At 52.4% G+C, this 57671-nt stretch carries 46 protein-coding genes, 1 rRNA gene, 2 pseudogenes and 1 riboswitch; of the genes and pseudogenes, 35 read left to right on the top strand and 14 right to left on the bottom strand.

Going from position 1 to position 57671, the window contains the following annotated elements:
- Positions 1-85: 85 nt before the first annotated feature.
- The 3 genes from K7397_RS05950 (at position 86) to K7397_RS05940 (ending at position 2790) form a co-directional block, all read left to right on the top strand.
- Positions 86-520: a BrxA/BrxB family bacilliredoxin gene (locus K7397_RS05950; protein WP_223067033.1), complete on the top strand. Its 435-nt coding sequence runs from the start codon at positions 86-88 to the stop codon at positions 518-520.
- Positions 521-665: 145 nt separating this feature from the next.
- Positions 666-1475: an ammonia-dependent NAD(+) synthetase gene (gene nadE / locus K7397_RS05945; RefSeq protein WP_223067032.1), complete on the top strand. Its 810-nt coding sequence runs from the start codon at positions 666-668 to the stop codon at positions 1473-1475.
- Between the two features lie 412 nt (positions 1476-1887).
- Entirely contained in the window at positions 1888-2790 is a 903-nt protein-coding gene (locus K7397_RS05940) for a DUF2268 domain-containing putative Zn-dependent protease (RefSeq protein WP_223067117.1), read from the top strand.
- A gap of 249 nt (positions 2791-3039) precedes the next feature.
- On the opposite strand, the gene K7397_RS05935 is transcribed toward K7397_RS05940, so the two are convergent.
- Together K7397_RS05935 and K7397_RS05930 are read right to left on the bottom strand one after the other, a co-directional pair.
- A complete protein-coding gene (locus K7397_RS05935; RefSeq protein ID WP_223067031.1) occupies positions 3040-3951 on the bottom strand; it encodes an AraC family transcriptional regulator in 912 nt (303 codons plus the stop codon).
- 91 nt (positions 3952-4042) lie between these two features.
- Complete coding sequence (locus tag K7397_RS05930) at positions 4043-4858, bottom strand: alpha/beta hydrolase family protein (protein WP_223067030.1); 816 nt, start codon at positions 4856-4858, stop codon at positions 4043-4045.
- A 188-nt stretch (positions 4859-5046) separates the two neighbouring features.
- Between K7397_RS05930 and acpS the strand changes: the two genes are divergently transcribed.
- The gene (acpS, locus tag K7397_RS05925) at positions 5047-5442 is read left to right on the top strand and encodes a holo-ACP synthase (RefSeq protein WP_223067029.1); all 396 of its coding nucleotides are present in this window, start codon (positions 5047-5049) and stop codon (positions 5440-5442) included.
- 33 nt (positions 5443-5475) lie between these two features.
- Positions 5476-6657: an A/G-specific adenine glycosylase gene (gene mutY / locus K7397_RS05920; RefSeq protein WP_223067116.1), complete on the top strand. Its 1182-nt coding sequence runs from the start codon at positions 5476-5478 to the stop codon at positions 6655-6657.
- Positions 6658-6887: 230 nt separating this feature from the next.
- On the opposite strand, the gene K7397_RS05915 is transcribed toward mutY, so the two are convergent.
- On the bottom strand, positions 6888-7499 hold the full coding sequence (locus tag K7397_RS05915; RefSeq protein ID WP_223067028.1) for a superoxide dismutase: 612 nt from the start codon (positions 7497-7499) through the stop codon (positions 6888-6890).
- Between the two features lie 426 nt (positions 7500-7925).
- On the opposite strand from K7397_RS05915, the gene K7397_RS05910 reads away from it, so the two are divergent.
- From K7397_RS05910 to K7397_RS05890, 5 genes are all read left to right on the top strand, one after another.
- Positions 7926-8360, top strand: coding sequence for a GNAT family N-acetyltransferase (locus K7397_RS05910; RefSeq protein WP_223067027.1), 435 nt, complete (start codon positions 7926-7928; stop codon positions 8358-8360).
- A 261-nt stretch (positions 8361-8621) separates the two neighbouring features.
- Positions 8622-10328 (top strand): tRNA epoxyqueuosine(34) reductase QueG, encoded by a 1707-nt coding sequence (gene queG / locus K7397_RS05905; protein WP_420488756.1) that lies wholly within the window; start codon positions 8622-8624, stop codon positions 10326-10328.
- A 126-nt stretch (positions 10329-10454) separates the two neighbouring features.
- Positions 10455-10691, top strand: a complete 237-nt coding sequence (locus K7397_RS05900; RefSeq protein WP_223067025.1) for a YneF family protein — start codon at positions 10455-10457, stop codon at positions 10689-10691.
- Positions 10692-10726: 35 nt separating this feature from the next.
- On the top strand, positions 10727-11320 hold the full coding sequence (folE, locus tag K7397_RS05895; protein ID WP_223067024.1) for a GTP cyclohydrolase I FolE: 594 nt from the start codon (positions 10727-10729) through the stop codon (positions 11318-11320).
- Positions 11321-11478: 158 nt separating this feature from the next.
- Entirely contained in the window at positions 11479-12288 is an 810-nt protein-coding gene (locus K7397_RS05890) for a lipoate--protein ligase family protein (protein ID WP_223067023.1), read from the top strand.
- Positions 12289-12354: 66 nt separating this feature from the next.
- On the opposite strand, the gene K7397_RS05885 is transcribed toward K7397_RS05890, so the two are convergent.
- Together K7397_RS05885 and K7397_RS05880 are read right to left on the bottom strand one after the other, a co-directional pair.
- Positions 12355-13587: a Fe-Mn family superoxide dismutase gene (locus K7397_RS05885; protein WP_223067022.1), complete on the bottom strand. Its 1233-nt coding sequence runs from the start codon at positions 13585-13587 to the stop codon at positions 12355-12357.
- A 72-nt stretch (positions 13588-13659) separates the two neighbouring features.
- Positions 13660-14685, bottom strand: a complete 1026-nt coding sequence (locus K7397_RS05880; RefSeq protein WP_223067021.1) for an alpha/beta hydrolase — start codon at positions 14683-14685, stop codon at positions 13660-13662.
- A gap of 230 nt (positions 14686-14915) precedes the next feature.
- Here K7397_RS05880 and K7397_RS05875 point away from each other — a divergent pair, with 230 nt between their 5' ends.
- Positions 14916-15659 carry an IclR family transcriptional regulator gene (locus K7397_RS05875; RefSeq protein WP_223067020.1) on the top strand — a complete coding sequence of 248 codons (744 nt, stop codon included), beginning with the start codon at positions 14916-14918 and terminating at the stop codon, positions 15657-15659.
- 159 nt (positions 15660-15818) lie between these two features.
- On the opposite strand, the gene K7397_RS05870 is transcribed toward K7397_RS05875, so the two are convergent.
- From K7397_RS05870 to acnA, 5 genes are all read right to left on the bottom strand, one after another.
- Positions 15819-17468, bottom strand: a complete 1650-nt coding sequence (locus K7397_RS05870; protein ID WP_223067019.1) for an alpha/beta fold hydrolase — start codon at positions 17466-17468, stop codon at positions 15819-15821.
- Positions 17469-17535: 67 nt separating this feature from the next.
- Positions 17536-18159: a DUF1648 domain-containing protein gene (locus K7397_RS05865; protein ID WP_237690710.1), complete on the bottom strand. Its 624-nt coding sequence runs from the start codon at positions 18157-18159 to the stop codon at positions 17536-17538.
- Positions 18051-18647 carry a hypothetical protein gene (locus K7397_RS21325; protein ID WP_237690709.1) on the bottom strand — a complete coding sequence of 199 codons (597 nt, stop codon included), beginning with the start codon at positions 18645-18647 and terminating at the stop codon, positions 18051-18053. The genes K7397_RS05865 and K7397_RS21325 overlap by 109 nt, the downstream gene beginning before the upstream one ends.
- Position 18648: 1 nt before the next feature.
- Positions 18649-19044, bottom strand: a complete 396-nt coding sequence (locus tag K7397_RS05860) for a GntR family transcriptional regulator (protein WP_223067017.1) — start codon at positions 19042-19044, stop codon at positions 18649-18651.
- Between the two features lie 177 nt (positions 19045-19221).
- Positions 19222-21942 (bottom strand): aconitate hydratase AcnA, encoded by a 2721-nt coding sequence (gene acnA / locus K7397_RS05855; protein WP_223067016.1) that lies wholly within the window; start codon positions 21940-21942, stop codon positions 19222-19224.
- Between the two features lie 260 nt (positions 21943-22202).
- Here acnA and K7397_RS05850 point away from each other — a divergent pair, with 260 nt between their 5' ends.
- From K7397_RS05850 to K7397_RS05785, 13 genes and pseudogenes are all read left to right on the top strand, one after another.
- The gene (locus K7397_RS05850; RefSeq protein WP_223067015.1) at positions 22203-23213 is read left to right on the top strand and encodes an amidase domain-containing protein; all 1011 of its coding nucleotides are present in this window, start codon (positions 22203-22205) and stop codon (positions 23211-23213) included.
- 23 nt (positions 23214-23236) lie between these two features.
- Positions 23237-24334, top strand: a complete 1098-nt coding sequence (locus tag K7397_RS05845) for a D-alanine--D-alanine ligase (RefSeq protein WP_223067014.1) — start codon at positions 23237-23239, stop codon at positions 24332-24334.
- A gap of 48 nt (positions 24335-24382) precedes the next feature.
- Entirely contained in the window at positions 24383-24703 is a 321-nt protein-coding gene (locus tag K7397_RS05840) for a hypothetical protein (RefSeq protein ID WP_223067013.1), read from the top strand.
- A gap of 450 nt (positions 24704-25153) precedes the next feature.
- Positions 25154-26359, top strand: coding sequence for a branched-chain amino acid ABC transporter substrate-binding protein (locus K7397_RS05835; RefSeq protein ID WP_237690708.1), 1206 nt, complete (start codon positions 25154-25156; stop codon positions 26357-26359).
- Between the two features lie 86 nt (positions 26360-26445).
- A complete protein-coding gene (locus K7397_RS05830) occupies positions 26446-27432 on the top strand; it encodes a branched-chain amino acid ABC transporter permease (protein WP_223067011.1) in 987 nt (328 codons plus the stop codon).
- A 9-nt stretch (positions 27433-27441) separates the two neighbouring features.
- Positions 27442-28710 carry a branched-chain amino acid ABC transporter permease gene (locus K7397_RS05825; protein WP_223067010.1) on the top strand — a complete coding sequence of 423 codons (1269 nt, stop codon included), beginning with the start codon at positions 27442-27444 and terminating at the stop codon, positions 28708-28710.
- A 27-nt stretch (positions 28711-28737) separates the two neighbouring features.
- Entirely contained in the window at positions 28738-29520 is a 783-nt protein-coding gene (locus K7397_RS05820) for an ABC transporter ATP-binding protein (protein WP_223067009.1), read from the top strand.
- Positions 29517-30221 carry an ABC transporter ATP-binding protein gene (locus K7397_RS05815; protein WP_223067008.1) on the top strand — a complete coding sequence of 235 codons (705 nt, stop codon included), beginning with the start codon at positions 29517-29519 and terminating at the stop codon, positions 30219-30221. Before K7397_RS05820 ends, K7397_RS05815 begins: the two co-directional genes overlap by 4 nt.
- A gap of 180 nt (positions 30222-30401) precedes the next feature.
- Positions 30402-30651: pseudogene (locus tag K7397_RS05810) on the top strand (RNA-guided endonuclease InsQ/TnpB family protein); the annotation flags it as partial.
- Between the two features lie 512 nt (positions 30652-31163).
- A pseudogene (locus K7397_RS05805) lies at positions 31164-31313 on the top strand (NADH-specific enoyl-ACP reductase); the annotation flags it as partial.
- 246 nt (positions 31314-31559) lie between these two features.
- A complete protein-coding gene (locus tag K7397_RS05800; RefSeq protein WP_223067006.1) occupies positions 31560-32420 on the top strand; it encodes an inositol monophosphatase family protein in 861 nt (286 codons plus the stop codon).
- 91 nt (positions 32421-32511) lie between these two features.
- Complete coding sequence (locus K7397_RS05795) at positions 32512-32760, top strand: hypothetical protein (protein ID WP_223067005.1); 249 nt, start codon at positions 32512-32514, stop codon at positions 32758-32760.
- A 346-nt stretch (positions 32761-33106) separates the two neighbouring features.
- Positions 33107-34243, top strand: coding sequence for a stalk domain-containing protein (locus K7397_RS05785; protein WP_337926685.1), 1137 nt, complete (start codon positions 33107-33109; stop codon positions 34241-34243).
- Between the two features lie 99 nt (positions 34244-34342).
- On the opposite strand, the gene K7397_RS05780 is transcribed toward K7397_RS05785, so the two are convergent.
- Positions 34343-35656: a glutamate-1-semialdehyde 2,1-aminomutase gene (locus K7397_RS05780; RefSeq protein ID WP_223067002.1), complete on the bottom strand. Its 1314-nt coding sequence runs from the start codon at positions 35654-35656 to the stop codon at positions 34343-34345.
- Positions 35657-35705: 49 nt separating this feature from the next.
- Positions 35706-36806 carry an LCP family protein gene (locus K7397_RS05775; protein ID WP_223067001.1) on the bottom strand — a complete coding sequence of 367 codons (1101 nt, stop codon included), beginning with the start codon at positions 36804-36806 and terminating at the stop codon, positions 35706-35708.
- Positions 36807-36950: 144 nt separating this feature from the next.
- Between K7397_RS05775 and bcp the strand changes: the two genes are divergently transcribed.
- On the top strand, positions 36951-37439 hold the full coding sequence (gene bcp, locus K7397_RS05770; RefSeq protein WP_223067000.1) for a thioredoxin-dependent thiol peroxidase: 489 nt from the start codon (positions 36951-36953) through the stop codon (positions 37437-37439).
- Between the two features lie 182 nt (positions 37440-37621).
- On the opposite strand, the gene K7397_RS05765 is transcribed toward bcp, so the two are convergent.
- Positions 37622-38341 carry a DedA family protein gene (locus K7397_RS05765; protein WP_223066999.1) on the bottom strand — a complete coding sequence of 240 codons (720 nt, stop codon included), beginning with the start codon at positions 38339-38341 and terminating at the stop codon, positions 37622-37624.
- A 116-nt stretch (positions 38342-38457) separates the two neighbouring features.
- Here K7397_RS05765 and K7397_RS05760 point away from each other — a divergent pair, with 116 nt between their 5' ends.
- From K7397_RS05760 to K7397_RS05735, 6 genes are all read left to right on the top strand, one after another.
- Positions 38458-39819: a polysaccharide deacetylase family protein gene (locus tag K7397_RS05760; protein WP_237690707.1), complete on the top strand. Its 1362-nt coding sequence runs from the start codon at positions 38458-38460 to the stop codon at positions 39817-39819.
- A 101-nt stretch (positions 39820-39920) separates the two neighbouring features.
- Positions 39921-40901 (top strand): AAA family ATPase, encoded by a 981-nt coding sequence (locus K7397_RS05755; protein WP_223066998.1) that lies wholly within the window; start codon positions 39921-39923, stop codon positions 40899-40901.
- Positions 40898-42085 (top strand): DUF58 domain-containing protein, encoded by a 1188-nt coding sequence (locus K7397_RS05750; RefSeq protein WP_223066997.1) that lies wholly within the window; start codon positions 40898-40900, stop codon positions 42083-42085. The genes K7397_RS05755 and K7397_RS05750 overlap by 4 nt, the downstream gene beginning before the upstream one ends.
- Positions 42072-44567: a transglutaminase-like domain-containing protein gene (locus tag K7397_RS05745; protein ID WP_223066996.1), complete on the top strand. Its 2496-nt coding sequence runs from the start codon at positions 42072-42074 to the stop codon at positions 44565-44567. Before K7397_RS05750 ends, K7397_RS05745 begins: the two co-directional genes overlap by 14 nt.
- A gap of 76 nt (positions 44568-44643) precedes the next feature.
- Complete coding sequence (gene guaA / locus K7397_RS05740; protein WP_223066995.1) at positions 44644-46182, top strand: glutamine-hydrolyzing GMP synthase; 1539 nt, start codon at positions 44644-44646, stop codon at positions 46180-46182.
- A 304-nt stretch (positions 46183-46486) separates the two neighbouring features.
- Positions 46487-49045 carry a carbohydrate binding domain-containing protein gene (locus K7397_RS05735; RefSeq protein ID WP_223066994.1) on the top strand — a complete coding sequence of 853 codons (2559 nt, stop codon included), beginning with the start codon at positions 46487-46489 and terminating at the stop codon, positions 49043-49045.
- 80 nt (positions 49046-49125) lie between these two features.
- On the opposite strand, the gene K7397_RS05730 is transcribed toward K7397_RS05735, so the two are convergent.
- The gene (locus K7397_RS05730) at positions 49126-49989 is read right to left on the bottom strand and encodes a LysR family transcriptional regulator (protein WP_223066993.1); all 864 of its coding nucleotides are present in this window, start codon (positions 49987-49989) and stop codon (positions 49126-49128) included.
- A 137-nt stretch (positions 49990-50126) separates the two neighbouring features.
- On the opposite strand from K7397_RS05730, the gene K7397_RS05725 reads away from it, so the two are divergent.
- From K7397_RS05725 to K7397_RS05710, 4 genes are all read left to right on the top strand, one after another.
- Positions 50127-50867 carry an SDR family NAD(P)-dependent oxidoreductase gene (locus tag K7397_RS05725; protein WP_223066992.1) on the top strand — a complete coding sequence of 247 codons (741 nt, stop codon included), beginning with the start codon at positions 50127-50129 and terminating at the stop codon, positions 50865-50867.
- Between the two features lie 223 nt (positions 50868-51090).
- Positions 51091-51191, top strand: a riboswitch (purine riboswitch).
- A gap of 169 nt (positions 51192-51360) precedes the next feature.
- Positions 51361-52731 (top strand): NCS2 family permease, encoded by a 1371-nt coding sequence (locus K7397_RS05720; RefSeq protein WP_223066991.1) that lies wholly within the window; start codon positions 51361-51363, stop codon positions 52729-52731.
- A gap of 198 nt (positions 52732-52929) precedes the next feature.
- On the top strand, positions 52930-56829 hold the full coding sequence (locus K7397_RS05715) for a glycosyltransferase family 39 protein (protein ID WP_223066990.1): 3900 nt from the start codon (positions 52930-52932) through the stop codon (positions 56827-56829).
- A 494-nt stretch (positions 56830-57323) separates the two neighbouring features.
- Positions 57324-57671, top strand: a 16S ribosomal RNA gene (locus K7397_RS05710); the annotation flags it as partial.

The following is a 57671-nucleotide window of genomic DNA, read 5'->3' as shown; positions in this document are numbered from 1 at the left end:
ATGACGGTATAATGAAATAGAATCGGCATGACTGACTGTGCCGTTTGAAGTTGTCAAATCGCCAGGATAAGGAGTGAATTTTGAAGTGGCAATGTCTTTTGATCAATATATGAGAGATATGGTTCAACCCATGAGGGATGAACTGACCCGCCTTGGTGTGGAAGAGCTTCGCACCGCTGAAGAAGTGGAGGATAAGCTTCCTTCCGCGAAAGGAACCGCTTTGGTCGTTGTTAACTCGGTATGCGGATGCGCGGCAGGACAATGCCGTCCGGGCGTAGCGGAGGCGCTGCAGCATGAGGTTACTCCTGACCACCTGTTTACCGTATTTGCAGGTCAGGATAAAGAAGCTACGGCGAAAGCGCGTGAATATTTTGCGCCGTACCCTCCGTCTTCTCCGTCGATCGCACTCATGAAGGATGGCGAGCTGGTTCATTTCATTGAACGCCATCAGATTGAGAATCGTTCAGCAGAAGAAATCGCAGCCGATCTTACAGGCGCATTCGACCGGTTCTGCCGTTAATACACCTGAAGCATTTCCGACAAGCGCCCTGCTGCCAGCCGGTTCTTCCCGCGGCCGCGGGGCGTTCAGCTATACATAACCGGCAGGAGGCAGATGAAGCCCGTATGAATTTTTAATATGAATCCGGATAAGGAGTGAGCGCTAAATGAGTTTGCAGCAGGAAATTATTGAAAAGCTTGGAGTTAAGCCGAGTATTGATCCGGCAGCAGAAGTGCGAAAACGCGTTGATTTTTTGAAGGAGTACGTAAGACTCTCCCATACGAAAGGTTTGCTGATCGCCATTAGCGGCGGGATTGACAGTGCGGTAACGACCTTCTTGTGCAAACAGGCTACCGATGAGCTGACACAGGAGACCGGGCAGGAATATATCACGCTTGGCGTGTTTCAGCCTTACGGGGAGCAGGCGGATATCGAGCACAGCTATGCCGTTGCCAAAACATTCAATCTGCAGCATGTGGTAGAGACCAATATCCAGGAAGCGGTGGACGAAATTGCGCTTGAGGCGGAGCACGGCCTCAAAAAGATCGGACAGCCGCGGCACATGTCGCATCAGGGCAAAGGCAACATCAAGGCGCGTACGCGTATGGTTACCCAGTATGCTTTGGCTTTTGAACTGAACCTGCTCGTCGTCGGTACCGACCATGCTTCCGAAGCGCTGACCGGCTTCTATACGAAATGGGGCGATGGCGCGGTTGACATTACGCCGCTCAGCTCGCTGAACAAGCGCCAAGTCCGCCAGATTGCCGCCCATGTAGGCGTACCTCAGGAAATTCTGGATAAAGCTCCGACAGCCGGACTGTGGGAAGGCCAGACCGATGAAGGCGAGCTTGGCGTCACCTACGAGGACAATAGCGATTATCTCGAAGGCAAGGACATCAATCCGAAGGCCAAGGAAATTCTCGAAAGCCTTTATAACCGGACCGAACACAAGCGGAATGTAATCCCGGGCATTTAACAAAGCAAAACCTGTTCTTCATACCCTAAAGAAATAAGAGCAGCCTGGAGATTCGTTAGAATCGCGGGGCGGCTCTTTTTTTAACAAAATAAGTTTTAAAAAAAAGATGAACCGAAATCTCCTATGTATAAAAGAGATATCGGTTTTTCTTATTTCACTAGCAATCAAGAATAAGTATGAATTTCTATTTGACTTTAACGCAGCGTAATACTTTAACTTTTTAATATGGAGGTGAATGGCGCTGTTTACAACGGGAGAAGTTTACAGAATGACCGGACTTGTGCAAATCCTCGCTGCAAAAATAACAGGTTATAACTGAAAGAACTGACTCTGAAGAGAATCTTACAATAAATATAAAGTTACTCGAAAAATATAATAGCAAATATTTGCGAAAGAGATGATTAAAATGAGTATGAGCTACAGATTGATAGATACATTTGATCAATATGAAGAATTACTTTCTATTATGGATTTAGAAGAAAGGAATAATTATTTTCGTTATATAATGATGACGCCATTTAAGGAAATGTGGAATTTATTAAATGTGCCTATAAAAGCTAAACAAGAAAATGGTTATGACGTTTTAATGGCTACGAAAATGTTAGGTTATGCGGATATATCTAACGATGAGCAAATCCGACAAGGGCTAAACGATTTAAAAAATCAGAACGTCTATGTGATAGCAGAGAAAACGATCAAAAACTGTATAGAAAGTGCTAATAAATCAGGTTTGAAAGTGAAAGCTGATGAAATAAAGTTTGGGCTATATGTTGCCAATCCAGATCAATTGGAACTTCAGAAGGGATATACAGGATTTGGCGGTATTCCGGGGTTTATTACAGTAAATATTTATCCGAATGATTATAATGTACCAAAAATTCCTGCTGTCATTGCTCATGAATTCCATCACAATATTCGTTTTTCTTATTTTGATTGGGATCATGGGAACGTAACAGTGGGTGATTATCTAGTTATAGAAGGTCTAGCTGATTCATTTGCGAAAGAGCTGTATGGTGCAGAACAGCTTGGACCTTGGGTGACCAGTATGGATAAGGACGACTTAGAATATTCGATCCATGTTGTTGGAGAAGCATTAGATATAAAAGGATTTGCTGAGGTAAGCAGCTATATGTTTGGTGATGAGATTGCCAAACTAGAGGGTTATCAACCTGTAGGTCTATCTTTTTGTGCTGGTTATGCAGTAGGTTATGAAGTTGTTCAGTCTTTCATGAAAAAGCATAATAAAACGATATATGAAGCCACATTGATTCCTAGTGATGAGATTATTAAAGGATCTGGTTTGTTTACTTCTTGAATCGAACAAGTGCTTTGGTTGAATAAGGATTTTAAATATGATCCAACTTTTTTATTAAGCTGCATCCGGGTTCCGAAGCAAAGTACCTGAATCCACCTCAAAGAAAAAGCCTTAGTTTGTGGGGCTATTTTATGAAAAACAAGCAGAAACGGATGCGACCGTTGTAAAAGACGATTTTCCGTTTCTGCCCTGCGCATTAACAGTATTTGCGATGCCTATTGACGGGCTCCGCATATGGTGGCGGATGGTTTATTGGACCGTGCTGCCGCTTCGGCGGACCGGGACATAAATATCCATCCGCTTGTTGTCATCATTCATGCAGCGCTCATCATACCATTCAATCTCTGAAGCCTCGGCATGCTCATAGCCCGAGCCGGGAAACCATTCGCTGAATATATAGTCCCAAGTACGTTGGATGGATGAGGGGAACTGCTCCTCACTTGCCCCCGGAGTTGTGAAAACCGCATATTCCGTTTCCGGGATATGATATTCCACAAGCCCATCAGGTACTGGAGCGCTTGCGTTAACCTCGAAGCCGATTATGTAGCCAAAGGTTCCATCCTCGGCGGTTGTGGTGCAGACGCCGAGTTCCACATCGGGACGAAGCTTGCCCGGAACATTTTCCCACAGACGGTTCTTGATATAATGCTGCCAGAAAGCCGGAATCTCCTCCCGGTTTCGGCCGTTATCCGTTGTCGTGTCAAGACGGTATCCAATCATTCTGATCTTAGGCAAAGTCACCAATTTGTAATTCATCTTCTCATCTCTCCAATCGCAAGATTGCGAACCTTCGTATAAGGCCGCTGCTAGATTGATTTTGGTAGTGAGCAGAGGCAGTGCGACGTTCTTGCGCAATTCCGAAGGCATGATGCCGAACGCCTTGCGAAAGCTGCGGGAGAACGTTTCATGATTCCGAAACCCGCATTCCAGGGCGATGTCCAGCACTTTGCGGTCCGTGCCGGAAATAAGCACGGCCGCAGCGCTAAGCCGTCTGTTTCGAATGTACGACATGACGGTATTGCCTGTAAAATACTGAAACAGGCGGTGAAAATGGTATTCGGAATAATGAGCCCTTTTCGCAAGGTTAGCGAGCGTCAGCTCCTCTGCCAGATGCTCCTCAATGTAGTCGATAACGTTCTGAATCGTCAGCATATTGTTCATGAACTTCCTCCGAGACCGGTCTGATATCAAGTATAGATGGTTTGGCGAGGAGCTTCTTGACGTTTCTTGCTTATGAAGAGAGATCACGTAATCAAGACAGGTGCTTGTCAATAAAATCCAGAGATGCTTGAATCGCCTGCTCCAGCTGCGTGCTTGTTCCTCCAAATGGATGCACCGTATTGAACGTGTGGTTGCCGCCTTCGATCCGGATCCACGGAATGTCCGGTCTTGCCGCCACAATCCGGGCCGAGCCCTCCTGCAGATATTTGCCGTCGTTCGTTCCCTGGATTAGCGCCACGGGGAAAGAGGAAGCGCGGAGCCGCCCGACAATGTCATAACGCTCCCTTTGCCGCTCCAGATCGTCCAGAATAATCCGCTTCAGCGGCATGTCCTGCCCGGTCCTTGCGTTCTTGACGTAGCTGATGCCTTGCTCGCGCATTTCCTGCTTCTGCTCCGGGGTGAACAGATCAAGGCCCGCCACGCCATTCCAGGAGATCACGCCTGCTATGAGGTCCGGATGGTCGAGCGCGTAAACGAGGCTCGTTCCCGCTCCCCGGCTGTGGCCGATCAGAAACAGGGGCAGTCCGCTTAACTCCGGATCTTTGCGCAGGAACGAAACGAGCGCATCCAGGTCCTGCTGCTCCTGCTCATAGGTATTGACGGCAAATTTGTCGAGCTCCGTAAACTGCTGCGGGTTGTCGCCGATCCCGTTATGCGAAAAGTTGAAGGTAACGACTTCGTGCTTCCCGCTTAGCTTTCCGGCGGCATAAGGGAACATGCCCCAGTCTTTAAAGCCTTTGTAGCCATGGGCGATGAGAATCAGGCTTTCCGCCTTGCCGCTCGCTTGGAACCGGGTACATCTGAGCAGGTTGTTTCCTTTAAGCGGGAGAATGAAATCAGTAGGCATAGAGGGCAGCACACTCCTTGATCTTTATTATTAAGCCGAATACGATCCTGTACATTTCTCCATAATGGTTAATTATAGCATACGGACTTCAGAGGGTCGCATACGGAACCTGTCCCTGCTACAATGAATCATAGGTTTCAAGAGTGGCCTTTTTAGGAAGCGGGCTAAGCAGGAAGGAAGAGGGCAAATTGATTCACGGAATCGGACATGATGTGGTAGAGATTGACCGTATGAACAAAATTCTGGCCAGCCGGACGGGCGCTCGATTCCTGCAGCGGATATTGACTGCGGCTGAAGCGGCGCTGCCCGGGCTGAACGCCAGGCCGGCGGAGTTTGCCGCAGGGCGCTTTGCGGCCAAAGAGGCGATTTCAAAGGCGTTTGGCTGCGGAATCGGGCGACAGCTCGGCTTTGGCGATATTGAAATATTGCCTGATGAATGGGGCAAGCCGCACGCAAGCATTAGCGCACAGGCCTGGGAACGGCTCGGAATGCAGGGAGGCCGGGGGATTTCCGTTCATCTCAGCATTACGCATGAGCGCAGCCTGGCGTCGGCTTTTTGCATTGTAGAGAAAGAGCAGGCGTGATAAACAGAAGGAGAGAGAACCAAAGTGTCTGATATGAATATAGAGCGTTTTTTCAGCAGGGAGCTGCTTGTCTGGTATGAGGGCTCCAAACGGGACTTGCCCTGGCGCAGGCACCGCGATCCTTATTATATCTGGGTATCGGAAATTATGCTGCAGCAGACCCGGGTCGATACAGTGATCCCTTATTTCCACAGATTCATTGAGCGTTTCCCGACTATCGCGGATTTGGCTGAAGCGCCGGAGGAGGAGGTCCTCAAGTGCTGGGAAGGCCTCGGCTATTACTCGCGGGCGCGGAATTTGCAGCAGGCGGCCAAGCAGGTAGCAGAGCGGCATGGCGGCAAGGTTCCGGATGACAAAGCTTCCGTATCCGCATTGAAGGGCGTAGGTCCTTATACGGCAGGGGCCATCCTGAGCATCGCTTTCGGGCAGCCGGAGCCAGCGGTGGATGGCAATGTCATGCGGGTGCTGTCGCGTTATTTTCTCATTGAGGACGATATTATGAAGCCGGCCACACGGACGCGCATGGAGGTGCTGGCGGCAAGACTGATCCCGGAAGGCCGGGCATCCGATTTCAATCAGGCGCTGATGGAGCTCGGCGCTCTCGTATGCACGCCGAAGTCGCCGCACTGCCTGACCTGCCCTGTTATGGAGCATTGCCAGGGCAGGCTTGCCGGCGCAGAAGAACGGCTGCCGGTCAAGACGAAGGCGAAGCCGCCGCGGCCGGAATACCGCCTGGCGGCTCTAGTCGAGGGCGCAGGCGGCAACTCGGGGCGCGTCCTGGTGCGCCGCCGCGGAGCCTCCGGGCTGCTGGCCCGCATGTGGGAGCTGCCCCATGTCCCGGCGGCAGACGGGCAGCCCGGAGACGGTGCGGGGCTGCCGGACGAGCCGGCCATGGACCGGCTCGCGCATTGGCTGGCGGCCGAGGGAACGCCGGCACGCCCCATGCAGCCCTTTATGGAAGCGGAGCATACCTTCAGCCATATTCACTGGAACCTGAGAGTGTTCAGGTTCCGGCAGGCTGAAGCCATGGATGCTTCCAGAGGGCTGATGGCCGCGGAAGCAAGCGCGGCCTATGAAGCGGGCGGGCTCCCCGCCCCGGCGGAGTCGCCCCCCGAAACTCGCTGGATTACGCGCGAGGATATGGCGGAGCTGGCCTTTCCCAACGTGTTCCTGCGCATCCTGAACCGTTATTTTGATGAGCTGGACAGGGGATAAGCGCAGGTTACCCGGGTGATATTTGCAGGAAGAAGAGAACCAGAAAGCTGAAGAGTCCTGAAGAACAGAAACAGCAGGGGCCGTCACGAATTGTTCGGAGGCAGGAAAGAGTCCAAAATTATACGCCAAAGCACCTTCAATTCCACGAGCAAAGTGGAGATGAAGGTGCTTTATTATGGTTGGAATTAAGCTATTGGGGCAGATCCTTCTGCCTATATGGACAGAGCTGATTAACGCGCAGCCGTGTAGCGCTTGTTGACTTCGTCCCAATTGATCACGTTCCAGAAGGCGGCAATGTAATCAGGACGTTTGTTCTGATATTTCAAATAGTAGGCGTGTTCCCAAACGTCAAGGCCAAGGATCGGGGTCAGTCCTTCCATGAGCGGGCTGTCCTGGTTCGGCGTGCTCGTTACGGCCAGCTTGCCGTCTTTGCCGACTACGAGCCAGGCCCAACCGCTGCCGAAGCGGGTCGTTGCCGCCTTGGTGAACTCTTCCTTGAATTTGTCGAATCCGCCAAGATCACTGTCGATCGCTGCGGATACTTCGCCGCTCGGCGTACCCCCGCCGTTTGGTCCAATCACGGTCCAGAACAGGGAATGGTTGGCATGTCCGCCGCCATTGTTGCGTACCGCCGTCCGAATGTTTTCCGGAACGGTGCCGAGATTGGAGATCAGATCCTCCACGCTTTTGCCCTGCAGTTCAGGGGCGCTGTCCAGCGCGGCGTTCAAGTTGGTTACATACGTATTGTGATGGCGATCGTGGTGAATAATCATCGTTTGCTCATCAATATGAGGCTCAAGCGCGTTTGCCGGATAAGGTAAAGCCGGTAATTCATAAGCCATAGTGAATACCTCCTGATCTTTTAATCTACCCGTCATTCTCTGACAGACTTACCGCATTTCAGTATCGCCTGAAGAGGGGCCGCTTATTCCCGCGGAAAAATAGCCTCTAGTATATTACCCTTTTTTGGCAGATTAAAATCATGGGCTAACAAATTCATATTAAATTCCTGTAAATGTGATGTAAAAGTATCAATGCCATTCATTTTTAGGGTTTAATAGAATGTTAACAAAAACATAAAATGTAACCGTTTTATATGAAGCGCTTTCGCAATAAAATGCGTGTAATCGGGCAGTAGTTGTGGTTTAATAACTATTGAAGCGGATATTTATCGTTTTTTGTCAGGTTTTCCGAATTCGATTTATGTAAAACTTGTCCTGGGTATTTTACATAAGTCTATCATGCAGAAGAAGAGGGAGATAACAAGCATGCAGGTTCGTTCCTTTCAATTGAGTGATGTTACACATGTGACGGATCTTTTGCGGGTCGCTTTATCGGAAGAATGCTACGAAGACACTAGACGTGCGTTTGCGAGACAGTTATCCTTTGATTCCGAGCTGATTATGGTTGTGGAAGAGGAAGATAGCATTGTCGGTGTGCTGATCGGTACTATTGATCGTCAGAATTTAGGCTGCATCTACCGGGTAGCCGTGCATCCTGATCATCGCCGCCGGGGAGTAGGCAAGAACCTGGTCAAAGCCATGGAACAGCGCTTTAAGCAGCGTAATGTAAGCAAAATCATGGTTGCAGGCGACGAACATAACCAAGCAGCCATGCCGCTTTACGAAGCGATGGGCTATGCAGGCCGGATGCTCGAAGCCTTCCAGAAGCTGAGTATCGCTGCCGTGCACTCATTATCGTAATTCGAATCATATTTTAGAGGCATCATATAAAACTAGATTTTTCTATATTTGAGGCATATCTTCCAGTCGTTGCAATCGGCCGGGAGATATGCTTTTCTATTATTATGGCCTTTAATCGTCTAAATCAGAAGCCGGGCGCTTTGCACGGCCATTTCAGACATTTCCTAAAACGGCCGCTCATGATGGCGGCTCGGTTATTTATATAAAGGTTGCTATTATTCATTTTTCAAAACGTCAAGCGAAAAAGAGGTGATTCATGTGATACAGCAAGGTTCTCGGCCCAAAGAGCAGCAAACGGGCTGGGGGAGGCTGAAGGAAGAAATCAAGGAAGCAGCGGGCCGGCTGGGAATCGATTCAATCGGATTCGCCTCGGCGGATCCCTTTTTATCGCTGAAAGCGGTTCTTGAAAAAGCCAGAAGCAAAGGGTATGAGTCCGGCTTTGAAGAGCCGGATATCGATAAACGGGTCTATCCCGAATTAACCATGACGGATGCGGCTTCCATCATCGCCATTGCAGTGGCATACCCGTCCAAGATGGAAAACCCGCCGAAGTCTGAGCCGGGCAAAACGAGGGGAATCATGGCTCGTTCCGCCTGGGGGCGGGACTATCACGCCGTGCTGCGCGAAGCGATGGATAAGCTCTCGGCATTCATCAAGGAGCGGGTGCCGGAAGCCCGGATCGAAAGCATGGTGGACACCGGCGCGCTCAACGACCGGGCCGTTGCGAAAAGAGCGGGCATCGGTTTTGCCGGCAAAAACGGGTTCATTATTTCGCCGGAATGGGGTACGTGGATGTATCTTGGGGAGATGATTACGAATATTCCTTTTCCCCCCGATACGGCTGTAACCGAGGATTGCGGCGAGTGCACAAAGTGTATTGACGCGTGTCCCACCGGCGCGCTGGTCGGCGATGGCATGCTGAACGCCAAGCGCTGCGTTTCTTATCTGACCCAGACCAAGGGGCTGCTGGACGAAGAATTTATGCTGAAAATCGGCAACCGGCTGTACGGGTGCGATACTTGCCAGATCGTTTGTCCGAAAAACCGGGGCAAAAACTGGAACCACAGGCCCGAGCTGCTCCCGGATCCCGAAATTGCGAAGCCGCTTCTGCTGCCGCTGCTGGACATCAGCAATCGTGAATTCAAAGATCGCTTCGGCCAAACCGCGGCGGCCTGGCGCGGGAAGAAACCGATTCAGCGCAATGCGGTTATTGCGCTCGGCAACTTCAAAGATCGGTCCGCTGTGCCGAAATTGATAGAAGTGCTGTCTATGGATCCGCGGCCCGAGCTGCGGGGAACGGCAGCCTGGGCTTTAAGCCGGATCGGGGGAGATGAAACGATGGATGCTATTATGAAAGCCATGGTAAATGAGCGCGATGAAGCGGTTATACCGTATCTGGAGGAGGCGAAGCGCAAGCTACTCCAGGCAGAGACTGCGGAGGAAACGGAAGTTCCGGCCGTTTATGTTGCGGAAATGGAATCGCGAGTTGGAGCGTTGACGATTTTGGGGACACGAAATGGCATCTGCCTCATTCAATTCGGAACGTTTGAAAATGCCGAGCCTGCGATCCGCAAATGGATCGGGCGCTTTATGCCGAAAGCGGAGCTTCGGCGCTCACCGGAAGCGCTGGAGGATGCCGTCCTGCAGCTCAAAGCGTATTTTGACGGAAAGCTGAAAAGCTTTGATTTGAAGCTGGATCTGAAGGGGACGCCATTCCAGATGAAAGTATGGGAGGCGCTTTTGACGGTGCCGTACGGGGAAACCGTTTCCTATAAAATGATTGCCGAGCGAATCGGGCAGCCGTCTGCCGTTCGGGCCGTAGGGGGAGCGAATAACCGCAATCCGCTGCCGATTGTTGTTCCCTGCCATAGGGTCATTGGCACAAGCGGAGCCATGACCGGATATGCCGGAGGGTTATCGGTCAAGGAAAGCCTGCTGGCTCTTGAACAGCGGGGATATTCTTCATGAAACAGGTTCGGACTTAAGGGCCGGGAGAGCCTGCGGATTTCATTTGCTTCGATCGGACAAAGAATGCTATTATAATTTAGTGCTTCGCACATATGAATTTTCAACGATACAGGGGTGGCTGAACCAATGTGGAATTATATTATTCCGGTTATTACGCTGATCGTCGGTCTTATCGGCGGATTTGCCATTGGCGTATTTTATCTCCGGAGGCAGTTGACAAAGATGCAGGGCGATCCGAAGATGCTGCAGCAAATGGCGAAACAAATGGGCTATAACTTGAATCCGAAGCAGATGCAGAAAGCTCAGCAGATGATGAAGAACCAGCAGATGCCTAAGCCTGGTGCGGGCCGGAAGAAGAGATAAATGATCGAATCTGCTGCCTGAAAGGAGGAGGACAAATGGCGGGTGTTAAAGATTACGTAAACACACAGGTAGGCAAGAACCGGGAACAGATTGAGCATCACATCCGTGAAATTTTGAAGCTGATCGGGGAAGATGTCGAGCGTGAAGGTTTGCTGGAAACGCCGGCTCGCGTAACGAGAATGTATGAAGAGATTTTTGCGGGCTATAATGTCGACCCACGGGACGTGCTTGGCGTTACGTTTGAAGAGAACCATCAGGAACTCGTCATCGTCAAGGACATTGTGTACTACAGTCAATGCGAGCACCATATGGCTCCTTTCTTTGGCAAGGTGCACATCGGTTATATTCCGAGCGGGCATATTGCGGGTCTAAGCAAGCTGGCCCGTCTCGTCGAGGCGGTAACCCGGCGCCTTCAGGTACAGGAACGGATTACGTCGCAAATTGCCGACATTATGGATGAAGTGCTTAAGCCAGAAGGGGTCATGGTTGTTGTAGAAGGCGAACATTTGTGCATGTGCTCGCGGGGTGTGAAGAAGCCGGGCAGCAAAACAATGACGTCGGCTGTAAGAGGAAGATTCCGTACGGATGCGGCGTCCCGGTCGGAATTTCTTTCGCTGATCAAGGATTAGTCCCGGCTTGCCTGAAAAAGGATGCATGGGAACAAAAAAAGGTCCTGCCTTTGCTTAAGGCAGGGCCTTTTTGAAACAATTAAGAAAGCAGAAGCGGCAGCCTTCTCTTAAAGTTTTCCGCTTCTGCTTGAGACTTACAAGGGAGCGGATCGGAGAACATGGACCATTTATGGCCGGATCCCGGCATGATTCTATATGAGCAGCCAATGGAAAACGCGCTGTCCGCAGATATTCTGGATACCTTTGTATGGGAAGAGTGGTTCTGCAAAAAAACAGGCAAAGGCGGACCGCCTCTGCTGCATCTGTGGCGGCACCCTCGGGCAGTGGTGCTCGGTCTCAGGGACAGGCGGCTCCCGGGTGCGGCAAGAGCGATGGAGCGGCTGCGGAGTCAGGGCTGGTCCGTGTGCGTCCGCCCGTCAGGAGGCGCAGCGGTTGTGCTGCATCCCGGCGTGGTGAATGTATCGGTCATCCTGCCTCATTCACCGGGACGCCTGAATATACACGAGGATTTTCAGCGGATGGCGGCATTCATTCAGCGCGCCGTGGAGCCTTGGTCGGGCAGGGCCGTGGCAGGCGAGATTGAAGGGGCTTTTTGTCCGGGGGATTACGATATCAGCATAGGTGGCCGCAAATTTTGCGGAATTGCCCAGCGCCGGCAGCTAAAGGCTTACATCATTACCGCATTTATCATTGCTGAGGGAAGCGGGGGGCAGATGGCGGGACTGGTTCGCAGCTTCTATGAAGAGGCCTCCTATGGACAAGAGGAAGGATACCCTCTTGTCACAGACGGAACGATGGGCAGTCTGCAGGAGCTGGCCGGCGTGCCGTCTACGGATGATTTTATCGCTTCGCTCAAAAGGATTGCCGAGGAGGAGCTTGGCGCTAGAGCAGCCCGGACCCCGCTCCTCGTCCCGCCCGAGGCGAAAGTGGAATTGACGTCGAAAATGAGGAGCCGGTACGACAGCTGACAAACCTACCTAAGTACAACAATAAAGCCCTGGACGGGCATTCCGTCAGGGCTTTTGCTGCCGGAATCAGTATGGCACCCACTGAATTTGACGCGCTTGCATAAACCGGTCTGAGACCGCAGGCCAGTAAACGACATTCCACCAGTCTTCGATGTAAGCCTTCCGGTTGTTCTGGTGTTTCAAATAATAGGAATGCTCCCATACGTCCAGCGGCAGCAGCGGAATGACGTCCCACTGGGACAGGTTCTGATGCTTCTCGGCTTGCAAAATCTCAAGACGATGGGCCCGCGGACTCCATACGAGGATGGCCCATCCGCCGCCTTCCACCTTCTCTGCCGCCTGGGAGAAATGTTTCTTAAAGGCGTCAAAACTGCCAAAATCGTGCTTGATCTGCTGTGCTAGAGCGCCTTCGGGCATGCCTCCGCCCTTTGGATTCATGGTATCCCAGTAAATCGTATGCAAGTAGTGGCCCGCCCCGTTAAAAGCAAGCTCACGCTCCCAGTGTTTGACGAGATCGAAGTTGCCGGATTTGCGGGCCTCCTCCAGCTTCTTCTCGGCTTTGTTCAGATCCTCGACGTAAGAAAGGTGATGCTTGTCATGATGAATGCGGACCGTCTTCTCGTCAATGTAAGGCTCCAGTGCGTTATAAGCATACGGCAGCGGAGGAAGCTTGTGGCCGCCGATCGGAACGGCCTTCATCACGGGCCCGGGCGGGCGCTTCTGCGGAGCGGAGGCTCCCGCCGAAGCCAGGGTTTCTTCTGACTCCTTCGCCTGGGACTTACCGGCAGCGCTTTTCTCCTTGCGGCTGTCATCGTTCCCGCGGTATGGATCGGCCTGCGGCGGAACCTTCGAGGCGGCTTGCGAAATAAGCCCCGGCTTGTTTAACGTTTCAAGCACGCCAAGGAAGTACTCCGATTCCCGAATAATGTGGATCAGCACCGTTTTCGCAAGCGGAACGGACTTAACCGCCTGGGACTGCTCCAATATGGCGGCAAGCTGCCTGATCCATTCCTGCGACTGCCGAAACGATGCGGCAAGCAGCCGTTCCGTCTGTTTGATCAGTTCCGGATTTGGAGGAATGAACGGAGGGGCACTCAGGGCGTGCTGAAGCAGCGAATCGGCAGCAGCTTCGGTGTCGCCGAACACTTTTGCCCATTCATCCAGCAATTTGACATAGACGGGTTCCAAAGCAGGGACAATCGCTTTTATGACATCAACATGCTCCTTCTCCTGCAGCTTCCAGAACCGGATTTCTTCGAGGACCCGAAGAGGCAGATAAGGCCCGTATATATAGAGCATAAATAAAAAACCCCTTCCAGCATAAGTTCTTCTACAGAAAGAAATATGCGCGAAAGGGGTTGGTCTATTCCGTCAGGATGACGGGGAGGACGACTGAGCCAGGGAAGCGTTGACCTGTCCCAGAAATGTGGACACCCTGCGAAGATACTCCCGGGAATGCTCGCGGAAGATCAGCTCATGGTGCGAGCCCTGAACGATCCAGACGCCCGAAATCGGATTGGTTTGATTGGCCGCCAGCTTTTCCGCAATCGGATAGGGCGCCTTTTCATCCTCGGTCCCATGAATGAAATAGATCGGGAACGGATAATCCTCTTTCTTGACTTCAGGATAAGGGATTTGCCGCAGGCTCGTTCCATTCAGGACCGGCAGCAGCATCTCCAGAATTTCAAGTGAAGGATGCTCCGGCAAACGGAGATGCTGCTTCAGATTGTGGTAGAGGGTATCGGGTTCCAGCAGGAAGGTGCTGTCGAGAATCATCGCATTGATATCTTTGGTTACAAGGCCGGCCTGAAGCGCGGTTCCGGCTCCCATCGAGAAGCCCCAGACGACGATTTCTTTGGAGCCCTTCTGTTTCACGTATTGGATGGCACCCAGCAGCTGCTGGGCTTCCTTCTTGCCGCCGGTTGCAACCTCCTTGCTGTTCTGGGCCGCAAAACCGTAATCAAACATAAGCACGTTAAAATTAAGCCGGTGCGCGTAATGCGCCAGATCGTACATCGGAATCCAGGCTTCTTCCCGGTTGGCGCCATATCCATGGCTGAACACAATGGTTTTAGTGGAGCCTTCGGCCGGAATATACCAGCCATGCATCGTCCGGCTGTTGTCAAGAGCCTGGAAAGATACATCCTCATACGCCATCCCTTTGGCAAGTTTCGGGTTCGAATAAAGCGGGGCAACCGTCGGATTGGACAGCACCCACGCAATAAAGCCATGAAGCACAATGAAGCAAAATATAAAAAAGAACAGAACCGACATGCCCAGGGCGATCATAATATGTTTGAAGCGAATCATTTTGGTGGAAAGAACGGGCGCTGGCCGGGACTCGCTTCCGGGTCCGCCGCCGCTTACGGATGTAACGGGATCAGTTGCTCTATTCATGGAGTCCCTCCTTTGCTAAATTGTTAAATCATTAAAGGCGAGTTTGCCAAATGATTGTCGAAATAAGACGATATTTGCGCAGAGGATATAAATTTATCCTAAGCTTGGGCCTGCTTAAAGTCAATGGCAGTCCGGAACTTGGCGAGATCTAAACGTTCTGGACGGATTTGTCATGCATCGTTTATAATTTATGTAACCAGGTTTCATAGTATGAAACGGGAGGGATTCTGGTGGAAGATCGCAAATTAACGGTTCGCGCCGTGGAGCGCGCGCTTGATATATTAATGTGCTTTATCAAGACAGAGGAGCTGGGCCTCACGGAAATTGCAGGCCAAATCGGACTGCATAAGAGTACGGTACACCGGCTGCTGACGACCTTGGAGGAGAGAGGGTTCGTCATTCGCGACGGAGCAACCGACAAATACCGGCTTGGCATGAAAATTTGGGAGCTGTCGGCTCACCTGTCGCAAAGCGATGATCCGGCTGTGCTGCTCCTGCCGAGGATGGAGAAGCTGAGAGATTCGCTGGGTGAGACGGTCAGCTTGTATTTGCGTGACGGCAATGAACGTCTTCGGATTCAGGCGGTGCAGAGCAACCATGCCATTCGCCGCGTTGCGCCGGTGGGAGCCCGCCTTCCGCTCTATGTGGGCGCTTCCAGCAAGGTTCTGGTCGCCTTTGCCGATGAGGAATTCAGGGAGGCGCTGCTGAGCAGCCCCGACTGGCCGCCCGCTGTGGACAGGAAAGCCTACTCCAGGCAGCTTCAGGAGATCAGGGAGAAAGGCTATGCGACCAGCTACGAGGAAAGGGAGCCGGGGGCTTCGGCAGTCGCGGCACCGGTCATTGGCCGTTCAGGAAAAGCGAAGGCTGCGCTTTCGGTATCCGGCCCTGTCAGCCGGCTAACGTCCGAGAAGCTTGAGGAGCTCGGGCCGGTTCTAATCGAAGCTGCCCGTGAAATGGGGCTTATGCTGCCCTGACTATTTCCCTTACGATATTGTTATGAACGGCTTTGCTGGCAGGTGTTTTTTTCTTTATTCATACCGGAACCATGACTTTTGGATCGAAATAGACAAAGAGGCAGCACTGCCGGTGAAAGAACCCGGAGTGCTGCCTCTTGATTATTTTTCGTTATTTGGCTAATTGCTCTTCGTAATCCAATCTGCCATATCGTTAATAATGGCTTCAGATACATTCAACGGCTGTGCGTATTCTGCTCCGGTCGAAAGGACGTCGGTCTCTGCAAGCAGATGATTGACCTTTGGATAAGATTTGAATTCTACGTCCTTGCGGCCTGCAAGACTGCTTTTCCAGCCTGCAAATTCGGACAGAGTGACTTGCCAGTCGTTCTCGCCTTGCAGGATGAGCATCGGTCCGCTCTGCTTCTCGGCGAGCTGAGCCGGGACATAGTCTCTTAGCTCGTACCACCAGTAAGCAGGCGGAAACGGGAAGTTTGCCGGCAGATGGTCCTTGGAATATTCGGGATTATTCACAAGCTCGGCAATGCTTTTCCATAAAGTGATCCGCTGCTCGTAGGGGGCGGGGTCCTGTCCCAACTCCTTGATTCGCTTGATCAGCTCCTCCTGTTGAAGGACGGCGGCATCCAGGAATTTTGAGCTTGGCGCTTCTAAAAGGATGGTTCCCGCAATATCGTGATTCGTATCGGCGGCGGTGATAAGCGGCATGGCAAATCCACCCTGGCTGTGGCCGGCCACGAAAACCCGGGTTCCGTCAATATCCGGCATCGATTTGAGCTGCTTCACGGCCCGTATGGCGTCATCGACCGTTTCGTTCTTCAGTGTAAACTCGGGAAGAGCGGCGACTTTAAAGGTATGCTCATACGTTACTTTATCATAGCGAAGGGTTGCGATGCCACGGGCGGCAAGGCCGACTGCGATGTCGCGGATAGGCTTGGCGTTGTAAATGCTGGCGTCCCGGTCCGAAGGACCCGAACCTTGAACGAGCACTACTACGGGGTAAGGGCCTTTCACGCCAGCGCCAGCGGGTTTCGTTAATGTGCCCGGCAGCGCAAAGGCTCCTTCACCGATTGTGATCTCCTGCTCTATGTACTGTCCGGGCTGATCATAGGAAGGCTTACGGTACAGGTCCGGAGCTAAATCCGCCAAGAACAGGTCATCAATTCGCCCGTCGGCATCAAGGCGGAGCGTAATGTCAAAGGGGGCCTTGTCAGCCTTCACGCTGTAGGTCACATTGCGGTGAACAGCGTTGTTCTTATCGTCTTTCAGCGAGACTGCGCCTGTCTTACCGTAAATTTTCTCATAATTGCCCCACAGAACGTCAAGCTGGGAGGAAGGGAGAGCCGTCTGGAGGGCGGGACTCATCAGCTTGAAAGCTTCGTCTCCCGATCCGGAAGATAGCAGGCCAAGAAACTTGGCAGCCGGATCGTTAGCATTGGCGTCAGCGGCATCATGGCTGCCAAAAGTCTGCAGTATCCAGGCCTCCGAGGCGAGTGTTCGGTTGTTTTTGACAGCCGCTGGGCCAGTCAGCTTGAAATCGACGGCCTTGCCGCCCAGGAAGGCCTCCGAAGCTGCCGGCCGAAGGACAAGCACGGTAGCTCCCTTGGTTAGGGTTATAGTCCCGCTGGAACGGTCCCACTCAACCGTGGCTCCAAGCGCCTTGGCAATATCGCGGATCGGCTTTAGTCCGCTGTCCAGCGAAATGCTGTTCGCCGAAACGCTGCTTGCCGATGCCGAAGCCAGGGGCAGCGCAAGGCTCAATGCTGCGGCGGCAAGGGCTGTTTTTTTCAGGGTAAACTTCCGTTTTTTCATAAGAATTCATCCTCCTAAATATATTTGATAAGCTCCCGGGAACAGGTACAAGCAACCTGTGAAATCCTCAGGTAGCAAATATCAGCAGCAGAATAATGACGAGAATCGGAGCAAACACAAATACCCAGGCCATCGGACGCGCAAAATTAGCGGTCCAACCGATGCCGATTCTTTTTTCGATAAAAATGGATGGGTCCTCAGGGTTATAGTACGTGGAGCCCCCAAGCTTCCAGAATCGATCATCGTCAACCGGAACGGCCCCGGTTTGCTTGCCGATGACCGCGTCCCGTTTAATCCGGCTTCCGCCTTGTCCTGTCGTAAACGAGACAACAACAGCTCCAGCCACAATCAATATCGGGATGATCAGGCTGATGATCGGGATGACTTCCGGATTGACCTGATAGATGATGGTTATCTGCATAAACAAGAACAGAAACACAAGGGCCAGACTGGACAACCAATTAAAGAACGACCAGCGCTGCCGGAAGATCGCGTTTTTGCTTGAAGAGGCTTCCGGACTTGCGGGATTGAGCTGCTGTTTCGATCTTGAAATGCTCCAGTTGATGAACATCATCAGCAAGGTCATAAAGACCTGCAGAATGTTGGGAAGCAGCAGGATGCCGTAGGATTTGGGGCTGTAAGACGTGATGTTCCCCTGAAGGTCATAATGCATCGGAAACTGATCTGGCATTTGCCCGTAATTCGCCAGACCGAAAAGGACACAGGCGATGATGATGCCAAAGTGAAAAGATACCATTTGTTTGACAAGACCAGCCGCTGCTTGCGAAATGAAGTGTCAATGGCCAAAGTTCCCTTGTTGGCTGCAGTGGCATGGGGGTGAGACGCTTTGAAGGTTTTCATTTTCCGGTGAAAATAAAGGTGCAGAATCGATGAGCCAACTAGAGTGACTCCAATATACGCCGGTACGGCGATACTAAGCACGGGTTCGCTATCCGAGAAGCTGACCAGAATGAAGAGCACGATCAGGACGCCAAAAAGAACGGCGCTGGTCAATGCGTAACGCTTCCGCATATCGGCCACAGGCTTGCTGTAATAAGTGTCCTCGCTGATTGTAACGCCGAAGCTGATGGTTTCCCGGGACAAATAGGGTAGAAATATGTGCAAAATCATAACCGGTACAAGCAGCAGCAGAAAGATTAGGGCGCTTGCGATTGTCATGTTATAACCCCCTTTCCGGAGAAGAAATATCGGTATAAATGTGTTCCACGGTTTGCAGGAAATCTTCGAGGCTGATTCCCCTCAGAATGGATTCGGCAATGACCGGACGAAGCTGGCTCTGCTGTTTGATCGAATACTCCGGAGTCAAGCCGGGCATCCCGTCCGGATGCACCACCACGCCCTTCTGCCGGTGGACCTGGATGTATTCCTCCTGCTTAAGCAGCGTATAGGCTTTATTGACAGTGTGCAGATTGACGCCGATATCCGAGGCGAGGCTGCGAACGGACGGCAGGGATTCACCGCGCTTTAGCTTTCCGCTTGCGATGCCCTCGATGATTTGATTCATGAGCTGTGTATATATGGGGGTGTCGGATTGCATGTCAAGCTGAATGATCACGGCAGATCACTATCCTTTTGTTTTTGTGTTATACTACAAATATAACAGATATAAAATGAGAAGTAAAGTATTCTTCCCAGTTTGAACGAAAACTCCGTGATTATGGAAAAAAAGGACCATCTTCCAAAGCCGTAGCGGCTTAAAGATGGTCCTTTTGCAATAAAGTAAAGTTTGCGATTAGTCGGCGCGAGCTTGAATCATTTGGCGAAGCACGGTCTGGAGAATGCCTCCATTGTGGTAATAGTCTACATCGACCATGCTGTCGAGGCGGGCAACGACCGGAAATTCGAAACGGGTTCCGTCTTCGCGGGCAGCGACAACGGTCAATACTTGACCCGGCTTCACATCGCTATTCAGTCCCACAATATCGAACGTTTCGGTTCCGTCGATGCCGAGGCTCTTCCAGCTTTGTCCTTCCTGGAACTGAAGCGGCAGCACGCCCATGCCGACGAGGTTGCTCCGGTGAATCCGTTCAAAGCTTTCGGCAATAACCGCTTGGACGCCAAGCAGGTAGGTGCCTTTGGCGGCCCAGTCGCGAGAGCTGCCTGTACCGTATTCCTTGCCGGCAATGACAATCAGATTGCCGCCTTGGTCCTGATATTTCATGGACGCGTCGTAGATGGACATGACTTCGCCGGTTGGCAGGTATTTCGTTACGCCGCCTTCCGTTCCCGGAGCAACCTGGTTGCGGATCCGGATGTTGGCGAAGGTGCCGCGCATCATCACTTCATGGTTGCCCCGACGGGAACCGTAGGAGTTGAAATCCTTGCGGGCGACGCCATGGTCATTCAAGTAGGCGCCGGCCGGGCTGGATGGTGAAATATTGCCCGCAGGCGAAATGTGGTCCGTCGTTACCGAATCTCCAAGCAGTGCGAGTACACGCGCCTTGCGGATATCTTCGATATCCTGAAGTCCGCCCGCGATATGCTCAAAGAACGGCGGATTCTGGATGTAGGTCGATTTCTCATCCCACTCGTACAGTTCGCCTTCCGGCACCGGAATGGAGTTCCAGCGTTCGTTCTGGGTAAAGATATGCTCGTATTTGCTGCGGAACATGTCCGGGCTGACCGACAGGCTGATCGCATCCTTGATCTCCTGCGAGGTCGGCCAGATGTCTTTCAGGTAGACCGGTTCACCGGCAGGGTCGTAGCCGAGCGGATCGTTCTGCAGATCGATGTTGACGGTTCCCGCCAGGGCGTAAGCGACAACCAGCGGCGGCGATGCGAGATAATTCGCTTTGACCTGCGCATGTACGCGGCCTTCAAAGTTCCGGTTACCGGACAGGACGGCGGCTACCGTCAGATCGTTGTCGGCAATGGCGGCGCTGACTTCGTCAGGCAGCGGACCGGAGTTGCCGATACAGGTTGCGCAGCCGTAACCGGCCACATAAAAGCCAAGCTTCTCCAGCGGCTCGATCAGACCCGCTTTCTTCAGGTACTCGGTGACGACAAGGGAGCCCGGCGTCAGGCTGCTCTTGACGTACGCAGGTTTGGTGAGGCCGCGCTCAGCGGCTTTCTTCGCGAGCAATCCTGCGCCAATCATAACGCTCGGGTTGGAAGTGTTCGTACAGCTCGTAATGGCCGCGATCACGACCGCGCCTGTACCGAGCTGGCTTTCGCGGCCGTCCGGATGCTTGACCGGCACCTTCTGGGCGATTTTTTCATCGCTCAGGCCGTAGCCGCCTTTGTCAACAGGGGTGCGGATAATCGAGTTAAATTTCTCCTTCATCTCGGTCAGCTCAATGCGGTCTTGCGGACGTTTCGGTCCGGCGAGGCTCGGCACGACGGAAGCGAGATCAAGCTCGATCAGATCGGTGAACTCCGGATCTTCAGTTTCGCTTGTCCGGAACATGCCTTGGGCCTTGTAATATGCTTCGACGAGAGCGACCTGCTCATCGGAGCGGCCTGTGCTGCGCAGATAGTTCAGCGTTTCGCTGTCTACCGGGAAGTAGCCGATGGTTGCGCCGTATTCAGGCGCCATATTGGCTACGGTTGCGCGGTCGGCAAGGCTGATGTTGGCAAGGCCTGGTCCGTAGAACTCGACAAATTTGCCGACAACGCCTTTCTTCCGCAGCATTTGCGTTACCGTCAGCGCAAGGTCGGTGGCCGTCGCGCCTTCAGCCAGGCTGCCGGTCAGCTTGAAGCCGATAACTTCAGGCGTTACGAAATAGAGCGGCTGGCCGAGCATGCCTGCTTCCGCCTCGATGCCGCCAACCCCCCAGCCGACAACGCCAAGTCCGTTGATCATCGTCGTATGGGAATCCGTGCCGACAAGCGAATCCGGGAAAACGACCGTTTCGCCATCCACGGTCTTCGTAGCGGCCACGGACGCCAGATACTCAAGATTGACCTGGTGAACGATCCCGGTTGACGGAGGAACGGCGCGGAAGTTATCGAATGCCGTCTGTGCCCAGCGCAGGAAGCGGTAGCGTTCCTCGTTGCGCCCAAATTCAACGTTCATATTATATTCAAGGGCTTCAGGAGTGCCGAAAGCGTCTACCATAACGGAATGGTCGATAACGAGGTCTACAGGGACGAGCGGGTTGATTTGTTTCGGGTCTCCGCCGGCTTTCTTGACCGTATCGCGCATGGCTGCCAGGTCAACGACAACAGGAACCCCGGTAAAGTCCTGCAGGACGATCCGCGCCGGGATAAAAGGAACCTCCTTGTTATCGTCGCGTCCTTTGGACCAGCTTGCGATCTGCTTGACGTGCTCATCCGTAATCGCGCGCCCGTCAAATTGGCGGACCGCAGCTTCAAGCAGCACTTTAATGGAAAATGGAAGTTTGGAAACGCTACCCAAACCTTGCGCTTCCAGTGCCTTCAAATCGTAATAACGGTAGGTTTTGCCCCCGACTTCAAGACTGCTGAGGGCTGAGAATTGATCTTTCAAGGTCATTTGCCTTCCCCCTAAGTTTCATTCTGTGAAACACCATTTCAAAATAAATCTGATATTTTAAGTATACCGTCTGATACGAGTACAGTAAAGCACTTTTTAGGTTCATAATGCCTGTTTTTTGAGCATATTTATTGGAATGATGCATGAGGTTTCATAGCAAGTTTGGGCTAGCATGCGACGGGGAAGAAGCGATGTTGTCTGCTCCCCGGCAGCTTTGCCGCCTTACAAGGCGTTAATGGTTAAACGGGAGGGGAATCTGCATGGCGGAAGAATGGAAAAATGTGTTGTCTACCTATATTTTGCAGCAGAATCAGGATGAAGTGGATTACCGGCCCCGGGGCGGACCAACCGTGGTCACCGACCTTGACTATTTGATGCGCCGGGGTGAGCGCAAAGCGCGCATGGCACGCTGGTATGAGGAGCGGGGAGCTTCTCCGCTCCGCAGCGAGACGAAGGCCAAGCTCATGAGCGAACCGGTGGAATCGCGGGATGAAGTTGAAGTTGAGCTGCAGCTGCGGCGAAAAATTTTTTACGATAAGGCAGGCATCAAGCATCGCGAGGACCGGATTGACCGGCAGCATCTCATCATGGTCAAAAACGGCGGCGATTGGCTGATTGAATCGGTCAGGCAGATCGTTCCGGAACGAAATCCGGTGCTGGCTCAGGCTTACCCGGATATGGGCCGGGTGGAAGACGCGGGCCGGAAGGCGGGGCACGGACCCTATTTGAACAGAGATGTGCTGGGCGGAGGGGGCGTGCCCAGAGGACCGCTGTACCGGCGTGAGGACGCGGCCGCCTATGCCGATGAGTGGTGGGACGGATTTAACCCTGAATTTGAAGCGTTCGAGGTAGACTGCACGAATTACATTTCCCAATGTCTCTTTGCAGGCGGCGCTCCAATAAACTATACTGGGAAAAGAGAATCGGGCTGGTGGTACAAAGGCTATGTGGGCTCTCGGGAAGCCTGGAGCTACAGCTGGGCCGTAGCAAACAGCCTGGAACGTTACTTGAGCAGGGGCGGCTCCGGGCTGCGGGCGGTTTCCGTGGAACGTGCGGAGCAGCTTGAGCTTGGCGATGTCATTATCTATGACTGGGATGGGAACGGCGCTTACCAGCACAGTACAATCGTGACCGCGTTTGACGCCGGCGGGATGCCTCTCGTCAATGCGCATACCACAAGCAGCCGCCATCGGTACTGGGATTATAAGGATTCTTACGCCTGGACAGAGAATACGGTGTACCGTTTTTTTCATATTGCGGACCGGTTCTGACAACTGATGAAGAGGGGTTAGGCATGGGACAGGACAAATTGACCGTCGGACTCGTGTACGGCGGCAAATCTGGAGAGCATGAGGTGTCGCTGCAGACAGCTCATGCGGTGATGAAAGCTTTTGATTATGACAAATACGAGTTAATCCCTTTCTTTATAACCAAAAAAGGGGAATGGAGAGTGGGGGAACGTCTTGATGCGCCGTTTGCTTCGCTTGAAGAACTGAAGCTGGAGCAAGGAGCCGGAGATACGTCGGCGGCGGTAGAGCAGCTGTTCAGCGGACTTGCGACCGGCCAGAAAGCCATCAATGTGGCGTTTCCGCTGCTGCACGGCACTAACGGGGAAGACGGAACCGTCCAGGGACTGTTTGAAATGGCCGGGCTTCCCTATGTAGGAGCGGGCGTTCTGGCTTCCGCTGTAGGGATGGATAAGGTCGTGATGAAAAAGCTGTTTGCGGATGCCGGGCTACAGCAGTGCGGTTATTGCCATTTTACGGCTTCCGCCTGGGAGCACAGCAGCCATGAGGTGATTCTGGATATTGAGGAGAAGATCGGATATCCCTGTTTTGTAAAGCCGGCCAATCTGGGCTCCAGCGTAGGGATTTCCAAGGCCGGGAGCCGTGAAGAGCTGAATCTTGCGATCAAGCAGGCTCTCCGTTATGATCTGAAGGTCATTGTCGAGGAATTTATCGACGCGCGCGAAATTGAAGTCGGTGTGCTGGGCAATGAAGAGCCGCTGGCTTCCGTACCCGGCGAAATCGTAACGTCCAGTGAATACTACGACTACCAGGCCAAATATTTGGACGGGAAATCGCAGATGCTCATCCCGGCTTCCCTGGATACGGAGCTTGCCGAACGGGTGCGTGAACTCGCCATCAAAGCGTTTAAGTCTATAGAAGGAAGCGGGCTTTGCCGCGCGGATTTCTTCGTTCGCAAAAGCGATGGAGCCGTTTTGATCAACGAAGTGAATACCATGCCCGGATTTACGCCGTTCAGCATGTATCCTCTTCTGTGGCGTGAAACCGGAGTTAGTTATGCGGCTCTTCTCGACCGTCTGATCGAGCTGGCGCTCGAACGTTATGCCGCGCGTCAGAATCTGGAATTCGAAAATGGTGTCAACTAGAATCAAAAAACCTGCCCGCGTTTGGCGCTATAGAGAGGAAGAAACGGTATGGGTTTTCAAACCGAATTTAATTCTGTATGCAAATTCAAGAATGAACAGGAATATTATGATCTTCTGGAATACGGCCGCTGCAAAATGACCAAGTCGGGACTCCGTGTCTTCCCTACAGGCCAGAAGGTCATCGCCTATACAACGGACAACCGTGCGGCAGCGATTGTCAAAATCACCGGCTGCATCGCGGAAATTAATTTTCAAGGCCAGGAAGTGACGGAAGTGGAGCTCGAGCTGATCCGTGAACTGAGCGAAGAGGAATCGCGGATTCAAACGGCGCTGGCCTTTGAAATGTTCTTCGGCGACAAGCATGCCTGATGCTTCGCCGTTTCGGTAATTATGTTCCTTAAATAAGAGTTGGAGAGAGCTGGACGCTTCTCCAGCTCTTTTTGTTTTGGTTCTAAATACCTATCTTTCCCCTACTATTCTCTTAAAAACCAATATTAAAAGCGATATATGTCACATATTATGACATAAATCTGGATAAACAATAGATAAACATCAAACCAAAGCGTGAGGGAATATAACATATAGAATATATCAATCTATTCAAAACAAGCATGAAATTGCTTTAAAATTGGAGAATATATTATTTATACCCATAAATTATGAATTTTTTATGGATTATTTTACGAATTTATTGATTTCTTCAAAAAAATTCAATTGCCGAAATAATTAACCGGTTGTATACTATTAATAGGTATTTTATCATAATATGTTATATAATATAACATTAACGAATGGGGGATTTATGTGAAGGGAAAAGGTTTGGCTGCATTAGTTTTGGTTTTAGGGTTAGTCGCAGGCTGCGGTAACAACGGAGGCTCCAGTTCCGGTCCCAGTTCCAGTTCCAGTTCAGGAGGGGCGTCCGATTCAGCCAGCAGTAGCGGCAAGGTCATTAAAATCGCAACCCAGTCGCCTTTATCAGGCGGAAGCTCCATTCAGGGCGAGGCCATCAAACTGGGCGCGCAATTGTCCATGGAAGATCACAGAGAAGAATTTTCCAAACTGGGCTATTCGCTCGAACTTGTACCCTACGACGATCAGGGTGATCCGAAAAAAGGGGTAGCTAACGCAGAACAAATCGGCGCCGATCAAGCGATTGCAGGCGTTATCGGTCACCTGAACTCAGGTGTATCAATTCCTTCCTCCGTGGTTTACGAGAAATACAACATTCCGATGATTTCACCGGCAAGTACGGCGACCGAGTTTACGGACCGTAAATTGAAAGTGGCTAACCGCGTGGTAGCCCGCGACGATTTTCAGGGGCCGGCTGGCGCGGAATATGCCGTTAAAACATTGGGTGCCAAAAATATTTTTGTTATTCAGGATAAAACGGCCTATGGGCAAGGGCTGGCGGAAGCGTTCAGGGATGCCGCGCAGAAGGCCGGGGCGACCATCGCCGGCTATGAAGGCATCACCGTCGGTGAGAAAGATTTCAACGGTGTCCTGAATATCGTCCAAAGCAAAAAGCCGGACTTTATTTTCTTCGGCGGAATGTATGCGGAAGCCGGACTGATTGTCAAACAGGCTCGGGATAAAGGGATTACGGCTCCGTTTATGGGCGGCGATGCCCTGGATTCCTCCGGCATGGTGGAAATTGCCGCGGACGACGTAGTAGGAACCTTGTACAGCTCCGTGGCCGTTGATATTACGAAATCCGACAGCGGCAAAGCGTGGGCGGACAAATATAATCAAAAGTACGGCAAGAATCCGGAAGGCTATTCGGGTTATGCCTATGACTCTATGTCCGTTATGCTCGCAGCCATCAAGAAGAGTATTGAGGACAACGGCGGCAAGCTGCCTGCCCGCGACAAAATCCGCGACGCAGTGCGCGCAACCAAAGATTTTGAAGGGGTAGCGACAAAAGTAACCTTTGATGAGATCGGCGACAACTCATACGCCAAGGTATTCATATATAAATTCGAAAGCGCAAGTTATCCGGGGAACATGATTTCAGAAGTAAGTCAATAACCAGTTTGCCAAAGCTGCAGCTAAGAGGGATGCTTCGGAGCGGAGCGCCTCTTGGCTGCCGTTTATTCACTTGAAAGGAGCACCCTATGATTTCAAGTATTTTGCAAACTTTACCTCAAGTTCTGATCGACGGTCTTGCGCTCGGAGCAATCTACGCTGTCGTGGCGCTCGGTTATACGATGGTATATGGAATCCTTGAGCTGATTAACTTTGCTCACGGCGAGATTTTCATGACTGGCGCTTTTGTCGGTACTTCCGTGTTGCTTCTGTTTCAATCCTTCGGGTGGCTTGGCGGAATGCCTGCCTGGATCTCTTACTTGCTCATTATTCTGATTGCGATGATGTTTACGGGGGCGCTTGGAGTAGGGATTGAACGTGTCGCTTATAGGCCGCTCCGAAAAGCGCCAAAACTGATCTCGCTTATTTCGGCTTTCGGCGTTTCCTTCGTCCTGCAGGATGTAGTCCGCTTCATTGCGGAGTTGAAGACGGGCAACTACATTGTGAGCAGCCATTCATTGTTCAATCAGCGGATAACGCTCGGCACCTCCTCCCTTGGCAGCATATTTGGCGACGCCACCATTAAATCCAATACCATTATCATTCTGATTGTAGCTCTGCTGCTGATGGTCGGTCTGGATCTGTTCGTAAACCGTACGAGATGGGGAGTGGCGATGCGCGCCGTTGCCCAGGACAGGGAGACAGCTTCGCTTATGTCCATTAATGTCAACAAAGTGATCGTACTGACCTTCTTTATCGGATCGGCGCTCGGGGGAGCGACCGGAGTGCTGTTTGCGCAGCAGTACGGAACCATCGATCCTTACATCGGTTTCATCCTGGGGATGAAGGCTTTTACAGCGGCTGTGCTCGGGGGAATCGGCAATATTCGCGGGGCCATATTCGGCGGATTCGTCATCGGCATTCTGGAAATGTTCGCCTCGTCTAATCTGGGCATCTTAACGTCCGGCAATTTTGGCGCCGAGTATAAGGATGTGTTTGCGTTCATGATTCTGATAATCGTGTTGATATTCAAACCAGAGGGCTTGTTCGGCAAAGCCGTCAAAGAGAAAGTGTAGGTGAGCGGCATGGGGAAAATAAAGAGCGCATTATTGAACAATAAAATCGCCCAGGCCGGACTCCTTGCCGTTTTCGTTCTGGTGACCGCAGCTGCCGTCTATCTGATGGATAAGTCGGTTGTGGCATTCCTGCTTCTGCTCGGCTCGCTGCTCCTTCTCTATTATACGACCTTTAGCAATACGGTGAAGTGGATCGTCGCCGGTGTTCTGCTTATCGCAGTCATTCCCTTCGCGACGTCAGGGGGACCGTCCTACGATGCCTATATGGAGGTTGCCACGCAATGCGGTATCTATATTGCAATGGCGCTCGGGCTGAATATTGTCGTCGGCTTTGCCGGGCTTTTGGATATGGGGTTTGTTGCTTTTTTTGCCGTCGGGGCGTATACCTACGGTATTTTTGCTACCGGACAAGCGAATAACTTTATTTCCGGCGAACTGTTTCCGCTATCTGGCGGCACCTTTTGGATCTTCATTCTGATCGGCGGTTTTATGGCCGGACTGTTCGGCATATTGCTGGGTCTTCCTGTACTCCGGGTAAAAGGGGATTATCTTGCTATCGTTACCCTGGGTTTCGGCGAAATTATCCGCATCATCTTCAACAATCTGGAGAAGCCCGTTAATATTACGAACGGGGCCATGGGTCTTTCCTCTATTCAGCCGCCGAATCTGTTCGGATTCCAGTTCACGTTTCCGCATCAGTTTTATTTTATCGTTCTGGCCATCCTTGGAATCGTCATTTTCGCCGTACGGAGGCTGGAGCATTCCCGGCTTGGCCGCTCCTGGAAAGCGGTGCGTGAGAACGAAATTGCAGCGCAATCGATGGGCATCCCGCTTATTCGGACCAAACTGACAGCTTTCGCGATCGGAGCTTCCTTCTCCGGCATGATGGGCGTCGTGTTTGCGGCCAAACAGACGTTCATCGACCCGACAAGTTTCACATTGGTGGAATCTACAACCATTCTCGTCATGGTCGTGCTTGGGGGCATGGGAAGCGTACCCGGTGTCATTCTCGGCGCAAGCCTTGTGACGATCCTGCATCTTCAGGTGCTGACCGAATTTACGAACTGGCTGAACCAGCTGTCCATGCAGGGGGTCATCAACGTTCCGACTGCTCTGTCTCCGGCGAAAATGCAGCGGCTTATTTTTGGATTGATTTTGATCCTGGTCGCTATCTTCAGGCCGAATGGTCTCATTTCGGCCAAAAACCGGAAAGTCAGCCTGGATCGGGCTCACGAGCAGCATTCTGCTTCTTCCAATGCAGCTTCGCTCAACAAGTAATCAGCCTTGAGGGAGGGACCTACCGAAATGACGATATTGAAGGTTACGAATCTTGTCAAAAGATTCGGCGGACTGGTGGCTGTAAACGGAGTAAACTTTTCTTTTCCAAAGGGGAAAATATCGGCTGTCATCGGTCCGAACGGAGCCGGTAAAACGACGTTTTTTAATATGATCACCGGCATTTACGTGCCGGATGAAGGCGGAATTGAACTGGACGGGGAGTCCATCGTCAGGGTCAAGCCGCACCGGATTACGGAGCGCGGAATTGCCCGGACCTTTCAGAACATCCGGCTGTTCGGCAGTATGACGGTGCTGGAAAATGTCATGGTCGGTTTGCATATCCACCTGAAATCGGGCATTATCGGGACGCTGCTGGGGCTGCCCGCGGTAAGAAACGAGGAGCAGCATGCCCAGGAGAAGGCTTATCGTCTGCTGGAATACGTAGGCCTGGCCCATCTGATGAATGAAGAAGCCGCGAGCTTGCCCTACGGTGCCCAGCGACGGCTCGAAATCGCCAGGGCGCTTGCGGCCAAACCCAAGGTGCTGCTGCTTGACGAGCCGGCGGCCGGGATGAATCCGCGTGAAACGGCCGAGCTGACGGGACTCATCCGCAGCATGCAGCGCGACATGGATATGTCCATTATTCTGATCGAACATGACATGAAGCTGGTCATGGAGTTGTCCGACCACATTCTGGTGCTGGACCACGGCGAAAAAATTGCCGAGGGCGGGCCGGCCGACATCCGCTCCAACCCGAAAGTCATAGAGGCATACTTAGGCAAGGGCGCGGCCGAGGAGGTGAATGCATGAGCATGCTGCAGCTGCAAAACGTACAGGCTTATTACGGCGCCATTCAAGCGCTGAAGGGCATTACAATGACTGTAAATCAGGGGGAAATCGTTACGCTGATCGGTTCCAATGGAGCGGGAAAGTCGACGACGCTGAAATCGATTTGCGGACAGGTGCAGACCAAAGGAGAAATTTTGTTTGAAGGAAAAAATATATCCTCCTGGCAGCCTCATCTGATAGCCGCGGCCGGCATTGCCCATGTGCCCGAAGGCAGACGGATCTTTCCGCGGCTGACTGTGAAGGAAAACCTGGAAATGGGAGCTTTCTCCATCAAGGACAAGAAGCTGATCAAAGAGCGGATTGAGCAGGCTTTTGCCTATTTTCCGCGGCTGAAGGAACGCTACCATCAGGCAGGGGGCACGATGAGCGGCGGAGAACAGCAGATGCTGGCGATTGCGCGGGCTTTGATGATGAAGCCGGAAATTTTGCTGCTGGATGAACCATCGATGGGCCTTGCGCCTGTGCTGGTAGACCAGATTTTTGAGATCATTGAAGAGCTGAACCAGGCCGGGATGACGATTCTGCTGGTGGAACAGAATGCGTACCATGCCTTGAAGATCGCGCATCGCGGCTATGTCATCCAGACCGGCGAGATCATCATGCAGGATGAGGCGTCGGTTCTGCTGTCGAATGACCAGGTGCAGGAAGCTTACCTGGCATAAAGCTTTATTTTTAGAATTCTGTAGATAGTCAATTAACTTGTGAGTTTTATTAATTAACCGCAGAAGACTCCCTCCTCTATAGGTGGTGAGATGTGCGGTTTTTTTTGACTTTCTGTGTTTTTTTTTGTAAGAACACACGTTTTGTTTATGGTAAAATGTTGGATAAGGAGGTGAAACAAATTGAAATTGGTCTACAAGTGGACGCCGAGGTTCACGATGAAGCAACTCTCTCTTTTGGAAGATTTGGCTTTTCATACAACAAAGCTTTACAATATCGCGTCGAATTGGCACCGCGATTATCTCCACTCGCATACATACCAGCAATGTCTGAAAATGGTGGAGCAGAACTGGAAGAGCTTCTTTGCTTCGGAGCAAAGACTTCAAGAAGAACCCGCATAAATACAAAGGCACTCCCCAGCCTCCTAAGTACAAGCACGTCAACCAGCGTATCCTAGCGTCGGCTAAGACTTGGAACGTTTGAATCCCACGCCTCTAAGGGTACAACCCGTAGGTGGCAGGAGACTTCAATGTTGAAAGGTTTTTCTTAGAACGTGTATAATTATAGCTATAGCGAAGGTCCAGATTATTTTTAGAAAGTATATCGACATAAACAGTTTTCAAAGCCTGGTTGCGAACCGGGCTTTTCATTACATTAGTGCTTTTTGGTTTGGAAAGATTGCTGCGGATCTGTGCGTTTACGCTCAGGGTGATCTTGTTAGCAATATATATAGGATTTAAATCCTGCCGCTCGCGGCTTGCGATGAGTTTTGCTGCGAAGTGGAATTCGAAGGAGGACTCCTTCGCAAAACTTTTAGGAGGTTAAGTCATGGGGGACACTCTGGCAAGGAAGAACATCGTTGTGATGGGGGTGACCAATGAGCGGAGTATTGCCTGGGCAATAGCGGAAAGCCTGCCGTCACAAGGTGCTCGGCGATTTCAGGTTCCATTCTGAAGGAAGTGGAAGAAAAGGCTCCATTCCGCAAAACAACGGATGCTGCGGAAGTCGGCGATACGGGCATGTTCCTGCTCAACCATTTGTCACGTGGAATTATCTCGAAATCATTTTTGTCGATCGGTTATAATATTGTAGGAGCCAAATTAATAGCACACAGACAAGTAGAGAAAGTTCGTCACCAGCCGTACAGCCGTCGGATCGGGACGGACTTTCCTGCGAATACGCGGATTGCTAAAATTATTGGCAGCCGTTCTGCTTGTCCATATGGAATTTAATTGAAGTCTCCCGGAACCGTTAAAAGGGGCGCAACTTTATTTTTTCGAAGACGTATTGTATCAGAAGAAAAGGCAAATAGATTGCGATAGAAAGTAGAGTGATAACACTTGGAAGATAATAATAAACCTTCATATGTGGTTGGCAGCAAAAGTTTTACAGCCGTTGCCATCAACGCGGCAGCCAAAGCCGGAGAATGGATCAAAAGCCGTGTGGGCATATATAAAGAGCTGAATACCAAACTTTCCCCCCAGGATCTGGTGACCGAAGTGGACAAAGGGGCGGAAATCATGATCCGCAAGCTTATCAAGACCCACTTTCCGAACCATGATTTTCTTGGCGAAGAGAGTGTCGAACCGGGAGCAAAAGCATCGGCAGAGGCGGTGGCGGGGTATGCGGATTCCGAATATCTCTGGATCGTGGACCCGATTGACGGAACAACAAATTTTGTACACGGCAATCCATATTTCTGCGTCTCCATAGCGCTGGCCATCAAGGGCGAGTTGACGGTCGGAGTTATTTACGATCCGATGCATGATGAGATGTTTGTTGCGGAGAAAGGTAAAGGAGCTTATGTACACGGCAAACCGATGTCCGTTTCGAAAGAGACGGAATTGTCGGGAAGCCTGCTGGCGATCGGTTACAATCCGGAGCGGGAGTTTGCCCTGCCGAACAATATGAAAGGCATTGCGGCGCTGTCTACCAGAACGCGCAGCCTTAGAGCAATGGGGTCTGCTGCCCTGCATCTGGCTTATGTGGCAGCCGGCCGTTTGACTGGCTACTATGAAGTAGGCCTGAACTCGTGGGATGTGGCGGCAGGTGTGCTGCTTGTGAAGGAATCCGGCGGACAGGTAACGGATACGCAGGGCGGACCGTATCATTTGGCAGCCCGCCATTTGGCAGCAACCAACGGACACATTCACCAGGAGCTGCTTCAGACGCTTAAAGAAGCGGAAGCGACCGGTTTGTAGCGAATATAAGTTGAATTAAAGAACAACATAGAGAACGGGGAAGATCGATGGATTCTGAGGAAACTACCGGAGCGCGAAGGAGGTCCGAAAGATGGGCGATCAGAAGAATAAAGAGCTCGAACAGAAACTGACAGAGCTTTTATTTGATGGGGAACAGAAACAAGTGAACCATCAGGAGGAAGGACGAAAGCGATTATCGCCCAAGTATGAAATCCGCATCCAGACAACGATGGACCCGGTTGTGGAAGAAACGATGAAATACCGCAGCATGGCCAGGGAAATTGACGACAGATACGACAAATATGTTGAACGTTCACCTAAGAAAGACAACGAATCCTGAGAATACTTAACTGCAGCAATAGACTACCATTGCTTGTCCCTGTGAGCCTGCCGGGGCTCTTTTTTTTGAATGGACGAAAGTGAAAAAAATTTCCTTTGAATTTAATAATTGGTATAATGGATTGAGTTTTCGCAACAGGATGGCGTTCTTGATTTCCAGCTTACATCTATGAAGCTGCATGCATATATACATAAAGGAGAGTGTTATTCAACATGATGATCCAAACAAGCTTTAAGCGAGGAACAGGAAAAGCGCTGCTTATGTTCTTGCTCATATGGCTGGCAGCCGCGCCTGCCACGACGTTTCATGATCAGCCGCCGAAGCGCAGGCACAGGAGGCGTACCGAATCGTTGCGCTGGGGGATTCGCTTACGGCCGGATATGAGCCTGATCTCGCCACTCAGCCGGCTCCGGTGCCTTATGGCTTTGCAGACCGGATTAAAGAGCAAGGTCTGTATCATGGCCGTACAGAGCTGGCCAATTACGGTATTTTAGGCTTGAAAAGCGAGGGTCTGGCGCATTACGTATCGGCAATTCAAGAAGGACGCCAGCCTGCGCCGGACGAAATTCAGGTTGGTCTTTCCGATCCGAGAATCGCCCAATTTGCAGCCGGAACGACGCAGGCGAAGGCGGATATCGAGGCAGCAAACCTGATCACGATTACGATTGGCGGCAATGACGTCAAATCCTTGCTTCAGGAAGCCGGCAAGCTGGCGGATAGCGATTTGGAAGCAAAATTGAAGACGTTGATCGATGCTTATACGGCAAACCTGACTCAAGCCTTAACGAATTTGAGAACCATGAATCCGCAGGCATTAATCGTCGTGGCGGATCAATACCAACCAGTGCCTGAGCTTGTCGGTGCAGCTAGCTATGCCAAGCTGGAGAAAGCGGCTGGTGCGTTTACCGAAGCGACTGATGCTGTAGTTGCCGGATTTGCCGGTCAGACAGGTCAGGTGAAGGTTGCGCATGTAGCGGCAGCTTTTGTCGGTAACGAGCTCAGCTTTACGCATATTCTGGAAGGGGACATTCATCCGAAGCAAGCCGGCTACGAAGCGATAGCGAAGGTATTTTCCGAGGTCATCTGGGGGGACTACCGCCAGACCCGGGCTGCCTTGGGCCAGGAAGCCATATCCATTGTGGTTGGAGGGCAAGAATTGCTTACGCCGAACAAGCCGATCTTGAAGAACGGGCAGACGTTTATAGCGATCGGCGATATCATTCAGGCCACCCACGCTGTCTCCAATTGGGATAGCCGCAACGGCAGCTTGTCTTTGACTTATCAAGGGAACAAAGTCGTCATCCCGATCGGTTCCAAAACGATCCAGGTGAATGGAGAAAAGGTGTCTACCGCGGCTCCTGCTTTCCTGCAAAAGGCAGGCAGCAATTCCAAAACCTATGTTCCGCTTGCCTTGCTGGCGAAAGGTCTGGGCTTTGATGTGCAGTACAGCTCCAAGGTCAAAACGGTTTTTATTAATCTGTAAAACATAAAAGCCTCACTTTGTGGGGTTATCTTGCCTTTAAAAAATCCCCTTATGGCAGCCAAAGCGCCACAAGGGGATTTTTTTGCGTTGAAAACCGCTTTATTTGCCGCTCATCCGGCGAAAAGCCTCATGGGCAGCTGTCAGGGTAGCGTCAATATCCTCGTCGGTATGCTCCGTGGTCAGGAACCAGGCTTCATACTTGGAAGGAGCAAGGTTGATCCCCTGGTCCAGCATGAGGCGGAAGAACTCGGCAAAGGCTTCGCTATCCGTATCCTGGGCTTCCGCATAGTTCGTTACCGGATGATCGCAGAAGTGGGTGGAGAAGGAGCCGCGGATTTGGTTGATGGTCAGCGGGATACCGTATTGAGCTGCGGAGGAAGCGAATCCTTCCGTCAGGCGTACCGCTAACCGGTTCATTTCCTCGTATACGCCTTCGCCTTGCAGCACCTCCAGGCAGGCAATACCCGCGGAGATGGACGCAGGGTTGCCGGCCATCGTGCCCGCCTGATAGGCAGGGCCCAGCGGAGCAACCTGCTCCATGATCTCCTTGCTGCCGCCGTATGCGCCGATCGGCAGACCTCCGCCGATAATTTTGCCGAGCGCCGTAAGGTCCGGCTTGATGGCGTCGTGGTTCCGCAGGCCGGCAAACGTCTGTGCCGAACCATAATGGAAGCGGAACGCGGTAATCACTTCGTCATAGATGACAAGGGCGCCATACTGGCGGGCAAGTCTGCAAAGATCTTCAAGAAAACCCTCCTTGGGCATAACCATGCCGAAATTGCCGACAATCGGTTCCACCATAACGGCGGCGACATCATCGCCCCATTTCTCCAGCGCCTCCTTAAGCGCCGCTGCATCGTTGAACGGAACGGTGATTACTTCATGGGCGATGCTCGTTGGAATGCCGGCGCTGTCCGGAATGCCCAGGGTGGAAGGGCCGGAGCCAGCGGCGACAAGCACCAGATCCGAATGCCCGTGGTAGCAGCCGGCAAATTTGATGATTTTATTCCGTTTCGTATAAGCGCGGGCAACCCGGATGGTCGTCATGACAGCTTCCGTACCGGAATTGACGAAGCGAACCTTGTCCATCGAAGGAATGGCCTCCTTCAGCATGACGGCAAGCTTGATCTCTAGCTCGGTTGGCGTTCCGTACAATGTGCCGTTTGCCGCGGCGCTCGCGATAGCCTCCGCAATGTGCGGATGTCCATGTCCGGTAATAATCGGTCCGTAAGCGGCCAGGTAATCAATATAGCGGTTGCCGTCAACGTCCCAGAAATAGGCCCCGCGCGCTTTCTCCATAAAAACAGGCGCCCCGCCGCCTACCGCCTTGAACGAACGGGACGGGCTGTTGACGCCTCCTACAATATGTTTGAGTGCTTCCTGATACAAATGCTCGGATTTAGAACGGTTCATCTTAAAACTTCCTTCCCTTTTCTTATGTAATCACGATAACAGCGGGGGATTATTTCCCGCCGCTGCTATCGCTTTCTGCCTTATTTGCTGCGTTGCCGCTGCTTGCTGCACTTTCGCTGCCGCTTGCTTTATCGCCTGGGCCTGCATTCCCGGCGGACACGCTTCCATCCGTGCTTGTCTCAGGCTGGGCTGCGTCATCCCGGTTAAATACGTTCTGTATATATTCCTTGAGCTCATCTTCATCCTTAATGCCGATAACCGAAGCGCCGCTTACTTTTTCTTCTTCCAAAAGATCCATCGGCGGGATTTGCTCACTTGCCGTCACCTGACTTTTATAGCCGACAGTCGCCAGCTTCCACATGTCCGAGACGGACAAATTGGTATCGATGTAAGGGTTGACTTTCTCCAGAATGCCAGGCAAGTTCATAATGGACGTCGTGCTTTTCAGCTTATCGGAAATTGCGCTTAAAAACTTGCGCTGCCGATCCGTCCGGGCAAAATCGGACATGGCGTCATGCCGGAAACGGACATACTGCAGCGCGGTTTTGCCGTCGAGATGCTGCATCCCTTTCTTGAGATCGATATCATATTCATGATTATCCGCAGCACTGGTGTAATGCATATCTTTCTCCACTTCAAAATCCACACCGCCGACCGCATCGACGAGCGCAATGAATCCTTGAAAATCAGTGTATACGTAATATTGGATCGGTATGCCAAGCAGATCGGATACAGCCTTCATCGCGGTATTAGGCCCGTGGGTAATGGCCGTGTTGATCCGCTCGCTCCCGTGTTCGGGTATTTCCACATAAGTATCGCGCATAATGGAGAATAGGTACCCTTTTTTCTTTACGGGGTCAATGGAAGCAACCAGCATCGTATCCGAACGGGGAATTTCCCCTTTCCGGATGCCGCGGGCATCCACACCCATCAGCAGAATGTTGACCCTTTCGGTTCCTTCCCATTTCGGCGGCTCCGGTACTTTAATATCGCTGGGCTGAACCTGGTAGAAAGGAGAATCCTCGCCTTTCTTGCTAAAATTGTCTACTTGTTTATAAATGGCGGAAAAATAATAGGCGACTGCTGCAATAATGACAGCTAGCACGCCTGCAACGGACCAAAGGATGATCCGTTTCGTTCGTTTTGTCATCTTATTCGTCCTTTCTACAAAAAGATCGGAATTTCCGCTCCAATCGTGGCGGTTTCTCATATCTTTACATTATAATTTTTTTGGCAGGCACAATCAATTTTCGTTTTTTGAAGGCTAAGTGAACATATTGGGAGGTATTCTAAGGTGGCAGAACAAGAACTCGAAATCGGACAGGTTGTTCCTGATTTTACGCTTCCGGCAAGCTCCGGGGCTTCGGTCACGCTCAGCGAATTTAGAGGGAAGAAGGTTGTGATCTATTTCTATCCGAAGGACCAGACTCCGGGCTGTACGCAGGAAGCTTGTGATTTCCGGGACAGAACCGAGTATTTTGCACAACACGGGGCTGTGCTTTTGGGCATCAGCGGTGACGACATCAAGTCGCATAACCGGTTTGCGGGTAAATATGAGCTGCCGTTTCCGCTGCTGTCGGATGAGGATCATAGCGTCAGCCGCATGTTCGGCGTGTGGCAAATCAAAAAAATGTACGGCCGGGAGTTTGAAGGGATTGCGCGATCGACATTCCTTCTGGATGAAGAAGGAAGACTCGTCCGGGAATGGCGGAAAGTAAAAGTCAAGAACCATGCTGAAGAGGTGCTGGAAGCCGTTCGTCAGCATGAGACAGAGCGAAAGTAGCAGCGAGCAAGCCGGTCCATCATGGGCGACGCCCAAGCGGGCTGGAGTCTGGAAGGTATCAGATCCAGCCTGCTTATTTTATATATTATGAGAATAAGAGCTTCGTATTATTACTCTTTTTTTCATAAAAATGGACAACGTCGTCAAAAGATGATTAAGCGCATCAATCGAAATCAGGCGCATCAAGGCTCAGAGGTCGATCCGGACGGCTTCGGCTTGGCGTCACCGTCCTCGTCGTCACGGACGCCGCGCACGCTTGCTTCCGGCGGCTGTTTTTTGCCGGAGAACCGTTTGGAGTATGCGCGTCTTAGCGTATGGCGGTAGCGGTAAAGTACGACGAGCGCAATCAAGGCGGCAATGCACAGCGACGCAATCAGGGAATAAGTAGCAGCAAGGTGGAACATGTATTTCCACTGCGGGCCGAATATTTTGCCGATACCCACAAAAAGGGCCGTCCAGACAAGAGCTCCGGAATAGGCATAGAGCATGAATTTGCGGAAGGGAAGGGTGATCATTCCGGAAAAATATCCGGTAATATGGCGAACGCCCGGAATAAAGTAGCCGATAAAGATCAGTCCGGATCCGTATTTGTCAAACCAGTATTTCGTTTTGTCAAATTTATGCGGCGGGAGGAAAAACCATTTGCCGAATTTTCGGATAAACGGAAGTCCCGCTTTTCGGCCGATCCAGTAGGTTGTCGTCATGCCCATCGTCGTTCCAAGGAAGGCGAACAGAATGAGCGCCTGCCAGTTCAGAAGACCTTTATAGGACAGAAACCCCGCATAGGCCATCGTCGTTTCGCCCGGAAACGGCAGCGCAATGAACTCCAGCAGCAGACCGATCCAGATGACAAAATACCCATGATCTTCAAACAAATCCTCTAAATAATGCACGATATCCATAGTGGTTGTTCACTCTCCAGCTAATCTTCGGGAAGGCTAGTCTATTTTGAACGCTGCATCCATATAATCTATCAAAGCCAAGACTTATTCATAGACATGATGGAGGTAGGGTTCATATGTATAGAAAATCCCGTGTTCTCATTATGATGACGATTTTCCTTGTGTTTATTCTTTCAGTCATAATTGGCGGCAGTATTTGGAGCAAGGCAAACATGTACAAGCTCCAGCCGGCCGAAGCCGCTTCCTTAATTCCCGCCCGTGGGCCGGGGGAGATACAGGGTGACCGAAACGAACGGGAACAGGCTGCACACGCTTCCGCGGCTAAACCGGCTGAATCCGTAAAGAAAGCGGCGGTCAAGAGCGCGCTGGCGACAGCCAAAACGGAAACCGCTACTGCCGAGCAGGCAAAGCCGCAGTCTTCATCCAAAACGGTATATCTCACGTTCGACGACGGCCCAAGCAAATTGACGAAGAGCGTTCTTCAGATATTGGACCAATTCAAGGTCAAAGCAACTTTTTTTGTAATCGGCAAGCAGGCTGAAAGCTCTCCAGAGCTGATCCGCCAAATCGCGGATGGAGGGCACGCGGTCGGCAATCATACCTATGACCATGATTACGATAAGTTATACCACAATTTTAGCGAATTTTGGGGACAAATCAAACAGACCGAGGAAATCTTGCGAAACATTACCGGATACAGGACTTCTTTGGTCCGCGCTCCTGGAGGAACATACGGCCACTTCGACAAAACCTACTTCTCCCTGATGGCTCAGGCGGGATATCAGGTTTTTGACTGGGATGTGGACAGCGGAGACTCTGCAAGGAAGGGGGTGCCGTCCGATGAAATTTTGAAAAATGCTACGGAGAACGGCAAGCGGCAGAGTGTGGTGCTACTGATGCATGACGGCAGCGGACACGATGCGACGGTCAAGGCTCTTCCGCAAATCATCCGGTATTACAAGGACCAGGGGTACCGGTTCGCTCCGCTTACTCCTGAAGTCAAGCCTGTGCAGTTCCATACCGGAGGCAACCTTGCCAAGGGGCGAACAGCGCCGGATCAGGCATGGATTGACAGCCATATTGTCCTGAACGCGGCTTTGTTCGAGAAGGGTCTGCCTCTTACGGTGACGGCCGGAGGCGTGCAGACAAAGCTGGAGCCGGGCGAATACGAGCTGCGAGAAGGCGCCTTGTTCGTCCCGCTGCGTGCGACGCTTGAGCGATTGGGCGCCGAAGTCGCCTGGAGCAGCGCCTCTCAAAGGGCGGAGGTGAAGTGGAACGGACAAGGCTTCACTCTTCTTCCCCGGACAGGAGAGATTGTGATGAGGAAGGAAGGAGAAGCTTCCGGCCGAAGAACCGGCAAAGTGGAGCTCAGAAACGATGCGATCTGGATCTCGCTGCGCGGTCTGCTGGAAGCGCTCGGACATCCGATTGCTGCTGTCCACAAATCGGATAAGCAGTGGACGGTACGGGCCTTCTAAGCAGCCTTAAGGAGCAAATCTTCCATGTCTATTTCGGGCGGGAAATGGAGACAATAGCTGATAGATTCTCTTTTGAAATATGGAAAGGAGCGTTGTCGGCTATGGCCTCTTCATTGCTTCATGATCAGGCGCACGCACTGCTGCAGCGGTTTGCAGACCGCCTGGAAACTGTCATTGTTGGGAAAAGAAAAGAAATTGAGCTTGCTATCATCGCCATGCTGTGCGGCGGGCATGTTCTGCTTGAAGATGTTCCCGGCGTGGGCAAGACTATGCTTGTCCGGGCCATTGCCAAGGGGCTTGGCTGTTCATTCGGGCGGATTCAGTTCACCTCGGATCTCATGCCTTCGGATATTACAGGCGTGTCCGTATACCGTCCACATAATGGGGAATTCGAATTCCGGCCAGGTCCTATTCTATCGAATATTGTCCTTGCGGACGAGATCAATCGCGCTGCGCCGCGTACCCAATCCGCGCTGCTGGAGGCCATGGAGGAGCGCAAGGTAACGGTCGACGGCGTCAGCCGGCGGCTGCCCGAGCCGTTTCTGCTGCTGGCTACGCAGAATCCGCTGCATTTTGAAGGGACCTACAGGCTCCCTGAAGCGCAGCTTGACCGCTTTCTGATGCGGGTATCGCTCGGTTATCCGAGCGTGGAGCAGGAAGTCGCGATGCTGAATCAGCAGGGAGAGAAGCAGCCGCTGGAGACGCTGCGTCCGGTGCTGATCGCCGAGGAGATTGCCGCCATGCAGCGGCAGGTCCGGACCGTTACGGTGGATGACAGCGTCAAGCGGTATATGGTGGCTGTGGCAGACGGGTCGAGGCGGCATGCCGGAACCGTGCTTGGGGTCAGTCCCCGAGGCACTCTCGCCTGGATGGGGGCGGCGCAGGCGCATGCTTATTTCAAGGGCCGGATGTACGTGATACCCGATGATGTCAAAGCGGTGGCCGAAGCGGTGCTCCCTCATCGCCTGATGCTTTCGGCGGAAGCCCGCATGACGGGGCGGAAAACCGAGGACATCATTCGGGAACTGCTCCTGGAGACGCCGGTGCCGATGACGAGACAGGCTGCGGGCGGATCGCTATGAACATGACCGGAATATGGACAGCCTTCTGCACGGTATGGCTTCTCGCGCTTGGCTTGCTGCTGTGGCATGGCGGGCCTTCCGTATTGTTTGTGCTCAGCGTTTTGACATTTATGATGCTTCAGGGAGCCGCGGCAAAATGGGCCGGTCCGAGGCAATTGTCCGTGCGCCGTAATTATTCCGCAGCCCGGCCGCTTTCCGGAGAGCGGGTGGACGTTGTTCTATCCATTGCCGTAACAGGAGGGCTCCCGCCGCTTTGGCTAAAGCTTCGGGATGGATTCGGCGGCATGGACCACCCGGAGCAGCTGCTGTTTGCGGGATTTCGCAGAAACTTGACCTGCGCCTACACGGTGGATGGGCTTGCACGCGGAATCCACGGCCGGGAGAGCATCACGGCTGCAAACACTGATTTGTTCGGCTGGTTCTCCTACAGCATTCCCTGCACATGCAGCGGAATACTGCCGGTGCTGCCCCGCTCTTCGGAGGAGACCGGGGCAGAACATGGCGGGAACGGAATCAGTGGGTCGACCGATGACACTTATGACGGGATTACCCTGCCCGGTCCGCCAGGCTCCCGAATCCGCAGCTATGAACCGGGCGACCCGCTAAAGTCGATTTACTGGAAAGGATCTGCGCGCCGCGGGGATCTTGTCGTCTATATGCCGGAAGAAGAAAATACGTCATTCCGGCTTGTCCTGCTGGATACGGAACGAAACGCTTATTCGGACGATCTGCCCAAAGCCGGAGGTTCCCTGAAAGACAGTTCGGGGACAAACGCTGTGTTTGAACGTGCCGTTTCCGCCGCGGCGTCCGTGCTTGAAGCGGGGGCGGAAGGCGGGCATACCCTTTTCTTCCGGCACGGCGGCATGGAGAGCGTGCGCCGGTGGAACGCGCACAGCGATGGCGAAGACGGGCCGGTGCTGCTCGCGGCCGTTTCTTTATGGGACGGCGGGGCCGTTTCCTGCCCGGAAATGCTGTACGAGGCTGTAAGAGAGTATAAGGCCTTGCCGGTCACGGTCATTACCGGATCTCCTTCGGATAGGCTGTCTGCCGTCATCTCTGAGCTTGCAGAGCTGGGGCACGACATCGAGCTGATAAGCTGTGCAAGCCGTGCCGGACAACCGGCAGCCTTCATGAATGGCAGCAGCTTGGCAGGCAAGGGGGCGGATTCCGATGTCCCGGCTTAACAAGTGGACCGGGTCGGTTCGGCTTAGCGCAAACGAGGCTGCGACAACGGCTGCCAGAAATCGGCCTTTCTTCAGGCTTTGGGCCTCACTCTTGCTGTTCGGCCTGTTCGCGCAGTGGCTTCAGCCGCTTCATTCGCTGGGAGGCGCAGGAAGCGGCAAGCTCCTCCTGACCTTCTATGGTTTAACCGCCCTGCTTCTGGCCGTCGGTTGTATCAGGCTTCCGGTTTGGGTTATTCCGGTGGTTCCATTCGTCTCCGTCTGCTTCGCCATGATGTATTTATACGGCGGCAGCGAGGGCGGGGCGTGGCTGATCAGCTACGGATCGACGCTTGCCGAAGACGCCGGGACATGGCTCCGATCGGGAAGCCTGGCGGAAATCAGCCGGGAGTCCCGGATGCTGGTTTTGCTTGCGGGATGGGTTTTGCTGGTCGTCTCCGTTCAGATGCTGGCTTTGACAAGATTTACGGTCCTGCTGTTCTTGTGCATTTCCGTCTTGTACCTGCTTGCTTTCGAACTGACGCTGATGATGGACGTGTTCTGGGCAATCGTCCGCTGCTGCGGTCTCGGACTGCTGCTTCAGTTCAGCATTAGCGCCTGCAGGCAGCTGGATGCCCGTGACACTGGCTCGGCATACGCCCCCGTGGCGTACAGACTGGCCGGCGCCTTTATTCCGGGCGGCTGCCACGGCAGCAGCGGAATGATCCCCGGGACACCCGGCCAAGGTTCCCCAGGGTCCGCTGCCAGGGGGATGGAGGAGACGGCGGATAGTCATGCGCCAATCCCGCCTAAGGCCCCGTCAACGGTAGGAGCTGCCCGCCCCCGAAGCCTGCATGCCTCCGCCAAACGGCCGGTTTCTTCCAAACTTATAGTTTGTCTGGGAGCTTGCGCCGTATTGGCGGGCGTAGCAGGATCGGCCGCAGCCGCGCTGCTTCTGCCGGTGAAGCCGGCCGAGGCGCTGTCATGGGATAAGGCGGTCCGCAGCCTTGAGGCATGGACCGACATCGGAGACAGCGGCGGCCTCGGAAATGGCCGCTCGCTGTCCGGCTACGATGGCAGCGACGAAGAGCTGGGGGCCCCGCTCCGGCTGCGTAAGGAGCTTTTCTTTACGGCAGTATCGCCAAAGCAAACGTACTGGCGTGGGGAAAGCCGTAGTTATTACGACGGCCGGGGCTGGAGTCAGCCCGATTCCTCCGCGGCACCGGTTGCGCTCCCCTACAGGGATCCCGCTGCGGCAGCGGGTGAGCCGGCCGTTCAGACCGTCACGTTTGCCAAGCCGCAGAAGGGGACGGTTCCCTTGTTTGCCGGAGGCAGGCTGATCCATGTGAACCGCGTTGATACAAATGCCAGGAATACCGAACAAGGAACAAGCTATGGGCTGCAGGCCGATCCGGATGCGGGCGCATTAACTATAAATCCCGAAGGCAGTGCGAATTTGATTTACGGCTATGAGATCGAAACAGCCCTGAGCCGCAGCGACCTTGCGGACCTCGCGAAAGAGGACCGGCAGGAGGCGAGCGATCCAGCCGAGATCCGGTACCGGTATCTCCAGCTTCCCGCTGCCTTGCCGGAATCGGTTCGCGATTTAGGGAGCCGCATTGTTTCGGGAACAGCGAGCCGTTATGAAGCGGCGCAGTCTGCTCAGAGCTATTTGAAGCAGCATTACCGATATACCCTGGATACAACCGTTCCGGCCGCTGGGCAGGATTTTGTCTCGGATTTTCTGTTCAGGCAGCGGGCCGGATACTGCGACCATTTTTCAACCGCGATGGTTGTATTGCTGCGCACCCAGGGAATTCCGGCAAGATGGGTGAAAGGCTATGCCCCCGGCGAACAGACCGGGGACAATCAATACGCGGTGCGGTATTCGGATGCGCACGCTTGGGTTGAGGTGTATTTTCCGGGAGAAGGCTGGGTTTCATTCGATCCTACCCCGGCTTTTGAAGGGGCGCAAGGCGCCGCGGCGCAGCAGGCGAAAGCTTCGCAGCCATTCAATCTTCAGGCTTTGCAGGCTTATAAGGAGAACATCATCCGCAGCCTTTTTGCGGGCATGAGATTTGTCTCGAGCCTTCTGCCGCCTTCTGCAGCGCTGACGGCGGGAATCGCTATGGCCGCGCTATGCCTGACTATGTCGATGCTGACTATCGTCAGATTCAGGCCGAAAGGTCCGGCCGGAGCCGCCGGGGTAAGCGCACGGATGCCAAATCCGCATCCGAAAGTCCATTTTCCTGGAAGGGCCGAGCTGCTTCGTGCTGCCGACAAGGCCTGGGCTGGATTGTACCGCCGGTATGGGGGAAGACAGCAAGGATGCACGGCCCGCGAATACACAGACGGGCTGAAAGGTTTGGAGGAATCCGGAATATCCGATTTGACAAGCTTTATGAGTATTTGGGAGCCCCTTTACTACGGCGGTGATGTGCCTGACCGGGAGACAACGCGGCGGTTTTTGAAGACATGCCGGAAAATGGCATCTTTTCGCAGGTAGAGTGTTCCCGAACTTTCTTGACGGCATCTTTTGTCGTTTCGTATAATGGGTCTCAAGAATTAAGGGAGGCTCGGTAATGAATAAGCCAAATGAAATCATTGTCGTTCTGGATTTCGGAGGACAATACAATCAGTTAATTGCAAGACGGATTCGTGATCTTGGGGTATACAGCGAGCTTCTGCCGTTCAATACCCCGGTGGAACGCATTCGGGAAATGGCTCCAAGGGGGATCGTATTCTCCGGCGGACCGATGAGTGTTTACGGTGAGGATGCGCCACATGTTGATCCGGCCATTTATGATATCGGCGTGCCGATCTTTGGCATTTGCTACGGCATGCAGCTGATGGCGCAGCAATTGCAAGGCAAGGTAGTCCGTGCGGCGAAACGTGAATACGGCAAGGCGGATGTAGATTTTATCGAAAATTCAGCGCTTACAAAAGGCCTTGAAGCGAGACAAACCGTATGGATGAGCCACGGCGACCATGTAGTTGAACTGCCTCAGGGCTTCCGTGTGGATGCTTCCACCGAACATGCGCCGATTGCGGCCATCAGCAACCCGGAACGCAGGTTGTACGGCGTTCAGTTCCATCCGGAAGTGCGTCATTCGGTGAACGGGAATGAAATGATCCGCAACTTCCTGTATGACATTTGCGGCTGCGAGGGCAGCTGGAGCATGGAGACGTTTATTGAGGATACGGTTCGCGATATCCGCAATCAGGTCGGCGACAAGAAGGTGCTGTGCGCGCTGAGCGGCGGCGTGGACTCCTCCGTTGTGGCCATGCTGATTCATAAGGCGATCGGCGATCAACTGACCTGTATGTTCATCGACCATGGCTTGCTGCGCAAGGGCGAAGCCGAAAGCGTGATGGAGACGTTTGTCGGTAAGTTTGACATGAAAGTGGTCAAGATTGATGCGCGTGAACGTTTCCTGTCGAAGCTGGCTGGGGTTGATGATCCGGAGCAGAAGCGCAAAATTATCGGCAACGAATTTATTTACGTGTTTGACGAAGAATCCGCCAAATTTGACGATTTTAGATTTCTGGCTCAGGGCACGCTGTATACCGACATTGTCGAGAGCGGAACGGCGACAGCCCAGACCATCAAGTCTCACCACAATGTCGGCGGATTGCCGGAGGACATGAAATTCGAGCTGGTAGAACCGCTGAAGGCGCTGTTTAAGGATGAGGTTCGCAAAGTCGGCGAAGAATGCGGACTGCCGAAGGAAATCGTCTGGAGACAGCCGTTCCCGGGCCCAGGCCTTGCCATTCGTGTGCTGGGCGAAGTTACGGAGGACAAGCTTCAGATCGTCCGCGAGTCCGACTTCATCCTGCGGGATGAAATTGCCAAGGCTGGCCTGGACCGCGAGATTTGGCAGTACTTTACCGCCCTGCCGAATATGAAGAGCGTCGGGGTCATGGGTGACGCCCGTACGTATTCGTACACGGTCGGCATTCGGGCCGTGACTTCGATTGACGGCATGACGGCCGATTGGGCGCGCATCCCTTGGGATGTGCTGGAGAAAATCTCCGTCCGCATCGTCAACGAAGTCGAGAACGTGAACCGCGTCGTTTACGACATTACCTCGAAGCCGCCTGCTACGATCGAGTGGGAGTAAGTTATCACTTAGAAACCCTCAAATCCATGTTGAATGGATTTGGGGGTTTTTTAGTTCTAGCAGAAACGGATGCCGTCTTTTAAAGGACGGCTTTGCCTTTATCTACTTGGATTCGAGGAAGTATTTGCTTCGAGCAAGAAGCAGCGGACAGAGGGACACCCAAGGAGGATGTCCCTTCATTCATTTTTTCTCCGTTTTCCATAATTCGGGCAGATATCTTCAAAGATTTGATCATGTAACTTCAGCGAAGATTGAAGAATATATTAATGTAAGCCCTTACAAAGAGGAATAAGGAGGCCTCGTAATGAAAATCAGAATGAGTAAACGAAGTTGGTATCCGTTGGTTATATTGGCCCTGCTTGCCGGATGGATCTATATACCGAAACAAGACTTTGCCGCTGCCGCTGCCCATCAAGCCTATCAGTGGGACAATGTTGCGATTGGCGGAGGGGGTTCGGTGACGGGGATGATCTCGCATCCGAAGGTGCCGGATTTGTTTTTCGCCAGGACGGACGTCGGCGGAGCTTACCGCTGGGATCAGGCCGACCGGCGGTGGGTGAACATGCTTGCAGGCATCCCTTACACTGAATGGAATTTGTACGGCGCGGACAGCATCGCGATCGACCCGTCCGACCAGACAGGAAATACAGTTTATGCAGCAACGGGAAAATATGACGACGGATGGGCGGTGCCGAGCCGCGGATATATCATGAAGTCGGTGGATCGGGGCATCACCTGGACCCGGTCTGCTCAGCAATTCGCCATCGCCTCAAACCGGGACCAGATGTTCGGCGAGCGGCTCGCTGTCGATCCCGCGAACGGCAGTATCGTCTATTACGCTTCCCGGTCTGACGGATTGCAGCGCAGCACGGACGGCGGCACGAATTGGTCGCAAATATCCGGGGCGCCGGCGAACGGAAAGCTTACTTTCGTCATTCTCGATCCGAGCGGCGGAACGGCGAGCTCGCCTGCTCGTACCAAAACGGTTTACATCGGCATGCGAAACGCCGGCGTCTACCGCTCAACCGATGGAGGGGAGCATTTCACGCTCATCGACGGCAGTCCTGCGCTGCCTCGGCGCGCAGCTCTTGATGCGAGCGGGAACTTGTATGTCTCCCATGACAATGGCGTATGGAAGTATGCGGTGGGAGCAGGTTCGGACGTGACGCCCCAAACCCCGAACATCGAGAGTTGGGACAGTTGGGGAAGAGCGGCGAAAGTTACTGCCGGGCAGCGTTCGGGCGGTACGGCCATCAAGCTGTCGCAGATCAGCTCGGGAAGCGCCGTAGAGCAATCGCTGACGGTTACCCCGAACACCACCTACACATTGAAAGGGTGGGCCAAGGCTGGCATAAGCGGTCAATCGGTTCAGATCGGGGTTCGGGATTACGGAGGAGCATACCGAAGCGTCACGATTACCGGCACCGATTATGCGGAGGGAACGGTTACGTTTACGACCGACGCCGTTCATACTTGGGCGATCATCTACTGCTATAAACCGAGCACTTCAACCGGCGAATCCTACTGCGACGATTTTGAGGTTACGCAAAGCGGTTCCGCAGCCAATATGGTCAAAAATCCAGGATTTGAAAACAAAGGAGCGTTTCAAGCGATTGACGTCGATCCGTTCGACAGCCGGCATATCCTCGTTTCCCGGCACAATTGGGCCCACAATTTGCCGATGTACCGCTCGGTAGACGGCGGAACGAGCTGGACGGAAATGAACATGAGCAAAAACGGTACAGTAGCCTGGTGGCCGAATCACCACTGGCGGTCGGCGACCTCCAGCCTCGTTTTCGATTCTTTTTCGCAAGGGAAGGTCTGGTTTACGGATTGGTACGGCATGTGGCAGACTTCGGATGTCACTGCCGATCCTTCGGTGTGGACGAATGAGGAGAAGGGCCACGAGGAGCTCGTCACCGTAAGCAACCTGCTCAGCCCTCCGTCCGGAACCGTCAAGCTGTTCAGCGGAGTGGCCGATGTGGGCGGTTTCGAGCATGACTCCCTGCCGGATTTTCCTTCCGCGGGAATTTGGAGCAAAGGATTGCCCACCGGTCACACGACCACAGGTTTGGATTTCCAGGAAAGCGATCCGAATTTCATCATCCGCGTCGGACGCCAGGATTGGCAGGGCGAGGGCAGCGGCGGCTATTCTGCCGACGGCGGCGCCTCCTACACGGCATTCACATCCGTACCGGGCAAGGGCGGCCGGGTTGCGGTTTCCGCGAACACCCGAAGAATGGTTTGGCTGCCGCAGAATGATGTTCCTTACTATTCGGAAGATAATGGCGCTACGTGGAAGGCCTCTTCGGGAGCCCCTTCAGGCGCGGTGGGCGGGAGTAATATCTTTGTCTGGAACTATCCGCTAGCCTCGGACCGGGTGGATGGCAGCAAATTTTACTTGTATAAGGAAGGGACGCTGTACAAGAGTACGGACGGCGGAGCGACATGGTCGGCGGCGAATACGGGCTTGCCTAAAGAATCGTGGCATTCGGTGCAGGCAGCCCCTGGCGCATGCGGCGAGGTTTGGATCAGCCTGAACGGAAGCGGTCTTTACCGTTCCACGAATTCGGGAGACACGTTCTCCAAAATCCAGGGCGTCCAAAAGGCTTACCTGTTCAGCTTCGGCAAAAACGCGCCCGGAAAAACGAATCCTGCTGTTTTCGTATACGGAATAGTCAAGCAGAAGGAAGGGATTTTTCGTTCGGACGACAACGGCGTAACCTGGGTCCAAATCGATAGCCCCCTCATCCGCGCAGGGGATGAACCGAACGCCATGGCCGGGGACCGCCAAACGTACGGACGGGTGTATGTGGGAACGAACGGAACCGGTATCTATTACGGCGCGCCGGCACTCCCATAATTTATTCAGAACAAACCTGAAATCGCTTCCATTACCTCTCCGCTTCCGGTCCTTCGGACTATGAAACAAAAAGCCGTCTTTTAAAGGACGGCTTTGCCGTTTTTGCCTGTTTCTTCGGCAATTTCAATGAAATCGTTCAACTGGCGGCTGCGCACGGCCGCTTTCCGGACTATAAAGCGGATGATGACCGGGCTGAGGTCTTCCGGCAGCCGGGTAATGTTAAGCCCGTCAGGAACTACACTTATAGGGAGCAATGCAATGCCCATGCTCTGCTTCACGCTGGAAAGGATCGATTCCAATGTATCAAATTCCAAAACAGATACGGGCGAACAGCCGTGCATGTCGAACCATTTGAACAAAAGCTGCCGATAAGGGCAGTCAGGCGCAGAATTGATGATAACGGGCAGTCTGAACAGCTCGTTCCGATCGGCATATTTTTCGCAGCTAACCAATCCGACTTCCTCGCCGAACTTGAAAACGGATTGAATTTGCCTGTCAGGCAAATCGCCGCTCACGAACGCCCCGTCAAGCTCTCCCAGCATGACCTGGCTGATCAGGTGATCCCGGGTTCCCGTCCTGATGGACAAGGTTACGTCCGGAAATTCCTTGGAATAGGTGCCAAGGAGGAGGGGCAGACGGTTTGCGGCCAGCGTTTGGGGTGCTCCAAGCCGCAGCGAGCGTGAATCACAGCCTGGGGATACGTCATTCTTTGCCATTTCAAGCAGGTCGATGATCTGATCGGCATAGCTCAGCAGTTTTTCACCGGCAGGCAGCAATTTGACCCCCTTGTTGTTTCTTTCAAATAACGGCGTGTTTAGCTCTTCTTCCAGCTTTCGGATCCGTATCGTGACGTTGGATTGAACATAGCCCATCTCTTCCGCGGCCTTTGAAAAAGACAGCTGGTGCGCCACCGTCCGAAATATCCGCAAATCCCGACTCTCCACTTCCATTACCTCCTCTTCAGCTATCTTAGCGCAGGTATCAATTTATTTAATACCAACATCATTTTTAACCATTATACAACCGGAAGGGGCTGTTCTACGATAGTCATATCGGAATAGGAAAGGGGCTAAAGAAAGCTATGAAATTTCATCAGAAGGTGGCAGTCGTTACCGGTGGAGGAACCGGAGTAGGCAGGGCAGTAAGTCTTAAGCTCGCTGGGGAGGGAGCCCATGTCGTCGTCAATTACTCCAGGTCGGAGCGGGAAGCGGCCGAAACGGTTCGCGAAATAGCGCAGCGCGGCGGAAGTGCCGTCATGATCCGGGCAAATGTAGCGGCCGAACAAGAAGTGGAGAACATGTTTGCCGAAGTCGAAAGAACCTATGGAACCATTCACTATTTAGTCAACAATGCAAGCATTACGGAGCAAATCCGGATGGATGATCTGGAGGCTGTGACGGACGAAATTTGGGACAAACTGCTCGCTGTGAATGTAAAAGGCATGTTTTATTGCGCCAAAGCTGCAGCGCCGTTCATGAAAAAGAATCGGGAGGGCGCTATTCTGAACGTAGGAAGTATCGCGGGGGTCACCGGACTCGGCTCTTCTCTGCCTTATGCCGTGTCCAAGGCGGCCGTGCACGGTTTGACGAAATCGCTCGCTCATGCGCTGGCTCCGGAAATCCGGGTAAACAGCATAGCGCCGGGCGCCATCTCCACGCGGTGGTGGGAAGGGAACGAGGAGAAAATGCGGCGTTTAAGCGGAGCTCTTCCACTTGGGCGAATCTCTACTCCGGAGGATATTGCGGAGCTGATATGCGCTTTGCTCCAGCAGGAGTCGCTTACGGGCCAGGTCATTATCGCCGATAACGGACAAACGCTCTAAGTTATTTAACAAAGCCGGGCCGTCGTGGCCCGGTTATATGGTCTTCTGTCTGGTTCCGAGACACTTATTTGTATGCTTTGCTGCGCAGCGAATACTTGAATGGAAATCACGAACATTGCAATTAACCTTATTTCAAAACATTCGTTTTTTTCATTGACAAGCGTAAGGGACATGCCTACAATATGATTTGTGAAAGTTGTCTGACACGATTTTGACGGGAACTAATGACAATAGAATCAACATTCGTATAATTCCGGGAATTGGCCCGGAAGTTTCTACGAGGTCACCGTAAATGATCTGGCTACGAAGTGAAAAGACAGGCTGTAAGGCGCTGCCGGGTGGGTAGTCCCGGCTCTAGGAACGGTCGCCCGACCAGCTGTTTTTATGTCTTTCAACAGCCTGCGTTTGACCTGGGGGAAATGAATCTGCCCGGGTTGTTTGTCGTTCCCGTACGAATTGTATCCTGATTATTCTAAGGGGGATTTAGGTAACAATGGATCGGTTTTTCAAGCTTAAGGAGAACGGTACAAATGTAAGGACGGAGATTATCGCAGGGATTACCACCTTCATGACGATGGCGTACATCCTCTTCGTAAACAATCTGTTCCTCGGACCGAACGGGGCGGGTATCCCATCGGACGGCGTCTTCTTTGCTACATGCGTCGGAGCAGGGCTTATTACCATTCTGATGGGGCTGTTTGTCAACATTCCGATTGCGCTTGCTCCCGGTATGGGGCTCAACGCCTATTTCATGACCGTGGTGCTTAGCTCCGGTGGTAAAATTACATGGGAAGCGGCACTTGGCGCTGTGTTCATTTCGGGTATTATTTTCCTGATTCTGACAGTTACGAAAATTCGCCAGCTTCTCATCGTGGCTATTCCTCAAAGCATTAAATCGGCAATTACAGTCGGTATCGGCTTGTTTATTGCCAGCATCGGGCTTAAATTGAGCAATCTCATTGCCGTTAATTTGTCCGGTGTGGAAGATCCGACCAAAACTGTTGGCGGAAGCAGCCTGAACTTTACGCTTGGCGATTTCGTTCACAGCCATGAAGTTCAGCTTACGCTGATCGGCTTGATTCTGATTGCTGTCCTGATGGCGCTTCGCGTGAAGGGCGCGCTGCTGATCGGAATCGTCGCGACGACGCTGATCGGCATTCCGATGGGAGTTACAAGCACAAGCGGCTTGACGGAAGCTGCCTGGTTCCCTAATTTGAGCGATTTGGCTGTAGGGAAGCTTGATCTTGGGGCCGCGTTTAAATTGGGCTTGTTTGAAATCGTGTTTGTGTTTACGTTCGTGGAATTGTTCGATACGTTCGGCACCTTGGTCGGCACGGCGACTCGGGCAGGCCTGATGAAGGATAAAGAAAAAAGCGAGAAAATGATCGGCAAAGCGATGCTCGTTGATGCCGTAGGCGTCAGCTCAGGTGCTGTGCTTGGTACAAGCACGATCACTTCTTACATTGAAAGCACCGCCGGTGTAGCGGAAGGCGGACGCACCGGACTTACTGCCGTAACCACAGGCATTCTGTTCCTGCTTTCGCTATTCATCGCGCCGCTTGCAGGTGTTGTTCCAGGCGCGGCTACCGCTCCGGCCTTGATCATTGTCGGGGTGCTGATGATGAGCCAGGTGAAGAACATTGAGTGGGATGACTTCCTTTATGCGTTCCCGGCTTTTGTAACCATCGTTCTGATGCCGTTTACCGGCAGCATTGCCAACGGGATCTCTGCCGGTATCGTTTCTTACGTTATTCTGGCAATTTTCCACAACCTTGTAGCCAAAAACAAAGTCAAAATCCATTGGCTTATGTGGATTCTTGCCGTTATTGTTCTTTGCCGCTATATCTTTATCGGTGCAGAATAACAAGCATAAGCGAGGCTTTTGCAGCCGTACGGATGCGTCCGTACGGCTGTTTTTTGTATGCGGAGGATGCCGGGCCCTCATTGACGCAGTCCACACCGGGTCTTATAATCGGCATGACTGCTCTATCTTTTTGCTTTAATTGTTTAACATCTAAGGACAACACAGCCATTTCTGCTTATGGGGTGAGAAATTAAGTTTATGGAGAATTGGATCAGAAGCAAGAAGGTTTACGTCCTGCTGTTATTATCTGTTATTATGCTGCTTCCCGGCTCGAAGGTTTTTGCGGACAGCAATCTGCTCGGAAACAGCGGATTTGAACAGGTCGGGTCCGGAATTCCGAAAATTTGGAGCCAGGATATCTGGGTCACCGATCAAGGTGCAAGCAAGCTGTGGATTGATGACCGGCAATCGCATTCCGGCAGTTCTTCGGCAGCAATAGAAAACGTGCAGCCGAACCACGCAAGATGGATTCAGAAAGTAACGGTAAAACCGAATACATACTATAAAATATCCGGATGGATCAAGACGGAGGGCCTCCCTCAGTCTTCCGGGAGCAGACGAGCCGGCGCCAATCTGTTCATTTCGGGGGTCAGCGCCGAATACCCTCAGGTGTACGACACCAAGGGGGCTTGGCAGAAGCTTGAATTTACCGGAATTACCGGGCCGGAGCAGACGACTCTTGTTGTTGCGGCTGGCCTTGGGCAGTATGGAGCGCTGATCAAGGGGAAAGCGTATTTCGACGACATCACGGTTGAACAGACGGTTAAGCCGGCCTCACAGAATCCGGTGATTTCCATGGATACGGCCAAGAAGGAAACGAAATGGGATACCCCGGTTTCCTTCACGTCGACCGTTCTGATGATTGGACTGTTCAGTATATTTTTTGCCTATATGTACAAAGTGTTTATGCGGCGAAATGCGTTCCGGAAGCTGCGTACCCAGTACATGCCTGGGCTGGTTATTTTTCTATTGGCCGCTTTGGCTGTCAGAGCCTGGATTGCGCTTAAGGTGCCGGGCTATACAGGGGATCTGAAGACGTTCATCTATTGGGGGAACCGCCTGAGAGAGGTAGGCTTCGGCAGCTTCTATGAAAAAGGGGTATTTGCCGACTATCCGCCGGGTTATATGTATGTTCTGTATGTGCTTAGTGCGGTAAAAGCGATGCTGTCGCTTGGCGATTCATCGGCTGCTGCACGGCTGCTGTTCAAGCTCCCTGGAATTCTAGCCGACCTTGGGGCGGGAATGCTGTTATTTCAACTCGGACGGAAAAAGATCGGGGCGCATCTGGCCTTTGCCCTTGCACTTATTTACCTGTTTAATCCCGCGGTATGGATCAATTCGGCTGCCTGGGGACAAATCGATGCTTTCTTTGTTTTGTTTCTGCTGTTATTCCTTCATAGTCTAACCCGGAATCAGTTCGAGCGTTCCTCCGTCTGGTTCGCGCTTGCCGTGCTGATCAAGCCGCAGGCGCTGATCTTTACGCCAGTGCTGCTGCTTTACTTTATATACCGCAAGGCCTGGAAGAGGATGCTGATCAGCGCATGCTGCGGGGTCATCACGCTGGCGCTGGTGTCCATGCCTTTCTTTTGGAGAAATGGCGGAGCGGCAGGATTGATTCAATTATATGGGGATACCTTGTCCTCATACCCTTATGCTACTCTCAATGCATTTAATCTGTTTGCTCTTGCCGGCGGGAACTGGAAACCATTGGACCAACCGTGGTTGTTCTTCTCCTTCCGGACCTGGGGAATAATATTCATCGTCTTATCGGTGGTTGCCGCTGTCTTGTTCTCATTTGGAAAAGGCAGAAAAGGCGAGAAGAATGAACCTGCCTATTTTCTCGCTCTGGTTTTGATCGTATGTGTCTACGTGTTTGGTCCAAAAATGCACGAGCGCTACATGTTCCCTGCCTTGCTGCTGTGTTTGTTCAGTTATATCCAATTCAAGGACCGCAGGCTGCTTCATTTGTTCTTTGGTTTAAGCCTTACCCAGTATATGAATGTGGACTATGTGCTCAAAGCCTATTCGACGCTGCACAGCGCACCTCCGATTGACGGAGTCGCCATTGTGTGCGGCATCGCAAACCTGGCCCTGCTTGTCTATATGCTGGCAATCGGTATAGATATTTTATTTAACGGAAGAATTCAGCCGCTGCCCGTCGTGTCAGACGATGATCGAAGAGCGGCGCAGGAGCAAGTGCTTAGAGGACTTGTGCAGTCTCCAGATAAGCCGAAAGTACGGATGCGGCGGAATGACTGGATCTGGATGGGAGCCATCACCCTTCTGTATGCCGCGTTAGCCTTATATCATCTCGGCGGAATGAAGTCTCCCGAAACGTACTGGAAATCTTCAACTGCCGGGGAAAGCTTCTATGTAGATCTGGGCAGCGTCAAACAGCTCGAGCGGGTGAATCTGTTCGACGGTCCCGGCAGGGGAAAGGTGAAGATCCAATTCAGCAATACACCGGACAACTGGGATCATGAAACCGAACTTGATCTGTACGGTAAAGTCTTCAAATGGAATACGGCGCTTTCTTTAATTGAAGCCCGTTATGTCAAGTTTACGGCCCAGTCTCCGGATATGTATCTTCATGAGATTGCCATCTATGAAAGAGGCTCAAAAACTCCGCTGAAGGTGGCGGCCATTTACCCAAGCGGCATATTTTCCGGGGATACGGACTCTCCTGACCTGCTGTTCGATGAACCTTTAACCGATGCTTACAGACCGAGCTTCATGAATAGCAGTTATTTTGATGAAATTTACCATCCACGGACGGCTTACGAGTATTTGCAGGGAATGGTGGCTTATGAAAATACGCATCCGCCGCTCGGCAAAATCTTCATTTCCGTCGGCATCAAGCTGCTGGGCCTTAGCCCGTTTAGCTGGCGGATTGTCGGGACCCTATTCGGGATCGCGATGCTTCCGCTGATGTATCGGATGGCGCTTACGCTGTTCAAAAGAAGCCGGTATGCGATAACGGCTACTCTGCTGTTTGCGCTGGATTTTATGCATTTCAGCCAGACAAGAATGGCGACGATCGATGTTTATGCCGTATTTTTTATGATGCTGATGTATTATTTTATGTTCCGTTATGTATCGATGAATTTTTATAAGGTGCCTCTGATTCGGACGCTTGTTCCGCTCGGGCTGTCGGGTCTGTTCTTTGGAATAGGTGTAGCGTCCAAATGGAATGTGGCTTATGGCGGAGCGGGGCTGGCCGTTATGCTTGGGCTTTCCTTGTATGCACGTTACCGCGAGTTCCGCGCTGCCAGGGCGTGGAGCGGCAACGCTGCACCATTGAATCGTGTGGATTCGAACTTAACGGAAACGGCGGCCTTGGGGCCTGATTCCGAGCAGATGGCGGATGCAATTGCCGGTCCGAATACAGCTTCACGGGAAAAAGAGGCTTTGGCCTGTACGAAGGCCACGCGAAGCTTTTTGCGGAATACGTTGATCACTCTGTCGAGCTGTCTGATCTTTTTCATAGCCATCCCGGCGATCATTTACTGTTTGTCGTTTATTCCGGTCCTGAATGAGGAAGCAGGCGGGTACACTTTGGATCATTTGATCGAAGCGCAAGTTCATATGTATGACTACCACAGTCAATTGACCGCAACGCACCCTTATTCTTCACAGTGGTGGGAGTGGCCGTTTATGAAGCGGCCGCTTTGGCTGTATAACGGAACTGAGCTCCCTTCCGGGATGAAATCGACCATGGTGACCATGGGCAATCCGCTGATCTGGTGGACGGGAATTTTCGCTGTGCTTCTTACGGTGTGGCTGTCCATAAAACGAAAAGATCAATATATGTACATGGCCTGGATCGCATACTTCTCCGTATATGTTCCGTGGATGCTGGTTCCAAGGTATACATTTATCTATCATTATTTCACGATGGTTCCTTTCATGATTTTGAGTATCGTATATGTGATGAAGCTGTGCGAGGAACGTTATGCATGGTTCCCGAAGGTACGAATTGCTTATGTGATTGGTGCCGGGGTGCTGTTTGTCATGTTTTATCCGGCGCTGTCCGGACTTGTCGTAAGCCGTGATTATATTGATTATGTGCTGAGGTGGTTCCCAAGCTGGGATTATTAACGATTTGGTTCGGATCGTCAGGGATAAGTGCCCTGGCGATCTTTCTTTATCAGGCGTGGGTAAAAAGCAGCGCTCGGCGAGAACTAGCTGGAACCGCGGCGGATGGTGGCTGTTACAATGAAATGAATGGATTTAAAATTAATTTTTAAAAAAAGCTTGCCAAGTGTTTAGAATGTGTGGTATATTCTTATTCCGGCCGTTTGATACTAAGCTGGTCGGGCCGTCTCGATGCCCTTCGGCATTGAAAGAAACTTTCCGAAAAAAAGTTCTTGCCAAACGGTTGAGAAGGTGATATGATATAAGAGTTGCCGCTGAGATGCGGTGATGCACGAAAGACAGTTTGATCTTTGAAAACTGAACAACGAGTGAGAGGATTTTACGGATGTAAAATCCGGATTTAAGAGAATTTAGGATGGCTTGAATGTTCATTTGAGCTTCATCCAATCTCGTCAGATTCAAAATGAGCTAATCGCTCTTTCACTAAAGAAACAACTTTATTGGAGAGTTTGATCCTGGCTCAGGACGAACGCTGGCGGCGTGCCTAATACATGCAAGTCGAGCGGAGCTGACGGAGTGCTTGCACTCCTGACGCTTAGCGGCGGACGGGTGAGTAACACGTAGGCAACCTGCCCGTAAGACTGGGATAACTACCGGAAACGGTAGCTAATACCGGATACGCAAGTTCCTCGCATGGGGGACTTGGGAAAGGCGGAGTAATCTGTCACTTACGGATGGGCCTGCGGCGCATTAGCTAGTAGGTAGGGTAACGGCCTACCTAGGCGACGATGCGTAGCCGACCTGAGAGGGTGAACGGCCACACTGGGACTGAGACACGGCCCAGA

The organism is Paenibacillus caui (assembly GCF_019904135.1).
Classification (GTDB): domain Bacteria; phylum Bacillota; class Bacilli; order Paenibacillales; family Paenibacillaceae; genus Fontibacillus; species Fontibacillus caui.
The sequence above is the reverse complement of the archived record's forward strand: the minus strand, read 5'-3'. Positions and strand labels throughout refer to the sequence as shown.

Coding starts and splice junctions, on each gene's coding strand:
- nadE (WP_223067032.1), top strand. CDS start 666: ATGAGTTTGCAGCAGGAAATTATTGAAAAGCTTGGAGTTAAGCCGAGT.
- K7397_RS05940 (WP_223067117.1), top strand. CDS start 1,888: ATGAGCTACAGATTGATAGATACATTTGATCAATATGAAGAATTACTT.
- K7397_RS05935 (WP_223067031.1), bottom strand. CDS start 3,951: ATGAACAATATGCTGACGATTCAGAACGTTATCGACTACATTGAGGAG.
- K7397_RS05930 (WP_223067030.1), bottom strand. CDS start 4,858: ATGCCTACTGATTTCATTCTCCCGCTTAAAGGAAACAACCTGCTCAGA.
- mutY (WP_223067116.1), top strand. CDS start 5,476: ATGAATATAGAGCGTTTTTTCAGCAGGGAGCTGCTTGTCTGGTATGAG.
- K7397_RS05915 (WP_223067028.1), bottom strand. CDS start 7,499: ATGGCTTATGAATTACCGGCTTTACCTTATCCGGCAAACGCGCTTGAG.
- K7397_RS05910 (WP_223067027.1), top strand. CDS start 7,926: ATGCAGGTTCGTTCCTTTCAATTGAGTGATGTTACACATGTGACGGAT.
- K7397_RS05900 (WP_223067025.1), top strand. CDS start 10,455: ATGTGGAATTATATTATTCCGGTTATTACGCTGATCGTCGGTCTTATC.
- folE (WP_223067024.1), top strand. CDS start 10,727: ATGGCGGGTGTTAAAGATTACGTAAACACACAGGTAGGCAAGAACCGG.
- K7397_RS05890 (WP_223067023.1), top strand. CDS start 11,479: ATGGACCATTTATGGCCGGATCCCGGCATGATTCTATATGAGCAGCCA.
- K7397_RS05885 (WP_223067022.1), bottom strand. CDS start 13,587: ATGCTCTATATATACGGGCCTTATCTGCCTCTTCGGGTCCTCGAAGAA.
- K7397_RS05880 (WP_223067021.1), bottom strand. CDS start 14,685: ATGAATAGAGCAACTGATCCCGTTACATCCGTAAGCGGCGGCGGACCC.
- K7397_RS05870 (WP_223067019.1), bottom strand. CDS start 17,468: ATGAAAAAACGGAAGTTTACCCTGAAAAAAACAGCCCTTGCCGCCGCA.
- K7397_RS05865 (WP_237690710.1), bottom strand. CDS start 18,159: ATGCCAGATCAGTTTCCGATGCATTATGACCTTCAGGGGAACATCACG.
- K7397_RS21325 (WP_237690709.1), bottom strand. CDS start 18,647: ATGACAATCGCAAGCGCCCTAATCTTTCTGCTGCTGCTTGTACCGGTT.
- acnA (WP_223067016.1), bottom strand. CDS start 21,942: ATGACCTTGAAAGATCAATTCTCAGCCCTCAGCAGTCTTGAAGTCGGG.
- K7397_RS05850 (WP_223067015.1), top strand. CDS start 22,203: ATGGCGGAAGAATGGAAAAATGTGTTGTCTACCTATATTTTGCAGCAG.
- K7397_RS05845 (WP_223067014.1), top strand. CDS start 23,237: ATGGGACAGGACAAATTGACCGTCGGACTCGTGTACGGCGGCAAATCT.
- K7397_RS05840 (WP_223067013.1), top strand. CDS start 24,383: ATGGGTTTTCAAACCGAATTTAATTCTGTATGCAAATTCAAGAATGAA.
- K7397_RS05830 (WP_223067011.1), top strand. CDS start 26,446: ATGATTTCAAGTATTTTGCAAACTTTACCTCAAGTTCTGATCGACGGT.
- K7397_RS05825 (WP_223067010.1), top strand. CDS start 27,442: ATGGGGAAAATAAAGAGCGCATTATTGAACAATAAAATCGCCCAGGCC.
- K7397_RS05820 (WP_223067009.1), top strand. CDS start 28,738: ATGACGATATTGAAGGTTACGAATCTTGTCAAAAGATTCGGCGGACTG.
- K7397_RS05815 (WP_223067008.1), top strand. CDS start 29,517: ATGAGCATGCTGCAGCTGCAAAACGTACAGGCTTATTACGGCGCCATT.
- K7397_RS05795 (WP_223067005.1), top strand. CDS start 32,512: ATGGGCGATCAGAAGAATAAAGAGCTCGAACAGAAACTGACAGAGCTT.
- K7397_RS05780 (WP_223067002.1), bottom strand. CDS start 35,656: ATGAACCGTTCTAAATCCGAGCATTTGTATCAGGAAGCACTCAAACAT.
- K7397_RS05775 (WP_223067001.1), bottom strand. CDS start 36,806: ATGACAAAACGAACGAAACGGATCATCCTTTGGTCCGTTGCAGGCGTG.
- K7397_RS05765 (WP_223066999.1), bottom strand. CDS start 38,341: ATGGATATCGTGCATTATTTAGAGGATTTGTTTGAAGATCATGGGTAT.
- K7397_RS05760 (WP_237690707.1), top strand. CDS start 38,458: ATGTATAGAAAATCCCGTGTTCTCATTATGATGACGATTTTCCTTGTG.
- K7397_RS05755 (WP_223066998.1), top strand. CDS start 39,921: ATGGCCTCTTCATTGCTTCATGATCAGGCGCACGCACTGCTGCAGCGG.
- K7397_RS05750 (WP_223066997.1), top strand. CDS start 40,898: ATGAACATGACCGGAATATGGACAGCCTTCTGCACGGTATGGCTTCTC.
- K7397_RS05745 (WP_223066996.1), top strand. CDS start 42,072: ATGTCCCGGCTTAACAAGTGGACCGGGTCGGTTCGGCTTAGCGCAAAC.
- guaA (WP_223066995.1), top strand. CDS start 44,644: ATGAATAAGCCAAATGAAATCATTGTCGTTCTGGATTTCGGAGGACAA.
- K7397_RS05735 (WP_223066994.1), top strand. CDS start 46,487: ATGAAAATCAGAATGAGTAAACGAAGTTGGTATCCGTTGGTTATATTG.
- K7397_RS05725 (WP_223066992.1), top strand. CDS start 50,127: ATGAAATTTCATCAGAAGGTGGCAGTCGTTACCGGTGGAGGAACCGGA.
- K7397_RS05720 (WP_223066991.1), top strand. CDS start 51,361: ATGGATCGGTTTTTCAAGCTTAAGGAGAACGGTACAAATGTAAGGACG.
- K7397_RS05715 (WP_223066990.1), top strand. CDS start 52,930: ATGGAGAATTGGATCAGAAGCAAGAAGGTTTACGTCCTGCTGTTATTA.